The 54278-nt window shown below is 66.4% G+C and carries 62 protein-coding genes and 3 pseudogenes (1 of these 65 running past the window's edge); 38 read left to right on the top strand and 27 right to left on the bottom strand.

What is annotated here, in order from left to right; genetic code table 11:
• On the bottom strand, positions 1–726 hold the 5' portion of the coding sequence (locus KBY81_RS16670) for a sulfotransferase family protein (protein ID WP_396103641.1). The gene continues 72 nt to the left of window position 1, outside the view; only the first 726 of its 798 coding nucleotides appear in the window; its start codon is at positions 724–726; the stop codon falls past the left edge of the window.
• A gap of 319 nt (positions 727–1045) precedes the next feature.
• Positions 1046–1189 (bottom strand): annotated as a pseudogene (locus KBY81_RS00845) (IS5/IS1182 family transposase); the annotation flags it as partial.
• Between the two features lie 249 nt (positions 1190–1438).
• Between KBY81_RS00845 and KBY81_RS00840 the strand changes: the two are divergent.
• Positions 1439–2098 carry a hypothetical protein gene (locus KBY81_RS00840; RefSeq protein ID WP_254975210.1) on the top strand — a complete coding sequence of 220 codons (660 nt, stop codon included), beginning with the start codon at positions 1439–1441 and terminating at the stop codon, positions 2096–2098.
• A 520-nt stretch (positions 2099–2618) separates the two neighbouring features.
• Here KBY81_RS00840 and KBY81_RS00835 read toward each other — a convergent pair.
• On the bottom strand, positions 2619–3053 hold the full coding sequence (locus KBY81_RS00835; protein WP_254975209.1) for a hypothetical protein: 435 nt from the start codon (positions 3051–3053) through the stop codon (positions 2619–2621).
• A 929-nt stretch (positions 3054–3982) separates the two neighbouring features.
• Here KBY81_RS00835 and KBY81_RS00830 point away from each other — a divergent pair.
• From KBY81_RS00830 to KBY81_RS00815, 4 genes are read left to right on the top strand one after another with little or no spacing between them, the layout of a single operon-like run.
• On the top strand, positions 3983–4759 hold the full coding sequence (locus tag KBY81_RS00830) for a helix-turn-helix transcriptional regulator (RefSeq protein ID WP_254975208.1): 777 nt from the start codon (positions 3983–3985) through the stop codon (positions 4757–4759).
• A 47-nt stretch (positions 4760–4806) separates the two neighbouring features.
• Complete coding sequence (locus KBY81_RS00825) at positions 4807–5313, top strand: hypothetical protein (RefSeq protein ID WP_254975207.1); 507 nt, start codon at positions 4807–4809, stop codon at positions 5311–5313.
• Between the two features lie 26 nt (positions 5314–5339).
• Positions 5340–5627, top strand: coding sequence for a galactose oxidase (locus KBY81_RS00820; protein ID WP_254975206.1), 288 nt, complete (start codon positions 5340–5342; stop codon positions 5625–5627).
• Positions 5624–6148 carry a hypothetical protein gene (locus KBY81_RS00815; protein WP_254975205.1) on the top strand — a complete coding sequence of 175 codons (525 nt, stop codon included), beginning with the start codon at positions 5624–5626 and terminating at the stop codon, positions 6146–6148. The genes KBY81_RS00820 and KBY81_RS00815 overlap by 4 nt, the downstream gene beginning before the upstream one ends.
• Before the next feature lie 614 nt (positions 6149–6762).
• Here KBY81_RS00815 and KBY81_RS00810 read toward each other — a convergent pair.
• On the bottom strand, positions 6763–7902 hold the full coding sequence (locus KBY81_RS00810; protein ID WP_254975204.1) for a hypothetical protein: 1140 nt from the start codon (positions 7900–7902) through the stop codon (positions 6763–6765).
• Positions 7903–8578: 676 nt separating this feature from the next.
• Between KBY81_RS00810 and KBY81_RS00805 the strand changes: the two genes are divergently transcribed.
• From KBY81_RS00805 to KBY81_RS00755, 11 genes are all read left to right on the top strand, one after another.
• Positions 8579–8839 carry an AlpA family transcriptional regulator gene (locus KBY81_RS00805; protein ID WP_254975203.1) on the top strand — a complete coding sequence of 87 codons (261 nt, stop codon included), beginning with the start codon at positions 8579–8581 and terminating at the stop codon, positions 8837–8839.
• 424 nt (positions 8840–9263) lie between these two features.
• On the top strand, positions 9264–10601 hold the full coding sequence (locus KBY81_RS00800) for an AAA family ATPase (RefSeq protein ID WP_254975202.1): 1338 nt from the start codon (positions 9264–9266) through the stop codon (positions 10599–10601).
• A gap of 458 nt (positions 10602–11059) precedes the next feature.
• Positions 11060–11251 carry a hypothetical protein gene (locus KBY81_RS00795; RefSeq protein ID WP_254975201.1) on the top strand — a complete coding sequence of 64 codons (192 nt, stop codon included), beginning with the start codon at positions 11060–11062 and terminating at the stop codon, positions 11249–11251.
• A gap of 2 nt (positions 11252–11253) precedes the next feature.
• Entirely contained in the window at positions 11254–11490 is a 237-nt protein-coding gene (locus KBY81_RS00790) for a hypothetical protein (protein ID WP_254975200.1), read from the top strand.
• Between the two features lie 350 nt (positions 11491–11840).
• Positions 11841–12227: a hypothetical protein gene (locus KBY81_RS00785; protein ID WP_254975199.1), complete on the top strand. Its 387-nt coding sequence runs from the start codon at positions 11841–11843 to the stop codon at positions 12225–12227.
• The gene (locus KBY81_RS00780; RefSeq protein ID WP_254975198.1) at positions 12224–12688 is read left to right on the top strand and encodes a hypothetical protein; all 465 of its coding nucleotides are present in this window, start codon (positions 12224–12226) and stop codon (positions 12686–12688) included. Before KBY81_RS00785 ends, KBY81_RS00780 begins: the two co-directional genes overlap by 4 nt.
• A gap of 172 nt (positions 12689–12860) precedes the next feature.
• Complete coding sequence (locus tag KBY81_RS00775; protein WP_254975197.1) at positions 12861–13091, top strand: hypothetical protein; 231 nt, start codon at positions 12861–12863, stop codon at positions 13089–13091.
• A gap of 67 nt (positions 13092–13158) precedes the next feature.
• Positions 13159–13386: a hypothetical protein gene (locus KBY81_RS00770; protein WP_254975196.1), complete on the top strand. Its 228-nt coding sequence runs from the start codon at positions 13159–13161 to the stop codon at positions 13384–13386.
• A gap of 5 nt (positions 13387–13391) precedes the next feature.
• Positions 13392–13556: a hypothetical protein gene (locus KBY81_RS00765; protein WP_254975195.1), complete on the top strand. Its 165-nt coding sequence runs from the start codon at positions 13392–13394 to the stop codon at positions 13554–13556.
• A gap of 356 nt (positions 13557–13912) precedes the next feature.
• Positions 13913–14245 (top strand): hypothetical protein, encoded by a 333-nt coding sequence (locus KBY81_RS00760; RefSeq protein ID WP_254975194.1) that lies wholly within the window; start codon positions 13913–13915, stop codon positions 14243–14245.
• Between the two features lie 516 nt (positions 14246–14761).
• The gene (locus KBY81_RS00755) at positions 14762–17419 is read left to right on the top strand and encodes a tape measure protein (RefSeq protein ID WP_254975193.1); all 2658 of its coding nucleotides are present in this window, start codon (positions 14762–14764) and stop codon (positions 17417–17419) included.
• Between the two features lie 102 nt (positions 17420–17521).
• Here the strand turns inward: KBY81_RS00755 and KBY81_RS00750 are convergent, their stop codons facing one another.
• The 4 genes from KBY81_RS00750 to KBY81_RS00735 form a co-directional block, all read right to left on the bottom strand.
• Positions 17522–17962, bottom strand: coding sequence for a hypothetical protein (locus KBY81_RS00750; protein ID WP_254975192.1), 441 nt, complete (start codon positions 17960–17962; stop codon positions 17522–17524).
• Between the two features lie 75 nt (positions 17963–18037).
• Positions 18038–19264 carry an integrase gene (locus KBY81_RS00745; protein WP_254975191.1) on the bottom strand — a complete coding sequence of 409 codons (1227 nt, stop codon included), beginning with the start codon at positions 19262–19264 and terminating at the stop codon, positions 18038–18040.
• Between the two features lie 606 nt (positions 19265–19870).
• Positions 19871–20170 carry a hypothetical protein gene (locus KBY81_RS00740; RefSeq protein ID WP_146134607.1) on the bottom strand — a complete coding sequence of 100 codons (300 nt, stop codon included), beginning with the start codon at positions 20168–20170 and terminating at the stop codon, positions 19871–19873.
• Positions 20171–20503: 333 nt separating this feature from the next.
• Positions 20504–21340, bottom strand: coding sequence for a YihY/virulence factor BrkB family protein (locus KBY81_RS00735; RefSeq protein ID WP_254970865.1), 837 nt, complete (start codon positions 21338–21340; stop codon positions 20504–20506).
• Between the two features lie 349 nt (positions 21341–21689).
• On the opposite strand from KBY81_RS00735, the gene KBY81_RS00730 reads away from it, so the two are divergent.
• The 3 genes from KBY81_RS00730 to KBY81_RS00720 all read left to right on the top strand — a co-directional run bounded on the left by KBY81_RS00730 (position 21690) and on the right by KBY81_RS00720 (position 23729).
• Positions 21690–22988 (top strand): cytochrome P450, encoded by a 1299-nt coding sequence (locus KBY81_RS00730; protein WP_254975190.1) that lies wholly within the window; start codon positions 21690–21692, stop codon positions 22986–22988.
• A gap of 112 nt (positions 22989–23100) precedes the next feature.
• On the top strand, positions 23101–23421 hold the full coding sequence (locus KBY81_RS00725; protein WP_254975189.1) for an MTH1187 family thiamine-binding protein: 321 nt from the start codon (positions 23101–23103) through the stop codon (positions 23419–23421).
• A gap of 125 nt (positions 23422–23546) precedes the next feature.
• Entirely contained in the window at positions 23547–23729 is a 183-nt protein-coding gene (locus tag KBY81_RS00720; protein WP_106221230.1) for a metallothionein, read from the top strand.
• A 12-nt stretch (positions 23730–23741) separates the two neighbouring features.
• Here the strand turns inward: KBY81_RS00720 and KBY81_RS00715 are convergent, their stop codons facing one another.
• Positions 23742–24557 (bottom strand): ABC transporter permease, encoded by an 816-nt coding sequence (locus tag KBY81_RS00715; RefSeq protein ID WP_254975188.1) that lies wholly within the window; start codon positions 24555–24557, stop codon positions 23742–23744.
• A complete protein-coding gene (locus tag KBY81_RS00710) occupies positions 24554–25225 on the bottom strand; it encodes an ATP-binding cassette domain-containing protein (RefSeq protein WP_254975187.1) in 672 nt (223 codons plus the stop codon). The genes KBY81_RS00715 and KBY81_RS00710 overlap by 4 nt, the downstream gene beginning before the upstream one ends.
• Positions 25226–25629: 404 nt before the next feature.
• On the opposite strand from KBY81_RS00710, the gene KBY81_RS00705 reads away from it, so the two are divergent.
• A complete protein-coding gene (locus tag KBY81_RS00705; protein ID WP_254975186.1) occupies positions 25630–25797 on the top strand; it encodes a hypothetical protein in 168 nt (55 codons plus the stop codon).
• A 381-nt stretch (positions 25798–26178) separates the two neighbouring features.
• Here the strand turns inward: KBY81_RS00705 and KBY81_RS00700 are convergent, their stop codons facing one another.
• Complete coding sequence (locus KBY81_RS00700) at positions 26179–27198, bottom strand: glutathione S-transferase family protein (protein WP_254975247.1); 1020 nt, start codon at positions 27196–27198, stop codon at positions 26179–26181.
• A 130-nt stretch (positions 27199–27328) separates the two neighbouring features.
• Here KBY81_RS00700 and KBY81_RS00695 point away from each other — a divergent pair, with 130 nt between their 5' ends.
• Together KBY81_RS00695 and KBY81_RS00690 are read left to right on the top strand one after the other, a co-directional pair.
• Complete coding sequence (locus tag KBY81_RS00695; protein WP_254975182.1) at positions 27329–28597, top strand: glycoside hydrolase family 10 protein; 1269 nt, start codon at positions 27329–27331, stop codon at positions 28595–28597.
• Positions 28598–28668: 71 nt separating this feature from the next.
• A pseudogene (locus KBY81_RS00690) lies at positions 28669–29655 on the top strand (DUF3616 domain-containing protein); the annotation flags it as partial.
• Positions 29656–29711: 56 nt separating this feature from the next.
• On the opposite strand, the gene KBY81_RS00685 reads toward KBY81_RS00690, so the two are convergent.
• The gene (locus tag KBY81_RS00685) at positions 29712–30296 is read right to left on the bottom strand and encodes an EF-hand domain-containing protein (RefSeq protein ID WP_254975181.1); all 585 of its coding nucleotides are present in this window, start codon (positions 30294–30296) and stop codon (positions 29712–29714) included.
• A 137-nt stretch (positions 30297–30433) separates the two neighbouring features.
• On the opposite strand from KBY81_RS00685, the gene KBY81_RS00680 reads away from it, so the two are divergent.
• From KBY81_RS00680 to KBY81_RS00665, 4 genes are read left to right on the top strand one after another with little or no spacing between them, the layout of a single operon-like run.
• Complete coding sequence (locus KBY81_RS00680) at positions 30434–30583, top strand: chlorophyll a/b-binding protein (RefSeq protein ID WP_254975180.1); 150 nt, start codon at positions 30434–30436, stop codon at positions 30581–30583.
• 46 nt (positions 30584–30629) lie between these two features.
• A complete protein-coding gene (locus KBY81_RS00675) occupies positions 30630–30866 on the top strand; it encodes a chlorophyll a/b-binding protein (RefSeq protein WP_094585176.1) in 237 nt (78 codons plus the stop codon).
• 14 nt (positions 30867–30880) lie between these two features.
• Positions 30881–31126: a hypothetical protein gene (locus KBY81_RS00670; RefSeq protein WP_106221219.1), complete on the top strand. Its 246-nt coding sequence runs from the start codon at positions 30881–30883 to the stop codon at positions 31124–31126.
• A 14-nt stretch (positions 31127–31140) separates the two neighbouring features.
• Complete coding sequence (locus KBY81_RS00665) at positions 31141–31584, top strand: nuclear transport factor 2 family protein (RefSeq protein WP_254975179.1); 444 nt, start codon at positions 31141–31143, stop codon at positions 31582–31584.
• A 9-nt stretch (positions 31585–31593) separates the two neighbouring features.
• On the opposite strand, the gene KBY81_RS00660 is transcribed toward KBY81_RS00665, so the two are convergent.
• Together KBY81_RS00660 and KBY81_RS00655 are read right to left on the bottom strand one after the other, a co-directional pair.
• Positions 31594–31797, bottom strand: a complete 204-nt coding sequence (locus KBY81_RS00660) for a Nif11-like leader peptide family natural product precursor (RefSeq protein WP_254975178.1) — start codon at positions 31795–31797, stop codon at positions 31594–31596.
• Positions 31798–31809: 12 nt separating this feature from the next.
• Entirely contained in the window at positions 31810–32205 is a 396-nt protein-coding gene (locus tag KBY81_RS00655) for a hypothetical protein (protein WP_254970903.1), read from the bottom strand.
• Between the two features lie 133 nt (positions 32206–32338).
• Between KBY81_RS00655 and KBY81_RS00650 the strand changes: the two genes are divergently transcribed.
• The 4 genes from KBY81_RS00650 (at position 32339) to KBY81_RS00635 (ending at position 34263) form a co-directional block, all read left to right on the top strand.
• On the top strand, positions 32339–32731 hold the full coding sequence (locus KBY81_RS00650; protein ID WP_254975177.1) for a CopD family protein: 393 nt from the start codon (positions 32339–32341) through the stop codon (positions 32729–32731).
• 104 nt (positions 32732–32835) lie between these two features.
• A complete protein-coding gene (locus KBY81_RS00645) occupies positions 32836–33054 on the top strand; it encodes a hypothetical protein (protein ID WP_106221213.1) in 219 nt (72 codons plus the stop codon).
• A 65-nt stretch (positions 33055–33119) separates the two neighbouring features.
• Complete coding sequence (locus KBY81_RS00640; protein WP_254975176.1) at positions 33120–33815, top strand: hypothetical protein; 696 nt, start codon at positions 33120–33122, stop codon at positions 33813–33815.
• 4 nt (positions 33816–33819) lie between these two features.
• Positions 33820–34263, top strand: a complete 444-nt coding sequence (locus KBY81_RS00635) for a hypothetical protein (protein ID WP_254975175.1) — start codon at positions 33820–33822, stop codon at positions 34261–34263.
• Here the strand turns inward: KBY81_RS00635 and KBY81_RS00630 are convergent.
• Entirely contained in the window at positions 34236–35282 is a 1047-nt protein-coding gene (locus tag KBY81_RS00630) for a magnesium transporter CorA family protein (protein WP_254975174.1), read from the bottom strand. The two genes, KBY81_RS00635 and KBY81_RS00630, sit on opposite strands and share 28 nt — an antisense overlap.
• Before the next feature lie 66 nt (positions 35283–35348).
• On the opposite strand from KBY81_RS00630, the gene KBY81_RS00625 reads away from it, so the two are divergent.
• Positions 35349–35543, top strand: a complete 195-nt coding sequence (locus KBY81_RS00625; RefSeq protein ID WP_106221204.1) for a DUF2256 domain-containing protein — start codon at positions 35349–35351, stop codon at positions 35541–35543.
• A 96-nt stretch (positions 35544–35639) separates the two neighbouring features.
• Here the strand turns inward: KBY81_RS00625 and KBY81_RS00620 are convergent, their stop codons facing one another.
• From KBY81_RS00620 to lysA, 8 genes are read right to left on the bottom strand one after another with little or no spacing between them, the layout of a single operon-like run.
• Positions 35640–37229 (bottom strand): M10 family metallopeptidase C-terminal domain-containing protein, encoded by a 1590-nt coding sequence (locus KBY81_RS00620; protein ID WP_254975173.1) that lies wholly within the window; start codon positions 37227–37229, stop codon positions 35640–35642.
• 33 nt (positions 37230–37262) lie between these two features.
• Positions 37263–37763, bottom strand: a complete 501-nt coding sequence (locus KBY81_RS00615) for a hypothetical protein (RefSeq protein ID WP_106221200.1) — start codon at positions 37761–37763, stop codon at positions 37263–37265.
• Entirely contained in the window at positions 37757–38788 is a 1032-nt protein-coding gene (locus tag KBY81_RS00610; RefSeq protein WP_254975172.1) for a DUF952 domain-containing protein, read from the bottom strand. The genes KBY81_RS00615 and KBY81_RS00610 overlap by 7 nt, the downstream gene beginning before the upstream one ends.
• 4 nt (positions 38789–38792) lie before the next feature.
• Positions 38793–39737, bottom strand: a complete 945-nt coding sequence (locus tag KBY81_RS00605) for a rhodanese-related sulfurtransferase (protein ID WP_261356983.1) — start codon at positions 39735–39737, stop codon at positions 38793–38795.
• On the bottom strand, positions 39734–40738 hold the full coding sequence (bioB, locus tag KBY81_RS00600) for a biotin synthase BioB (RefSeq protein ID WP_254975170.1): 1005 nt from the start codon (positions 40736–40738) through the stop codon (positions 39734–39736). The genes KBY81_RS00605 and bioB overlap by 4 nt, the downstream gene beginning before the upstream one ends.
• A complete protein-coding gene (locus KBY81_RS00595; protein ID WP_106221193.1) occupies positions 40735–41523 on the bottom strand; it encodes an isoprenyl transferase in 789 nt (262 codons plus the stop codon). The genes bioB and KBY81_RS00595 overlap by 4 nt, the downstream gene beginning before the upstream one ends.
• Complete coding sequence (gene cdaA / locus KBY81_RS00590) at positions 41520–42335, bottom strand: diadenylate cyclase CdaA (RefSeq protein ID WP_015107871.1); 816 nt, start codon at positions 42333–42335, stop codon at positions 41520–41522. Before cdaA ends, KBY81_RS00595 begins: the two co-directional genes overlap by 4 nt.
• 48 nt (positions 42336–42383) lie before the next feature.
• A complete protein-coding gene (gene lysA, locus KBY81_RS00585; protein WP_254975169.1) occupies positions 42384–43808 on the bottom strand; it encodes a diaminopimelate decarboxylase in 1425 nt (474 codons plus the stop codon).
• 62 nt (positions 43809–43870) lie between these two features.
• On the opposite strand from lysA, the gene KBY81_RS00580 reads away from it, so the two are divergent.
• From KBY81_RS00580 to KBY81_RS00560, 5 genes are all read left to right on the top strand, one after another.
• On the top strand, positions 43871–44347 hold the full coding sequence (locus KBY81_RS00580; RefSeq protein ID WP_254975168.1) for a GNAT family N-acetyltransferase: 477 nt from the start codon (positions 43871–43873) through the stop codon (positions 44345–44347).
• Positions 44348–44533: 186 nt separating this feature from the next.
• On the top strand, positions 44534–47083 hold the full coding sequence (locus KBY81_RS00575) for an ATP-dependent Clp protease ATP-binding subunit (RefSeq protein ID WP_254970923.1): 2550 nt from the start codon (positions 44534–44536) through the stop codon (positions 47081–47083).
• A 54-nt stretch (positions 47084–47137) separates the two neighbouring features.
• Positions 47138–48241 carry an iron-containing alcohol dehydrogenase gene (locus KBY81_RS00570; protein ID WP_254975167.1) on the top strand — a complete coding sequence of 368 codons (1104 nt, stop codon included), beginning with the start codon at positions 47138–47140 and terminating at the stop codon, positions 48239–48241.
• Positions 48238–49149 (top strand): alpha/beta fold hydrolase, encoded by a 912-nt coding sequence (locus KBY81_RS00565; RefSeq protein WP_254975166.1) that lies wholly within the window; start codon positions 48238–48240, stop codon positions 49147–49149. The genes KBY81_RS00570 and KBY81_RS00565 overlap by 4 nt, the downstream gene beginning before the upstream one ends.
• Entirely contained in the window at positions 49146–49619 is a 474-nt protein-coding gene (locus tag KBY81_RS00560; protein WP_254975165.1) for a DUF1499 domain-containing protein, read from the top strand. Before KBY81_RS00565 ends, KBY81_RS00560 begins: the two co-directional genes overlap by 4 nt.
• Here KBY81_RS00560 and KBY81_RS16575 read toward each other — a convergent pair.
• On the bottom strand, positions 49570–51132 hold the full coding sequence (locus KBY81_RS16575; RefSeq protein ID WP_315858451.1) for an NAD(P)-binding protein: 1563 nt from the start codon (positions 51130–51132) through the stop codon (positions 49570–49572). The two genes, KBY81_RS00560 and KBY81_RS16575, sit on opposite strands and share 50 nt — an antisense overlap.
• A gap of 12 nt (positions 51133–51144) precedes the next feature.
• On the opposite strand from KBY81_RS16575, the gene KBY81_RS00545 reads away from it, so the two are divergent.
• A complete protein-coding gene (locus tag KBY81_RS00545; protein WP_254970925.1) occupies positions 51145–51465 on the top strand; it encodes a hypothetical protein in 321 nt (106 codons plus the stop codon).
• A gap of 31 nt (positions 51466–51496) precedes the next feature.
• Positions 51497–52144, top strand: a complete 648-nt coding sequence (locus KBY81_RS00540) for a DUF2993 domain-containing protein (RefSeq protein WP_106221177.1) — start codon at positions 51497–51499, stop codon at positions 52142–52144.
• Positions 52145–52193: 49 nt separating this feature from the next.
• Here the strand turns inward: KBY81_RS00540 and KBY81_RS00535 are convergent, their stop codons facing one another.
• From KBY81_RS00535 to KBY81_RS16570, 3 genes and pseudogenes are all read right to left on the bottom strand, one after another.
• Positions 52194–53099 (bottom strand): phosphatidate cytidylyltransferase, encoded by a 906-nt coding sequence (locus KBY81_RS00535; RefSeq protein WP_106221175.1) that lies wholly within the window; start codon positions 53097–53099, stop codon positions 52194–52196.
• A gap of 10 nt (positions 53100–53109) precedes the next feature.
• Positions 53110–53709, bottom strand: coding sequence for a precorrin-6Y C5,15-methyltransferase subunit CbiT (cbiT, locus tag KBY81_RS00530; protein WP_106221172.1), 600 nt, complete (start codon positions 53707–53709; stop codon positions 53110–53112).
• Between the two features lie 5 nt (positions 53710–53714).
• Positions 53715–54278, bottom strand: a pseudogene (locus KBY81_RS16570) (lysine decarboxylase); the annotation flags it as partial.

Genomic DNA, 54278 nt, shown 5'->3' with positions numbered 1-54278 from the left:
AGCTGTTTCTATTTCTCGTTGAGCTGTCCATGATGAAGCATCATAACTGGCGCGGCCATGAAATTCAATCTCGCCTTCATCTGACAGACTACACAGTACAGGTCGTGGACAACTTGTGGCATGGCTAACCATTAGTGCGTCAGCCAGGAGATGATCGTTTGGTAGTCCATGCAACGCAAGTCGCTGCTTCAGGTCATGTAGCGCTGAACGAGGATCCGTACATAATCGATCATAGCTAACCGCCACCGTCCGGTCATGCGGGAGGTCCAAGGCAAGTGTGTAGAGGCTTGCCCAAGTCTGTGCACGTGTCGCATCGTCTGGGCCTGCCCATCGATAGATAACAGCGGAGGAACGCTCCATGCTCTGAATTGCTCCGCGGTAGTGCCTCAGCATCAGAATAAAGTGGGCCTTGGGATAGTGACTGCATAGTGTTGAGATGATCCTAAGATTCCAAGGTGTCGACTCAACGAAGTACTTGGCTCCTTGTTCTTCAGCGATCTGCTGGGCAAGATTAGCTGCTGCAGCCTGAAGTGTCTCCACTATCTTCGCAACATATATAGTGGGAACAGACTTATACTCGCGTTCCGCGTGGTATGAAGTGAAGTAGACAGCCGCAAACTCTCCGAGGTTGATGACCGATGGCTCAGATGCAAGATATGCAGCCATCATGGTGGTTCCAGACCGCGGACTACCAACTACAAAAATGGGGGTCGGCCTGTCTATCAAGTCGTAACTCTACTCCAGTCAAGAAATGAATACAAATAATCTACTTGCAGAATCTAGTTTGTCAAGTGCAACTTCGAAGTTGTCGAGGGGGCATCCATGGCGTACACCAGGAATTACATTCTGTTTCGTAACAGTTATTGGTTTCGCCATTTCCAGCTTCTACCCGCATTTAGAGACGCGTTGCGTGCGAAAGACCGGCTCGTTTGCCCAAAATGCCTAAGAAGCTGCTGAATTACCAGCCCAGCCGCGGGAGAATGTCCAAATTGTCCGACGAGAATCTTGTTCAGATTCGTCAACTTGACTGACACGAGACAGGATTGATCCTGCAGAAGGTGGGGTTGAGACGATCCAGGGCCTGATCAGCCAGCCGCCGCACCTGCCGGAGCGGATGGGCCCTTGGGATCCGCTCCTCGGTGGAGACGTAGGAGAACAGGGGGCCGGTCCTCTCATGCTGGCCGCGCATCCCTTCAAAGCCGTGGGGCCATTCTCGCGCAGCTGGCCAGGGTTATCGGCAGCCTCCTAGCCACCGAAGTCTTTGCCATCTATGAATTAAGGCAATCAGGTCGTTCCGTAGATTTCAAGACAACCAACCTGGATTAACTTAAACTCATTCAGTGGCAGTGTGCTCTCAGAGACGGGCGAAGCAGTTACGCTGCAGAGGGTCGCACTCTTATCTCTCTGATCACACCCTGACTTCATTCCTATGAGTAACATGTCGGACACTGACTGGAAAAAACATGGTCTTGCTGTTGATCTTCAGTTTCGCCATCACACTAGATTCAATCGATTCGACCCTGAGCCTTTCGCTCTTCCAATTTGCAGAGTGGCCGCTAAAGCAGTACTTGAGAACAGGGTCGATCACGACCGACTAATCGATGTGTTGACAGATCGAGGTTACAAGGAATTCAGCGAGACAACTGATAGAATTGTCACTTCTGTTGAGGATCTCGCCAAAGCTGCGGCGACAGTAGGTAAGACAGCCGCTGGATCCGGCGTTCTTAATGGTCTGTTCTTCACCGCTATTTCCGTTGTTGCTGCTCCCTTTACCGGTGGAACTTCACTTGTCGCTCTTCCAGCAGCGTTTGGGGCAGGTTTTACCATTGGCGCTTGCTTTGGAACGGTAGCCGGGCTTTTCACTGCGGCAGAGTCATATAAACAACTCGAGCCCGATGCGAAGACTACTGCTGTAGAAGAGCTTTCAGGGTTCATTCGATGTACCTATACAACATCCCAAGTGTTAGATTATTTTTTGGCTACCGATCTGCTTCTCACTAGAGATGGTGGGCATACATTGTACGCTATAGATGTTTTCGCTGGTTGCAGCAAGGATAGCTATCAGAGAAAGGGCGAGCAGGTTAAACGATACGACTGAAAGTCCGCCTTCCCAGGTAAAAGGTGGCTGGGCCATTACGTCCTTTGGTGGCAAGGTGGCGAGTCCGTCAGCCAAGCCGATGTTGAGAATGCACTACGTAGTCTGCTTCCCGAGCCTGTGGTGTATCGACGCCATGACACAGATGGTGATGATTGTTGGGACATCGACGGCGACCCATGCTCCTAGCCTACGAATGAGCATATTTCTATTCATTCCACTACTGGCTTTTATGCCGGCAACCAAGCAGACTAAGCTAGATAGCGAACAACGATGAGCAAGCTGCTCGTTAACGAGGCAGGCTCTCTCTCGTTAAATCGATTCCAAATTGTCATTGCGGAGATGTTATCTCCTTGTCTCTCCAACACACGAAAACCAGATTTCCTTATAGTGCCAAGAGTTTGCCGCCTATGTTTTCAAGCTGTGAGAATCTGCACTGGTATTTCCGTCCTGGCAGTACCATATGCTGCAAAACAACACCGTTATCATTAGTGTATAGTGGATTATTCTGCTAGCCACATCGTTACCAGGAGATGGCAACCATCTGAATCCAGTCTTCGTCTCGATAGCGCACAAAGCGTAGCTCAATCTGCACGAAGAGATCGCGAAGAGTTCCACGGGGATCTCCACGAAAGATACGCCTTCCATCTTCAATATAACGGAGCCTAGCCACGGGTAACACCTTGCTAGGAGGCTGTATCCCATCGGGAAGAGTAGTTGCAAAAAGGGAGAAGTCGCATTTTTCAAACTTGCCTTCGGCGCCGTTGTCAAAGTGTTTCAGCATAAGTGCGGGTGTTCCCGCTACACAGGCATCAAGATCCAGTCGCATGCGATCTATGCTGCCCTGCGCTATCTCACCCCATGCGGTCATCCCACTGAAGTTTGAATGGTTTCTTTCAAGGGCAGTTGATGCCTGGCTGGTCAGTTGCATGTAGGCGATGATGGATTCGAGACCCATGACTTTTTGAGTGTGCACTGGCTGTGTGCTGTATCCGGGCAATATTGCCTGGCGATGAAACAGCGGCAAATATGCCTATAAGATATCATCATACGACACTTGTGGCATCCTGGCGTACCCTAAAGTCGCATAAGTTCGCCTGATGGGATGGACATTGCTCCAGGGTCGGTGATTACTAGGAATGATATGTCGCTATCGCCCCGGCAGTGGACCTATTGGGAAGGTCTCTGCTATTCGGAACTGGCGGGCTACATCATGGCGCTTGGACTGGCGGCGAATGAGGCGCCCAGCAGCACAGCCGGGATTTCAGCACAAGTCCCCGATGGACTACCACTGAGGGCAGCCCCATCAACTTCCTGGGTCTCCGGTCAGCACCACCCGTCGCTACCACTCCCCCGAGCACGCGATCCCATTGGCCCTGCCAGAACTGACCTCCATCTCGGGGCGGCTCGGACAGGGCGGACCGGGAATTCCCAGGGCCCAGACAGAGCGGCGCCACCACCCTCTCCCCAGTCCCCACCTCCCGCCGGACTACCCGGACGGGGCGGACACCCAACTATCAGACTATGGATGTGACTCCCTCTCCCCTGCATAACAGCCAACGAAGAGAGGTGGCAAAAAGCACTTGTCCGCTCGTGTCCGGGTGTCCGGCTCCGGGGGGGGGGGGCATCATGGTCCTTCCGGTGGATCAAGAGCTCGTCTCCCATGGCTACCCGCACCCTGGAGCATCGCCGCCAGTTCTGAGTCATGCCTTGAATTCCGGATAGCAGGTGAGTTGCAGGGCCTTGACTATGCCATCCTCTATCGCTATTGCGTTGTTTGACCCCCACTAAGGATCAGGTTGATCGGGGCGTTGCAGCCATAGGCTGATCAACCCCGATAGATCTAATCCTTCCATTGCTATGGCTTCATTTCTTTCCGATCCAAGCATGGAACGGTTCACTCCAGCCGATGGGCTGCGGACTGCGCGGGAATTTCGAAAGCTCAGCATTCATGAGCTTGCAGATGCTTCAGGCGTACCGGTGTCCAGCATTACTGCCTATGAGGCCGGGGAAGGCGACCTCTTGATCGAAGAGCTTCGGCGATTGGCTGTAGCTCTCGAATGGCATCCATCATTCATCGCCTTTCGATCCTGGCCTCCTTATCCGCTGGAACCCAAGGCCGTCATCGTGAATGGAAGAATCAGCACGAATGGGATATCAATGGCAGAAAGCTTCTCCTGCTCATTACCGTGGGACGGCTGTCTTGCGTTGCGATCCTTTCAGCAGTCCTCTTGTTTGCCGCAAAGAGGTGGCTGGATTGAACTCTATCCATTCACTCGCGCTCTTCTCAAGAACCACCAGGCTTTCTGGAAGTTTCCAACCATGACGGGATCCTCCCAAGGCAACGTTCTCGGGGAGTTTGGCGAATCATTTGGTGAGGACCAATGGGATCGGCGTGAAGCGTCCGACGATGACATTCGTATCATAACTGCACTGAACTGGGAGATTGCTCACCGCCCAGATGGTATTCATTTTCAGTTCTCTGGAGATGCGGACCCTGAAGGCGGTTTCGTCAAATCTGGACGTCCAGAGCACAGTTCAAAGGGATGCTGGGATTTTGCCGTCAGTTTTCAAGTTGTCCCCGAGAGCTTGGCTGACTTCTATGGTTTATCGCCTCAAGATGCTGAGCGTATAGGTGAGCGCCTCAAGGAGCTTGGTTTATAAGGAGAAACACAACCCCCGTTTCCTTTGACCTTGGGATCTACCCCACCATGACAGACCTCGATGCGTTCCTCCGCTGGAACTCTGGCAACTTGTTAGAGAACCGCACCCGTGGTGCCTATGCCGAGTGGCTTGTGCACCGGGCCCTGGGCCTTGATCCGGGGCAGCACCGTGTCGAGTGGGCCGAGGTGGATGTGACGTTCGGCTCCATCACCTTGGAGGTGAAGTCGGCGGCCTTCGTGCAGTCCTGGCAGCAGGCGCGCCCGAGCACGATCAGCTTCCCGATCGAGCAGCGAGCAGCGACCGCGTATGTCTTCTGTCTGCTGGCGGAGGCGGACCCCGAGGTGGTTGACCCTCAGGAGCTGAGCCAGTGGCTCTTCTGGGTGGTGCCAACACCCAAGCTCCATGGGGAACGCCGTTCGATCGGGCTCCAACCCCTGATTCGGGCCTATGGGGAGGGACTCCGCTTCGAGGAGCTTGCGAGCCGCATCGAGGCGCTCCGCCCAGCCCTTCGCGAGCGAACCAGTGGAGCAGCAGAGATGGATCTTCCATGCTAGTACAGGCGTACTTGCAGAGAGCTGCCATGGGCTACCACCTGCGCCGTTCCACCTCTGGAGCCGGTGGCTCCCTGGACCAACCGATTGAGGAGTGGCCCTATCTGGATCAAGAGGTTCTGCAAGGCAGCCGAACCCGCAAGGTCTGCATGACCTGCCATTGGTTTCGCCATCACGCCGGGGTGAACTGCATCCCCCTGCTCACCTGCCAGCTGCACCAAGGTCTGCTCGCCCATGGGGAGCACCTCACGCGCCGCTGCCAGGAATGGATCAAAGACATGACCCGTCAGCGGGGCTGGTGCCCGGAGGTGGCATGAGCAGCCGGCGCCTGGTGGTGGGAGTGATGGGTGCTGGAGAGGGCGCCTCCGCTGAGGCTGTGGCCCTGGCTGAGAAGCTGGGGGAGCGCATCAGCGCCAGGGGATGGGTGCTGCTTACCGGTGGCCGCCCGGCAGGGGTGATGGCGGCGGCCTGCCGCGGCGCGGCGCGGGTGGACGGGCACCTAGTAGTGGGGGTGCTGCCTGGGGAAGGACGCGGCGACGACAGGAAAAACACGGCGGAACTGGATCTGGCCGTATTCACCGGCATGGGCAAGGCCCGCAACGTCATCAACGTGCTCTCCGCCGATGTGGTGGTGGTCTGCGGCGGCGGCGGCCCCGGCACAGCGTCAGAAGCCGCCCATGCTCTCAATGCGGGCATGCCGCTGATCCTGCTGGCGGTGCCGCTGCTGTGGCGGGACTTCTTCTGCTCGCTCGGCGAGGGGGTGGAGATCGCATGCGATGTGGAGGAATGCTGCCGGTTGATCGAGGCCAGGATCAGGAGAGGAATGAGGCCGTCCTGATGGATCGAAGATCTCTGTCGTTCTCGGGGACGTCAACTGCCTGAGAGTCGGTGTCCTAACAGGCAGGTTGTATCTGCTCCCCGCCTCACCCCGATGATTCATTTTGATAGTGTTCAGGAATTGTCGTAGTTGCTTTGGAAGCGGCAAGCAGAGACGACTGAACACTTTCGAGGTCCCAGCGAATAAACCGGCTGATTCGAATGTAGTCTCGACCAGGCAGCAGTACTTTCGATTCTCGAAGGTTTCGGATGAACCACCTTGTACAGCTAAGCCGCTTCGCGAGCTCATCTGTAGTGATCCAGTGACTCCATGTGGGCGAGTCAGGGCGTCCATGCCCTTCGGCAGATGATTTCATGGGTGTCGGAGGAAGCCCACAGCACCCCATCGGGTGTATGGATGTGGATTTCGCTACGACGACGATTTGCGGACCGGCTCCGGGCCGGGCTCTACCTCGGCGGATAGAGCAGTGCGGTAGTGTTTACCTCCCCCGATCGGCATTCCGGAGCCGGTCACGGGGAAGGGGTGAACGGAGCGGCCACGAACACCTCTATCTAAATAGCACACCTTTCAGTAGCGCCGCAACCCCCTCAGCCCACCACTAGATTCAACTCTGATTACTCGGCCGCCTCCTTCAGGCGCTCTCGGGCTCTTTCCACCTGTCGAGCGGTGTGGTCCTCACTGCTCCACGGATAGGAGTCGATGTGAATCTGCAGAGAGTGGCCCATAAGGTCTGCCGCCCCTGCGGCATCAATACCAAGTCGATGACATCGTAATGAGTAGGCATGCCGAAGACCATATAGTGTGGCGTGCTCACTACGTAAAGCAGCTGCAGCAACCATTGCCTTCCATGAGGGCTTATTTCTTAGATACAGTCGAATGGCATCTGCTACGCCGTTCGTGGCTGAAAAAACTGGCAGTCTCAGTACGTTGTCTTCCCATCGTTCCTGTAGTTTCCACTGCTGAATGGTTCCATTGTGGTCCATCAATGGCAAAGACTCCACCCACCGTGGCTTTGTACTGCCACGTCCAGCTTTCTTCTCGTAGGCCACATGCCAACGCCTCTTACCACTTCGTGGATCTTCCCGAATGCTGAGGTACTGCAGTTCTATTGGGCGAAGTCCCAGCTCCGCGATTAGACGTAAGGCATCTGCCCACAGCTCGTCAGGAAGGTTTTCAATCATGGCCACGATGTCTGCATCTGGAATGGGATCCGACTTCTGCACCCGGCGCCCATCCCTCGGTGCTGCGCCGATTAGCTCACGCAAGGAACCCGCCGGCAGCCATGCCTTCGGAAAGTCGCAGCGATGGACGGCGTGATCGAGAAATGCCGCCAGGGCCCGTACCCCGATCTCCCTGGCCCGGCAGCCGCTCTGCCAGTGGCCAGTTGTGGCTTCGATCAGACCAGTGGCGTCTTTAGGGGGGTCGGCAGACTCCATCAGATGGATTGCACGCTGGAGCACGGGCAGGTATTTCCTGTTCCAAGTGGTTTCGCTCACGGCTGTTCCCCGAGTCCTCTTGGCTCGGTTGAAGGAGGCAAGCGCCTTCGGCCAGTCCAGACGTGCCTGACTGGAGCGGCCCTCCACCAGTGGCATGGCCTGCCGCAGGCTCAGGGAGGGTTCCCTCTGCAGCTCTGAAGCCAGCTGCGAGACACGATTGATGATCGGACCTTGGCTGGCGCTGCTCCAGGCGTAGGGGAGCTGAACGCTTTGAACCTTCTGATCGGCATGGGGCACCTTGATCTCCAGGCGGGTCATGCCGTTGCGATCGGCTCGAACGTGCCAACCCGCCCCCCCTGCCGCTTGGCGAACTGCTGCGTTGAGTGCCCTCGCCCAAGCAGCCGGCTTTGTTCTCGGTCCCGGCTTTCGCGCGGCATCAACCATCAGGCCCTTCTGGGAAGCACTAGGCAGAGTTTACGACGGGTTTACGACCAATGGCTTTAACCGGGCTACAAGGAACAACACCCAGCCCCTTAGAAGCACTGCTATGACAAGATTAGCCCAGTGAGGGCAGGATGCCACTAGTACTTTGGGAGCACTAGGTCGCAGGTTCGAATCCTGTCGCCCCGATTGAGCTGCCACAACCGATCTCAGGGTTTTCCACAACACCGTACCAGGTGCAGATTTTGGGACTGTGTGCAGATTGTGTGCAAAAGGGCCTCTCTTTGCCTGATTTACTTCGGCGATGAGACCGGGCTCCCCTCTCAGATTGCGCCGATGGCGACGCAGCAGTAGACGTTGCTCACTTGATACAGAACTGCCCGTCGCCGAGCCTGACGCTGCGCAGCAACTCTACGCCGAGCATGGGATGCGTTTCTGGCTGAGAACCCTTGTGCTTATTGGGTTGTCTCGTTTTCCCCAGGCTGGGGAAAACCATGTAAAGGGAGCTTAGGCCGATCTCGGAACGCTAAGCGGTCCTGATCGATCAAGAAGCATGGCCACTGCCATCGCATCTAGTCAGTGGGTCGGCACCCACGACGCGTGCAAGCTGCTCGGCCTCAGCCGCACCACTATCCAGAAGCTGAAGACTGCGGGGCACTTCAAGCCCGGCATCTGCTGGTATCGCCGTGGCATCGGCCGCACCGCGCCAACTGCATGGAATGTGGAGGAGTGCAGGGCGGTCCTCCAGCGGCTGACCGCTGCTGACCCCACAGCGCTTGAGACCTATCAGCTCTCTGACAAGGAGGCCGGCTGATGGCTATTTCTCCGAAAGGCCGTTGGATCGGCAGCAGCAGCCGCAACCCATGCCCGATCTGCGGGAGGTCCACCGACGACAAGTGTCGCCGCTGTGATGGTCTGATCTCTTGCTGGTACGGCGGCACCTATTCGCCACCAGGTGGGTTGCGGGTCGGCAACGTACTCCGCTTAGCGGACGGCACGGAATGGGCCGTGGTTTCGCTCCAGGGGGGCTTCGGGAAAAACAGCTTGATGCTGGCCCCGCACAAACCGCGAGAGCAGCAAGGGAGTCACCGGAGGGTGCATCAAGCGCCACCGCCACGACCAGCATCGCCTCCTGAGCCGTTTTGGACCACGTACGACCCCGCTTATCGCCCGAGTGACTGGGTCGTCAGCGCCCTGTATCAGCGGCACTGCCTAGCCATGGGCTGGGAGGTGCAGCCGTGACGGACAGCACCCTTCAGATGCTGGAGGCGGAAATCAAGGAAGGCCGGGGGCTCCAGGAGCAGCGCCGGCAGGAGCGTCTGCGCTCCATCGCTGGTAACGGCCACACCCCCCCGAAAGTGCTCTCCCCGGAGGAGCTAAAGGAGCAATCGCTCACCGATGAAGCCAACGAGATCAGCGAGACCTACGAGCTGCTTCTCGAAGCCACCATCGCGCGGGACCACAGCCGCGTGGATGCTCTGCTGGCCCGCACCTACCGGAAAGGGATCAGCCGTGAACGCACGCAAGAAGAACTGCTTCGGCGATGGGCAGAACGACGCGGCATTGACCTGACGGGCAAAGCCCCATCTGGTGCTGGCAGGGTGATCGGCAAGGCAGATCCAGGGGCCGGGATCCAGCAGCTCCAGCCTGGTTTCGTCCTTGACCATGATCTCCACGTCATGGTGGCCGATGCCGGCGCCGGGAAGACTTTCCTCACCCTGGAGCTGGCCACAGTCCTGTCGGTTGGCCGCCATGGCTTCCTGGATCAGCAGGCGCCACGCAACGGCGCCAGCGGACGCGGGACCGTCCTCTACATCGGCAGCGACGGGGGGCCCAGCGCCTGGCCGATGCTGAACGACTACTGCGACGAACTCGAAGCAGTGGAACGTGGCGCTTCCATCGAAGTGTGGGCAGAGGCCGATGACGGCAGCGAATCCGCCTGGAGTCTCACCCTGCCATGCCTGGATCGTCTAGCTGCCCGCGTCGCCAGGGGTGACGTGCTGGGGGTCATCATCGACACCGCGAACGCCGTCTTTCAGCAGGCAAACCTGAGCCCCTACGTCGGCCCGGTTGATCAGTACCTACGGCTTCTGAAAGGCATCGTCTGCCCCCATGCCTTCCTGTGGATCAACACCCACACCAACCGCAACGGCAAGGATATGAAGGCGACCGGTGGCCATCCTGCCTGGCAGGAGGTGCCGTCCGTGATTCACCGGATCGAGCGGCTGAAGAACGTGGATGGTGAAGCCGCCACCTATAGGTGGACCGTGGAGAAGTTCCGCAGCGAAGCGCCCCGCACTTTCACATACCAATGGCGCAACGGTGAGTTCATCATCGTGGATGGCCACTACCACGAAAACGTCGATGACCTGCTGCTGGCGTTGATTGCATCGCATCGGACCGAAGGAATGCCGACGAGCCCGGCGGCATTGATCGCAGCATCAGAACGTTCTGCGCAGAGCGTCTACAGCTCCCTGAAGCGTCTTCGGCAAGGCCGGCTGATCCGCAGCAAGGGGAGATCGAACTTGACGACACCGGCAGGCGACCGCCGCCTGGCGTCCATCGCAATCGCTTGACCCCCCCCCCCCCCAACCATGGGTATGCCAAACAATCGCCGAAACCCCAGTGGTAGCAACCGTTCTTCTTGAATCTGGCAAGGTTAGGCACCTCCTGACCGGCCCAAACCCCAGTTGCTGCAGGCATTCTCAGAGATTGTTTGTCATCCTCCCCGTGTGTAAGGGGGGAGGGGGGGGTAGAGGCAAATCAATGACCTGATCGACCCCACGCCAGACCACCACCAGGGCCTGTCCTGCCTTTCGATCAGCTGACTGTGAAGCAGTGACGCGGCGGTCTGTGTGCCAGCTGGCCCTGCTCCAGTCAGGCATCCGCCTGTCTCAGTTGCTGCGATTTGCTGCAACTATTGCGACTGAGGCCTGGTTTCGGAGGCTGGACAGCGTTTTGGACACGGATCCCGCCGGTCTCACGCGCTTGGTGTGCCAGTCGCCGGAAGGCTGGGCCAGAACCCACTGACCCCATGACCTGCAGCGACGTGTACCCCCTGAGCCGCGAGGGTTTGGCCGCCCTGCACGCGGACATTGAGCGCGATGGCCTGATGGCCGTGGGCATCGCCGCTGGTCACCCGCCTCTGATGGCGCAGCGGGCGGCTGCCTATCGCCTGGCGGAGCTTCGGCGCGAGCTGGGCATCGATGACCCCGGCGCCCTCTGACCATGGCCCCCCGCAAGGCGCGCACCGTCGCGCTCCAGGTCAACGTGCCCGTTGAGGTCGCCGGCGAATTGCTCGCCTTCTTAGAGCGGCATGGCGGCACTCTGGACGGCTATCTAGGCGCTCTCATCAAGCGCCGACTTGTCGAGATTCGTCGCATCGAAGGACGGTGGCCTGATTGGCCGAGCTACGACCAGAAGCGAGAGGCGAAGCGGGCGAATCTCCGTCCTGAGGTGCTCTGACCATGGCGAGCAGGAAACGCCCCCAGCGCGCCAAGAAGTGCGCCTCCAGGCCGTTGCGCGTCCCGCAGGATGCACCGCGCCGGAAAGGTCATGTCCTGCTGGGGAAGATGAGGCGGAAGGCCAGGCCGAAGGGGTGATGCATCGCGTCTGCCGTTCGTCCGACGAACGGAACACTTAGTTAGCCGCCGCCCCTCCCCTGCTCCCAACTGCCCCACCCATTCCTGGGCAGCCCATGGCCCAGGTGTGCGTGCGCCTGCCCTCCCCTCTGATCGAGAAGATCGACGCCATCGCCGTGCACCATCAATGCAGACCATCTGCCGCCATGAGGCACATCTTGCAGATCGGCGCCGATGCCCTGGCCGATCAGATCCCATCACCTCCACGCCGGTATTGACCCGGCCATCCACTCGACCTTTTCTACCATGACTGACAACAAAGAGCCCAAGAAGTACGAACCCCAGAACTGCTGTGATCCGCACAACATTGGCATTCCCGATCCTCGCGAACGTATCCTCACGGCCGCCGAGATGAACGATCTCCCCAAGGACGCACTCATCAAATACGCTTTCAGCAAGCAATTCAAGGACGCCAACGAGGAACGCAAGCGCAAGGCTGAAAGGGAGAAGGATAATCCGGCTCCCAAGACCTTCACTGAGGAGCAGCTCAAAACCATGTCTCTCACCGAACTGATGGCGCACGGCTTCGGCGGTGGGATGCCCGGCGGGGGCAAGGGATGACGGCAGCCGGCGGCAATCTGGAAGGGGGGAAGGACAGGCCGACTCAGGCCCTGCGCATCTCCCGCGCGCAGGAGATCGCCACCATGCTTATCAGCGGAAAGACCCGCCAGCAGGTGCTTCGGTTTGCTTCGGAGAATTGGGGGATGCCGGTCAGGACATGCGATAGGCTCATCGCTGACGCCCGCCAGATCATCATTGATGACTGGCAAATTGATCGGCAGCAGCTTCTAGCTCAGCTGCTTTCTGCGTTGTCCGTTCTTCAGCTCAGGGCACTGCACGATGGCAACCTCGCCGTTTGCTTGGGCGCCATCAACGCACAGGCGAGATTATGCGGTCTGTTCGATTTATCGCTGCTGCCGCCTGCGCCATCGGTCAGCTTTACCAACGTCAACGTGACCCCGCCTGCAGCATCGCCGCCGAGCGGCAACTGGGTGAGGGGCCTTCCTCACGGTGATGGCTGATCCGCTCCGGCACACTAAAGCGTCGAGAACGGTCATGGTGCGGGGGGTCGTTGCAGCCCCCCGTTTTTATTGCCTGTTGCTGTTGCCAATCTGCAACAGTGTTTGCTGTACTTTGTGACCGCTAACTTTTGACGGGTGGGCTATGCTTGCGCTGTCCTGATTCGCCCGACCAATGTTCTCCGAAGCCACCACCGCTGAGTACGCCGCCGCCCTGGCCGATGAAATGGCCGCCCATGGTGTCGAGCTGCTGCAGGATGCCGAGCTGCTGCTGGCTGATCTCCAGGCCATGCCGCTGCCCCCCGCCCTCGCCTCCGAGGCTGCCCAGCACCGTGCTGCGCTGATCAGCGCGCAGGCCTTCTACAGCGCCGTCAGCGGCCGGCTAGAGGCCTCCGCCACAATCTGAGAAGGTTGCTCGTGTCGCCTGTTCTCCCGTTCGATGATGCAGGAGTCCTCTCCTGGTCAGCCATGCGATGGAACCCACTAAGTGGAGGTACATGGCTCTGGCAGAGCTCCTCCTAGACGAGATTCATGCCGCGAACGAACAGCCTGCCACCATCGACAGCGTGGCAGAGCTTCTCGCTCGGATGATCGAGATCATGGACGCCTATCGGGCAACAGGGGGCGACGTCGCGGAGCTGCTGGACAAGGCGGTTCAAACGATGGAGACCTACCGGGAAGGCTTGATCAAACGTCAATGATTCCCGTGCCCACCTTCACCCGCCCGATCCTTCACCGTGAAGATGATCTGCCCGGCGTGCCCGAAGCCGATCTGTCCCCGCTGGCGAGTGCTCAGGCCCGCCGTGCCGCCCGCCAGGCAGACGCCCGTGACCGGGTGATTCCTTCGCCCCGCGTGGTGGCGAACCGGTGAGATGTTGCTATAATCCACCTAGATCGGGCAGGCGCCACGGCCGCCCGATTAATCGAGTGCTCCCCACCTGGGGAGCGGCACCCCGCCCGGCGCTCCCACTGGCCGGCCAACCCTGAGAAGGGCAAGCGCGGGACACCAAGGAACGGCACCCCGAGCGCCACGGCGCCCCGATCACAGAGACCGCACCCCGGCCGCGAGGCAGGTACGGGCGGGAGGCTCAGAGATCGGGTCCGGCATGGGTGAGACGCCCAAGGAAACGAACCTCGACAACTGAACGGACGATCACACCGGGGGCCCATGGCCCTGAGCGGCTGGAAGCTGATGCCGCCAGGGCCGTCCCATTGCCCCTGGAACTGATGAACACGAAACACGACACGGTGGACGTGCTGCTGGCGATCGCCTTGGAGGTGACCGAAGCGGTGCTGGTGCTCACCGTCGCCCTGGTGGCCCTCGCGCTCACCGTGGCCCGCGCCATCCGCCAACGTGCTGCGCATCCTGCAGTCGCAGGATCACCCGCCCGAGTGATGACGCCGCCGCCGGCCGCTGCCCCGGCCCCGGCTGTGCATCCGCTGGCCCTGGTGGCTGAGCAGCTGGAGGCCCTGCCCGTCAGCGCCCTCAGGCCGATGGTCGGAACCCGAAGCAAGAGGCTCAGGAAGGACCAGCTGGTGGTGCTGGCGGTGGCCTGCTGAGATGTCTGCGTCGGGCATGCTCCCGAGGAGATTTCCGGAACAAGCCCCTAGGCTCAGCCGGATCGTTACTGGCTATCAAGCCACATGAATGCGGACATGCGAAGCCTTCAGACGTTGAAAAGTTTGCTGGAAGTACAGCGGGCAGAGATTCAGTTGCGTTGTCAGCGGGCGGCTGAGCTGAGGGAACAATTGACCGGTCTGAGAGCGCAGATTGCGCAGAGCGTCATTCGGGCCAACCCCACAGAGGAGTGAGATAGTCCGGGGCCAACTGGCACACCATGCCGGTGAGACACCTTGGATCCGTGTCCAAACGCCCCGATCCTGGACACCAGTCGCAGCTGTCGCGGGTGAATCGGGCCCGGTGAGACAACAGGATCCCCCCTGCACCTGCGCCCACTGGCACAGCACGCCCCGCGTCACTGTCTGTCGATCAGGTTGGCCTAGGCCTGATGCCCGGCGGCCTCAGCCCCAGCCGTTCCAAGGCGGGAACGCTTGAGGAGATCCAGCGGCGGTTCCGTGTCCTTCAAGATCACCGGCATCGCCGACTTCCGCGACATCCTGCGGCGGCTGCGCGAGGTCGAGGAGCAGGCGGCCCGCACCGGGACGAACGTCGGCACCAACCTCAGTAGGGGCAGCCGGGATGCCTTCCGGAAGCTGCCCGACAGTGCCAAGGCGGCATCAGAGGCGGCCGGTGCAGCGCTGACCCCGCTGCGCAATGCGCTGCTGAACCTCACCGCCGGCGTGTCCTTCGCAGCCCTGTTCCGGAGCGCGATCAATGAAGCCACCCAGCTGGAGACGATCACCCGCAAGCTCTCCAACACCCTCGGGGACCAGGGTGCCGCCGGGGCGCTGTCCTTCACCCGTGGCCTCTCCGATGACCTGGGGCTGAGCTTCAAGACCCTCAGCAACACCTTCGGCGGCTTCACGGCGGCTGCCACGTCGGCCAACGTGCCGCTCACCGTCCAGCAAGACCTATTTGCGGCGGTGGCGAAGTCGGCGCAGTCGCTGGGCCTGAGCAACGACGAACTGAGCGGCTCGCTCCTGGCCCTGCAGCAGGTGGCCTCTAAGGGCACGGTGCAGATGGAGGAGCTGCGCGGGCAGCTCGGGGAACGCCTACCGATCGCTTTCGGGGCCACGGCCCGTGGCCTTGGGGTGACGCAGCAGCAGCTGATCAAGCTGGTGGAGAGCGGCCGCCTCACGGCTGACCAGTTCTTCCCCGCCCTCACGAAAGGCCTGAACGAACTGACCGCCAGCTCCGGCGGTGCCAAGACCGCCGCCCAGAACTTCGCGGCTCTGGAGAACGCCTGGGTCGATCTGCAGGCCAGCTTCGGGACCAGCGCCCTGCCAGCCGTCACCGCCGGGGTCAGAGCGTTGACCGATGCCATCGCCGAAGCGCAGGTGCAGGCGTCATCGGCAGACATACGGGCATCGTTCGGCGTCACCGCACAGGAGGCTGATCAGCTGGTCGGGACGGTGGAGGCGATCCAGAAGCTCTACGGCCTGACGACCCAGGAAGCGAAGAACATCCTCAGCCTCGCCATCGCCAACACCGGCGCCACCCGCGACTGGTTCGGCGAGCTCAACCTGGGCGGTGAGCGCTTCGGCAAGGTTCAGACCAAAGCGCTCGATCTTGCCCGCCAGTTCCGCGCCGAAAACGCTGACCGCAAGGGGCAGGAGCTGGCCACCGCCGCCGCCGCTGCCAAGACCGCCACCCAGCTGCAGAAGGCCCTCGACATCGAGAAAGCCCGCGTCAGGGCCTCGGTGGAGCTCAACACCCTGAAGGCCCAGGAGCCCGTCCGCGCCCTCGATGCCCAAGCATCGGTCGGCCAGGGGCTGCTGAGCTTTGCGCAGGCCGCCAGCACCCTGGAGCAGGAGCGCTTCAACACCGTCCGCGCCCGCACCCAGTTCGAGATCGACAACGCCCAGCAGCTCGGCATCACCCAGGAGGGGATCGCCGCTCGGCAGAAGGCCAACGACGAACTGAAGCGCCAGGCGCTGATCAGCCAGTACCAGACCCTCCTGCAGACCCAGCAGGTGGAGGGCGCCATCCTTGCCCTGTCGCAGCGGAAAGCCGCCGTAGAGGCGCAGATCGGCGTGATCACGGCGCAGCAGGCCGCCGTAAGGGCACAGCAGGCGGTGGCGGAGGCGCAGGCCGGCGGGGATGCCACGAAGATCGGCCAGGCGCAGGCGGCGCTCGCCCTCTCGCGGGAGAACGTCCGGCTGGCGGGTGAGCGGGTGAGCCTGTTGGCGCGAACCCAGCCGCTGGAGGCCGCCGCCGCCGCTGCTGCCCGCGAGACGGCCCTGCAGCAGCTGAGGACGCAGGGGGCCACCCTTGGTATCGAACAGGCCCTGGCCAACATCACGCCCACCCAGCAGGCGCTCAACGCCGCCTACCGCGAGGGGGTGCAGACCCTGACCCAGCTGCCCGGTGAGCTGGACACGGTGAGCGGCGCCGTGGGCAAGGTGGGCGAGCGCGCCGGCACCATCGTCAAGGCCTTCACCGATGCCAGCGGTGCCATCACCGTGCTGAGCAAGAACGCGGACGACGCGGGGGAGAGCGCCGGGAAGATCGAGGCCGCCGACCTGGGCAAGGCGACCGGCGAGGCCGCCGATCAGGCGCGCACCTTCGCCAGCAACATGGCCGACGCTGCCACCAGCGCCGAACAGCTGCTGTGGTATCTGTCGCAGGCGGCGGGCCTCAGCCCCGCCCGCTTCACCGGCGGCGGGGTCGAGGGTGGCCACCGCTACCGGATCAACGACGGCCCCGGCGGGGTCAGCCTCGGGCAGGAGGCCTTCCTGTCGGCTGCTGGCCGCCTGTCCCTGATCAACGCTCCGGCGAACAGCCTCTGGACCGCCCCGACGGCGGGCACCGTGATTCCTGCCGCGATGACGCGCCAGCTCAAGGACGCCGGTGTGATCGGGCCCAGCGCGTCGGTGGTGGCCTCACACCATGCCGTCGCGATGCAGCGGCGCACCGGGACGACCGTGACCACCCCGGCGCAGGCACCTGCTGGCCGCCGTGGCAGTGAACAGACCCTGGCCCAGCTCGGGCTCGCCGTTGCCGATCTGAGCGCCGAGGTGCGGGCGCTGCGGCAGAAGCAATGGACCGTGCCTGTCCAGGTGCGCAACAGCGCCGGAACCACCCAGCTGCGGGTGCTCAACGGGCTGACCTGACTGAGGCCCGCACCCATGCACCCCGCAGTTGCCGTCGCCCTCGCGGCAGGCAAACCAACCCTGGGTCAAGGTTGCCTGCTCAGTAGGGAGAGCCCGTGCGTGTCAGCGCTCAGCTGTGGCGCTCCTGCAGGTTGCAAGTGCTGGATAGAACGGCGCACCGCGTTGCTGCTCTGCTTCGAGGCAATTCCAGCTAGGCAGTGCTTTCATTTCGGCCAAAATATCTTTCATGCCTCCAACGTCCCCCATGTTTCGACTGGTGTTGAAGGACTCCTGCAACACCTTGTGCTGACGCTTGAGGCTTTCGATCTCCCGGGTGAAGCGCTCATCGTCGGGGTTTATCTGAGACGCCGGCGGTGTAGGTGCTGGCGTTGCGGCAACGGGCGCGGGCGATGCAGGTGGCGAAGCTGGAGCGGCAATAGGAGCAGCCGGTGGCGGCGCCGACCGTTTCTCGATTGTCTGTGTCGGCAGGAACCACGCCACCGCGCCGACGGCTACCACCGCCACACCACCAACCGCGCCGATCGTCGCTATATCCCGCTGCATCCTGAATGTGGGTTCGCCACCTTCCAGGATAGGGGCCCCTGGTATGAGCAGGTTTGCCGCTGGTGCCCAGTATCTTCAGTCAGCCAGGGCTAACGGTTCATCGCGCCTTGCCGCCGCTGCGGCAAATGCTCTAGCCGTTTCATTGCTGGTGAAACGTGCGTAGGCACGCAGGTGGCATTCGAGCGAATGCCCCATCGCCTGGCTGAGATCCTTCGCCGCGATGCCCAGGCGGTGGCCCTCGTAGCTGTACCGGTGCCGCAGGCTGTACGGCACCAGCACCTCACCGAAGGCGGCCGTTTCGGCCCGCAGCTGATGCCAGACCGCCTGACGCCGCAGGTAGGTGTTGATGGCGTCTCCAGCACGGCCAGGTGTACCCAGCGGGGGCAGATCCTCACGCAGTTGCAGCCTGCCGATGAGGTTCCAGTTCATTGCCGTGCCGTCAATGTCACGCACAGGGAGGGGGAACAGGCGTCGGGGTTTCGTCTGCCCGCCGCCGCCTTTCTTCTGGTAGGTGCACCAGAGCTGGGTGCCATCCGGGCCTGGCTTGGGCACCAAGTAGCGGAGCTCCTCTGGCCTGAGGCCGAAGGTGCTCACCAGCTGAATGGCGAACCGCCACCGGGCCCCGGTTTCGTCGCTGGGGAGGCCGTCGATCAGCCGGAGGATCTGCGCATCCTCTATGGGGTAGCCCTCCCGCTTGGCGGAACCTCGTGGCCGCTGCCCGACGTGGCTGGCGAGCTTCGGCGGCGGCATCCAGCAGCGTTTGAAGTGCAGGCGCTCGGTGCAGTAGTTGAGGAACTGGGCGAGGTTCTGCGCCGCGATCTGCCGCGATCTGCTGCCCGGGTCCCACCGGATCAGCACCGCATCCAGCAGCTCGGCGGCGTTTGAAGGAGGCTGGCGGGATTGCAGGCATCCCAGGGCCAACTGCAGGGTGGGGAGGTACTTGAGGTTCCAGGTGCCATCGGACACCGCATTCCCGAAAGACTTTTTGTGCTTCTCGAACTTGGCGACGGCCTCAGCCCAGCCGTGTTCCGTGCGGCTGCTGGCACCGTTGGCGATCTCCGAAGCGCCCTTGAGGGTCTGGCCGGCGTACACCTGCTGATAGATCAACCGGACGCGCAGCAGGGCGTCACCCGTCGCTGAGGCCTGCCATGGGTAGGGAAGGATCACGCTGCTGGATCCGGTGCCGTCGCGCACCTGCAGGCGCATCTGGTCCCGGTGGGGGAAGACGCTCCAGCCCTTCGCCGAGCTGGCCACCACTTGCTGGCGGAAGGCCCTGGCCCAGGCGGTCGGATCGGTGGGCATCGTGGCCAGTCTCAGGGGAGAACTGCACACATTCTGTGTGCAGATTGCACACAATGCCATCCCAAGGCGGACAGCTGCGCACAAGCGGCACGGGTCAGAGCTCAGTCACCGCAACTGTTTTGCCCGTCCTGTAATGAGTCTCAGATGCGCCAAATGATGCTTTGGGAGCACTAGGTCGCAGGTTCGAATCCTGTCGCCCCGATTGACGGTTCGGGGAATGTCAAACTCCCCCGGTTGGCCCGGGGTCTGACAGAGCCTGCCTCCAGATGATTCATTCTCCGTTTTCTGTCGGGCAACTGGAATCTCCTGCCGGAACGAGTTGGCCGAACAGCGGAACCAGCCTCTGACGGACGGGTGAGGACACATCGATCCTGAGTGGCAGGTCAGGCAATGCATCGGGGCTGGTCCGGTCACGGACTTCGGCTGGCGCGAACAGTACCCGCCGGACCGTTGCACTGGCCACGTCCTCTCAGCAGCCTCCGCTCAGGCTCAAGGGGACCATCCGCGAGGCTGCAGTCGCCGCAGGAACGGCCATGCAGCCATCTCATGACTGGCCCCCGAGACTGGCCAGGGCCCTGCCTGGGGGGGGCTTGAAGGCCTGGGAGCCTATGTGCCGCTTTCCTCGACCAATTCATTGGTCATCTGATCGACCTTCTGGCCATCCTCGGCCCTGTCTTGGGTGTTTCCTTTTTTCCCCGTCTGGCCCCCGTCCCCTGTGACAGCGCCGATGGTGGATTGAAGTTTGCTGTCTGTTTCTTGCGTTGAGGCAGGGACTTTGTCTGCTTTGGCTCCGAGCAGTGTCTGAGACTGGACCATTGGATTCGAAAGGGCCATCACCGGAGCTGGAAGTAGCAGAGACGTCATCAGTAGGGCCAACGAAACAATGGACATTATGAAACTCTTCATGTCGGCTCTCCTGGGATGGACAATTCAACCCTAAGTGCTGTTGAAGGCTGCGCCGAATGATGTGCAGCGAACATGCATCGCCATGCAGCGCTGACTCATCGAACGTGTCGTCCTCCCTGCGGCTGTCACTGGCCTTTGCCAGTCATGACGTTGAAGAGCGCACGAGTCATCTGTGGCCATGATGTTTTTCCGGTGTTGTTCTGGCCATTGATTCCAACCAGTGAAAGGGGCGCGGGCTTGGCGCTGGCGGTAAGGATCACGATCCCCCTTGCCGATGCGTCAGATGGCATGGGCGCCTTGGCAGCGGAACCACCGCTCAGCCAAGGACCGTTGTCATGCCTGCCTGAGCTTCCCCTGGTTGCGTGAATAGACCTGGGTGAACTCCGCACCAATCAATAGAATCTGCGTCGAATAGAAGATCCAGATCAGCAGCACCACCAGTGAGCCGGCTGCACCGTAGGTGGAGTCAAAGCTGCTGTTGCCGATGTAGAGCCCGATGACAGTCTTGCCGAGATTGAACAGTATGGACGCGGCCGCCGCACCCACCCACAGATCCCGCCATGGTACCCGCACATCAGGTAAGTACTTGTAAATCGATGCAAACAGAACCGTGATGACGACCAACGCGATCACCAGGTTCAGGGCCTGCCCCAGGATCGGGAGCCCTGGCATCAACCGGTTGAGCGCATCTCCAGCCGCTACGAGAAGACTGGAAAGCAGCAGTGACACCAACAGCAGAAAACCAATGACCAGAACCATGGCAAAGGAAAGAAACCGTGCGATCAGAGCGTCACGCCATCCGTGCCCTGGCTTTGTCTCCACATCCCAGATCGTGTTCAAGGCTGTTTGCAGTTGACCAAACACCCCCGAGGCCCCCAGCAGCAACAGCAGGAACCCGACCACTGAGGCCAGCACGCCTTGCGATCCAGGCCGACTGGCGTTCTCCATCATCGCTTGAATCGCTTCTGCCCCCTCCTTGCCCATCAGTCCCTGGATCTGACGCATCAGCTCTCCCCGGGCGGCCTCTTCGCCGAAGACGGCTCCTGCGACCGCTATGGCGATCAGCAGGAGTGGAGCCAACGAAAAGATCGTGTAATACGCCAAGGCTGCGGCGTGGAGGGGCACGTTGTCCTTCTTCCATTCCGCCATGGTTTCCTTGATCAGGCGCATCCATCTCCTAGAGCGCATGGCCCATCCTCGGTTCCATCGCTACGTCTTGAGCGTTGAAGTGTAAGGGTGTCTGCTGCTTCGAGATGCCCTCTTGCCTGCAGCTTGTCTGCATCCATTGAGCCCATCCTGATTCACGTCGTTGGTAAGGATCGCCTGTCATCCAGTGACGGTCTCTGGTAGGCGGGGCCACCCGGTTGGTCCCGTTGTCCATCGCCGCCGCGGCAGGCTGTGGCGCTTGCCGCCAGGTCTCGCACCGCCATCACCTGGCTGCCAGCCTGGGGACCACTCCAGATGACGCGGCTTGCTCCCCGATCCCGCCAGCCTTCGACCCCTCCCCAGCACAGCAGCCGTGAGCGGCGTGCTCGAAACCCTCGCCTTCTTTCGCGATCCGGATTTCGCCCGCTCCCGTTTTGAGCGTTATGGCGATGTCTACGAAACCAGCCTGCTGGGGCAGCGGACCGTGTTCATCCGTGGTGGGCAGGCCATCGCCGACCTGTTCGCCCAGGCTGACGCGGTCGAGGGCTGGTGGCCGGACAGTGTGAGGCAACTGCTGGGGCCGCTGTCGCTGGCCAACCGCAACGGCGCCGATCACAGGGCGCGCCGTCGGGTGGTGGGCCAGCTGTTCGCCTCCGCCGCCCTGAGGCGCTACAGCCCGGCGATCGCGGCGTTGGTGGAGGGCCTCAACCAGGAGCTGCTGGATGCGCCAGCGCCCGTGGCCCTGGTGCCCCGGTTGCGGCGTTTTGCGTTCACCGTGATCGCCACCACGGTGCTCGGCCTGGATGGCGCCGATCGCGACGCCCTGTTCGGGGACTTCGAACTCTGGTGCCAGGGCCTGTTCTCCCTCCCGGTCGCCCTTCCCGGCAGTCCTTTCGCCCGCGCCCGCCAGGCCCGGCAGCGCCTGTTGCGGCGCCTCGGCTCCGTGCTTCAGAAGGCCCAGGTCGCCTCGGCCTCCGGAGCCCCCCTCGTGGCTGGCGGCCTCGACCTGCTGGCCGGAGGCCTCGATGAAGCCGGCCTCCCCCTGGCGGACGACGATGTGGCCGAGCAGTTGCTCCTGCTGCTGTTCGCCGGCTACGAAACCACCGCCTCCGCCCTTAGCTGCCTGCTGCTCACCCTGCTGCAGCATCCCGCCGAGCTGGCCTGGCTGCGGGAGGAACTCGACGGCCTGTCCTGGCCCCCTGCCGAGGGGGACGGCGTGAGCGCCTACGACGCCGTGCGGGCCCCCCGGCTGGATGCGGTGGTGAAGGAGGTGATGCGGCTGACCCCGCCGGTGGGGGGCTTCTTTCGCCGCACCCGGGAGTCCATCGCCCTGGCCGGTGTGCTGGTGCCGGCCGATCGCGTGGTGCAGGTGAGCATCACCGCCAGCCATCGCCACGGCCCAGACCCTGAGGATCTGGCCGCCTTCCGGCCCCAGCGGCATCTGGGTGGTGCCGAACCCGTGACCCTGCTGCCCTATGGCGGTGGTGAGCGGGTCTGTCTGGGCAAGGCGCTGGCGGAGCTGGACATCCGTCTGCTGGCGGCGGGGCTGCTCAAGCAGCTGAGCCTTGCCCTGGAGCCGGATCAGGACCTGACGCTGCTGGTCATTCCCAGCCCCTCCCCGAAGGACGGCCTGCTGGTGCGCCCTTGCCGGAGAGCCACCCCAACGGTGTGAAGCGGCCTGGCCACCCCCAGGATCCTGACCTTGGCCACCAGCCCATGGCGTCCGATGGCCGGCAACGTCACCCGAGGATGGACCCCATCCACAGGGCCTCCGGGGCATTCCGATGAAGGTGATCGTCGATCTCTGCGTTGTCCCGATCGGTGTCGGCGTCAACCTGGCGCCCTACATCGCGGCCTGTGAGCGGGTGCTGCTGGAGGCCGGACTCAAGGTCCAGCTGCACCCCAACGGGACCGCGATCGAGGGTGAGTGGGCGCCGGTGTTCCGGGCGATCGAGGCCTGCCATACGGCGGTGCATGGGATGGGTTGTCCGCGCATCTACACCACCGTGAAGGTCAACACCCGCACCGATCGGGACCAGACGCTGGAAGACAAGGTGGCCAGCGTTGAGGCGCTGCTGCAGGGGATGCCGGAAGGGGGCCATTGAGCAGGGCGCCGGGGTCTTGCAGCCATTGATGGATCCGCCAGCCATGGTGGTCATGACGAGCCGGTGTTCCTCTCCGGCGTTGCCGGCATCAGACTGAGGCCAATGGTTTGCCACCCGGAGATCCCATGACCGCCACCCTGGAGAAACCCGCCACACAGCAGTGCGCCTGCCCTGACTGCCACTGCACGGTCCAGCTGGATACCCCGTTCCGTAACGGTGCCCTGCTGTTCTGCAGCGACGCCTGTGCCAAGGGCCATCCCAACCAGGAGCCCTGCCACGCCGGCTGTGGCTGCGAGTGCCACGGTTAATGCCTCAGATCATCACTTCCCCCGTGCCCGCACCAGTCGATCGAGTCGCAGCTGATGGTCGGCACTGGTGAGTCGTGCGTAGGCCAGGCCCACGACACCGAACACCCCCAGCGCCGTCGCCGACGCGACCATGAACAGGATCACGATCTGGTAGCGAACCGCCGCCGCCGGCGCCGCCCCCTGGAGGATCTGTCCGGTCATCATCCCGGGCAGGCTTACCAGGCCCATCACCATCATCGAATTGATCGTCGGGATCATGGCCACACGGATGGCGTCGCGCACCACCGACTGGCACGCCTCCCAACGGGTCGCCCCGAGAGCCAGATCCGTTTCGACCTGATCGCGTCCGCTGCGCAGCCCTTCCATGAAGCGATCGAGACCCAGGGAGAGGCCGTTGAGCGTGTTGCCCAGCACCATCCCCAGCAGGGGGATCAGATATTGGGGGTCGTACCAGGGCTGGGGCCGGATCAGCCCTGTCACCGCCAGCCCCGTGACCAGCGCCGAAGAGGCCATCACTGACAGCAGGCTGTTGAGGTAGATGCCGGCAAAGCGATGCCGGGTGCGCTGCACGGCGGACACCCCGGCGATCATCGCCATGGCCGCTCCCACCAGCACAATCAGAGGCGCCTGGTCCTGGCGGAACAGCCACTCGAGCACAAATCCCACCAGCAGCAGCTGCACCACCATCCGCACCGACGCCACCAGCAGGCTGCGGCTCAGGCCCAGGCGCAGCGCCGCCGACAGCCCCACATTCACCAGGATCAGCAGGGCGGAGAGGGCCAGGCGGCCATCGCTGATCGACAGGGCGCCGGCGCTCGAGGGGGTCATCGCGGCAGCTCCAGGGTGCAGGTGGCAAAGCGCCCGATCTGCTCGCCGTCATGGCTGATGAGCACGCAAGCGCGCGGACCTTCAGAGAGCCAGGCGATCAGCAGGGCCTCGACGGCGGCGGTGGTGGCTCCGTCGAGGGAGGCGGTGGGTTCATCCAGCAGCAGCACGGTGGGATCGAACTGCAGGCCCCGCAGCAGGGCCAGCAGCTGCAGCTCGCCACCGGACAGCCGCTCGGCGTCGTAGTCCAGGAACGAGGGATCGCGCCCCAGGGCCGCCAGCCAGCCGGTGATGCGCTCGGGGCTCCAGCCTCCCTGCCCGCGTCGCTCCCGGAACCGCCAGGGCCCGCGAAGATTCGCCTCAACCGTCCCGCCAGTGGCGACGGGCCGCTGGGCCAGATACTGCACCATGGCCCGCCAGCGTGGCAGACCCCATGCCGCCGGAGACCGTCCCAGCAGGCGGATCGTCCCCGCCTGCTGGGGATCAAGCAGGGCCAGGGTGCGCAGCAGAAGGGTCTTGCCCGACCCCGAGGGCGCCACCAGTCCCAGCCGATCACCGCCGGCCAGAGCGAGATCCAGCTGGCTCCACAGCCGCCGTTCCCCCAGCCGTCGCTCCAGACCCGTGGCGCTCAGCAGCAGGGGGTGGTCCAGGGGAACGGGATGGCCGGGCACCCCTCACTCTGACCCCGTCCCGAAGGGCGAGTGCCGTTTTGCAGCGGGTCCCTTTCGATGCCAGCCAAAGTTCCATGGAGCCGGCGGGGGCGGAGCGCGCGTTCGTCCATGCGCTCAGGTCGATGGGAGTGATTCCCGGCTTTGTGTTGCCGGATCCGGCCAGAGAGGCACCCACCGGTGTTGAGGCCGGTCTGAGGGTGTCGATCTGGGCGATCAGCCTCCTGGCCAGGTCGGTGCCGCTCTTGTGGAAGATTTGAGCGGGGCGTCCACGGCGGGCTCGCCATTGCTGCCCTTGCCTTCCTCCTGCTTGCGCAGCGCTTCGATCGCCAGGGAGCCGGCTTCCCCGCCATGGGCCTAATGGGGGAGGCCGGGGTCAGTTTCTTGCCGCCGAGCTTCAGATGGAGATGGAAGACCTGCTGTTGGTCGCACGCATGACAGGCCTCGCTGGAACTCTGGACCAGGCGATTCAGCACCTTTGCAGCTTGGTCGATGCCATGGTTGAACGGCGTCAGGGTGGTGGATGCCAGGCGGGAATTGCTGCTCTGGACATGGATCGACTCTTCTCCGGATGAGCCTTCCATCTGCACAATCGAGATTTTCGCCAGCAGTCATTGGTCCCTCGGTGCCTTTCCCTTCCCAGGCTCCATGTTGAGCCCAGGCTCCATGGCCAGCAGGGAGATGCCTCGGCCGAGTTGATTTGGGGTGCATTCATCGGAGAGGTCGTCAACCAGCCCGCCCTGTGTGATGGCTGCGACAGCTTGTTGACTTCGTTGTTCAGTCGTTGATCAGTCGTTGATCAGACTCTGCCATCCCCGTTGACCTGAGGCCATCGCTTTCAAGCCAGTCTCAAGGGCACTTCAAGGCGCCCATGAGGCCTCCCAAATTCGTGATTGATGCTGTGTTTGTGAGATCGATGGCCCGGAGAGCGACTGCCGCGATTTCAGTCGCTTCCATCAGTCGCTTCCATGCGACCGATCCGCAGGATCCGTCGCCACTCCCACCAGCTCCCGGCCATGGGGAAGCAGAAAGTCGATCTCCGGGCCCACCGGCACCACGCCGGTGGGATTGATCATGGTGTGGCTCTGGTAGTAATGGCGCTTGATGTGCGCCATGTTCACGGTTTCCGCGACCCCCGGCACCTGGTAGAGATCGCAGGTGTAGGCGAACAGGTGGGGGTAATCCACCAGCCGCTTCAGGTTGCACTTGAAGTGCCCCACGTAGACCGGATCGAAACGCAGCAGGGTGGTGAACAGGCGCCAGTCGGCCTCGGTGATCGCCGATCCCAGCAGATAGCGCCTGGTCGCCAGGTGCCCATCCAGCCAGTCGAGCGTGCCGAACAGCGGACCCAGCGCCTCCTCGTAGGCCTCCTGGGTGGTGGCGAAACCACAGCGGTACACCCCGTTGTTCACCGTGCCGTAGATCCGCTCATTGAGGTGGTCGATCTGCTCACGCCACTCCACCGGATAGAGGTCGCCCTCCCGTGCGCCCAGATGATCGAAGGCGCCGTTGAACATCCGGATGATCTCGGAGGATTCATTGTTCACGATCGTGCGCCGTTGCCTGTCCCACAGCACCGGTACGGTGACGCGCCCGGAATGGCGGGGATCGGCCACCGTGTACAGCTGGTGCAGGGCTTCAGCGCCTTCATTGGGATCCGGCACCACCCCCTCCCCCGCCTGGAAGGTCCAGCCCCGCTCGCCCATGAACCAGTGCACGACGGAGAGCGGGATCAGCTCTTCCAGCCCCTTGAGGGCGCGCACGATCAGGGTGCGATGCGCCCAGGGGCAGGCCAGCGACACGTAGAGGTGGTAGCGGCCGGCCTCGGCGGCAAATCCGGACGCACCGCTCGGACCGGCCGATCCGTCCGGGGTGATCCAGTTCCGGAAGGCCGCCCGCGAGCGCTCGAAGCGCCCGGCGCTGCTGCCGGTGTCATACCACTGGTCTTGCCAGACCCCGTCCACGAGCAGGCCCATCACGGTTGCCATGACGCCCACGGACCCTAACGGGCCCGTGGCGCCACCTGATCGCCCGGCGGCGCCCGGCCGCTGCGGGACGGATCCGGCCCCATCGTGGAGAGCACAGCAGCGCTGATCCCCCGATGCCATGGCCGGCTTGAACCGACACGGCCCCCTCCGCTGGATCAGCCTGGTCCTCTGCGGGGCCCTGCTGGCCGTCGTCCTGTCGGGTCTCCCGGCGAGCCTGCCGCTCCTGTTGCCGCCCGCGAAAGCCCAGGTGCCGCCCGCGACAGTTGTGGAGCCGCCCGAGGAGCTGCGGGGGGTGTGGCTCACCGCCAACGACATGCCGGTGCTGCGGGACCGTGGCCGCATGCAGGCCGCCGTGGACCAGCTGGCGGAGCTGGGCTTCAACCGGCTCTATCCGGTGGTCTGGAACGGCGGCTTCGCCTACTACCCCAGCCGGGTGAGCGAGGCGCGCCAGCTGCAGGACTTCACCTTCCGCGGCCTGCAGGGCCAGGACATCCTGGCCGAGCTGATCAGTGCCGGCCGCCACCGCGGCCTCAAGGTGATCCCCTGGTTCGAGTTCGGCTTCATGGCGCCACCGGAGTCGCCGCTGGCCCGGCGGCACCGCAGCTGGCTCACCCAGACCCGCGACGGCGGGCTCACCTCCACCAGTGCCGCCGGCCGGGTGGTGTGGCTCAATCCCTTCCGGCCGGAAGTGCAGCAGCTGATCACCGACCTGGTGCTGGAGGTGGTGAACGACTGGGGAGCCGATGGCATCCAGTTCGACGACCACATGAGCCTGCCGCGGGAGTTCGGCTACGACCCCTTCACCACGGCGCTTTACCGCAAGGACACGGGCAAGGATCCACCGGCCAATCCCGAGGACCCGGCCTGGGTGAAATGGCGCGCCGACCGCATCACCGCCTTCCTTGAGCGCCTCGCCCAGGCGGTGCGGACCGCCCGCCCCGGCGCCCTGATCTCGATCTCCCCCAACTACTACGACTTCGCCTACAAGCTGCAGCTGCAGGACTGGCGCGAATGGGTGCGGCGCGGCATCGCCGATGAACTGCTGGTGCAGATCTACCGGCCCGATCTGGAGAGCTACCACCCCCACCTCGGCCGGCCGGAAGTGCAGGAGGCTCGCCAGCGCATCCCCACCGCAATCGCTGTATTGAGCGGCCAGCGCAACCGACCCACCCCCCTGGCGTTGATGGCCCAGAAGCTGGCCGCCAACCGGGCCCGGGGCCTGGGGGTGGCGTTCTTCTACTTCGAGAGCCTGTGGAGCCTGGGCCCCGAGCCGCCCCAGGAGCGCATTGCCGGGCTGGCCCAGATGCTGGGCCCCCGTCAGCAGCCGCTGGGGGCCTCCGGGGGGCGCGGAGCTACATCGCCGCTCCTGCCGCCGCCGCCTCCTTAGCGAACGCCGGGAGCTGACGTTGACACTCCCCAACGCCCCACTACCAAGGAAAGAAGCTCCCGCCTTCCCCCATGCCCGAGCCGGCCGCCGACCTGCCCCTGGCCGTCCCGACCCACCAGCGCCTCCTGGAGCTGTCCCCCGCGAAGGACACGGAAGCCGAGGAACTGCGGCAGAACCTCTCCGCCCTGGTGGCCCTCGACCGGGTGCTGTGGCTGGGGGGTGATGAGGGACGCAGCCTCTACCGGTTGGACCGCCTCGGCGATCACCACTACGGCAACCTCAGCGCCGTGAAGCTGAGGGACTTCGGTCTTGCCGGTGGCAAGGACGACGGCGAATCGGACCTTGAGGGCCTGGCCCGTGATGGTGATCGCCTCTGGATGGTGGGCTCCCATTCCCTGCGCCGCCGCAAGTACGACGCCACGGCAGGACCCCTGAAGCTCCACGACAGGCAGAGCCGCAACGCCCATGTGCTCGGCTGCCTGCGGCTGGCCTTCGATGCCGCCGAGGGCCGCGATGCCCTCACCCAGGCCCTGGCGAGCGACCGGCGGATCGCCCCGTTTCTGGCGATCCCAAGCAAGGACAACGGACTCGATATCGAAGGCATCGCCGCCCGGGGCGAGCGGGTGCTGGTGGGGCTGCGTGGACCGGTCCTGCGGGGCATCGCCCTGGTGCTCGACCTCCGTCTGGGCGGCCTCGATGGCGAAGGCCCCACCTTGAGCCTGGAGGCCCATCGCTGCCGCTACCTGTCGCTCAGCGGCCTGGCGGTGCGGGATCTGGCCGTGGTCCCCGGCAGCGACGACGTGCTGGTGCTGGCCGGGCCGACGATGGACCTGTCGGGCCCCTGCTACCTGCACCGCTGGCGCAACGCCCCTGGCCCGCAGGGTTCACCCCCGAAGGACGGCGTCACCCTGGAGACCACGGAGCCCCTGCTGTGGATCCGGGATGGTCGCCCCGGTCGCCCCGGCCAGGGCAGCGACAAACCGGAGGGCCTGGATGTGCTGCGCCGTGGCGACCAGCTGCTGGCCTGGGTGGCCTACGACGATCCGGAGGCCGCCAGGATTGGAGCGAAGGGAACCAGTACCCGCCTGGATGGCTATGGGCTGCCGGACTGGCGTCAGCCCAGGTCCACCCCATCGAACAGGTGGCGGCCGGGGGCGTCCGGCGAGGGATCGAACCAGTACTGCTCCACCAGCGTCAGGAAGGCCTGCCGCGGCAGGCGGCCAGGGGGCAGCCCCAGGGCGGTGAGCATCCGATCGAGGTTGGCCGCGATGCCGTTGGTGGGATGGCCGTAGGCGGCGGCGAAGGCGGCCAGGTCGTCGATCTCGAGCTGGCCATCGCCATCGAGGTCGAGCACGTCGAAGAAGCCGCCGGCGGAGCGGGCCATGAACTCCCGCGCCGCCTGGGGATCGGCACCGAAGGCGGCGAACACCCGGCCATGGGAGGCCAGGAACTCGTCCTCATCCACCGTGCCGTCGTGGTTCCGGTCGCGGCGAGCGTTCTCGTGCCGGTAGGTGTCGAGCAGCAGCCCCAGCAGATCCGGGAAGCGGCTGGGCCGGCCCTGCCAGCGCCGCGCGATCCGCACCGCCACCGGTTCGAAGTCACCCTCCAGGGTGTGGCGGCCGTCGCCGTCGCGGTCGTAGAAGCTGAACAGCCGGCGGTAGCGCCGCACCAGTTCGGCCGGCAGGGAGGCGCTCGACATCCACCGGGCGGCAGAGGATTCCGATGGTACGGGGCCGCCGTTGACTGCGCCTCTTGCTACCGCTACCTGCCCTTGCGGCCATGCTTGACGCAAACCTTTACAACCTGTTACAATCTACGAAACAAACTGAAACACACATGACCGACTCCTCCTCCTCCTCCCGCTTCGGCTTCGTCACCTTCGCCGAAACCTGGAACGGCCGTCTCGCCATGCTCGGCTTCGTGATCGGCCTGGGCACCGAGCTGCTCACCGGCCAGGGGATCCTCACCCAGATCGGCCTCGGCTGATCGACCAACGGCCCAGCCCTTTTCCTTTCCTTTCCCTGCCCAACCCATGACCAACACCCCCGCCAACGACGCCTTCCTCCAAGGCGACAGTGAGCGTTCCATCCACATGGAGCAGCTCAAGCGCGTCGAACTCTTCAACGGCCGTGCTGCCATGCTCGGTCTGGTGATCGGCGTGCTCACCGAAGCCATCACCGGCTCCGGCATCGCCCACCAGATCGGCCTTGGCGCCCTGACCGACGGCTACGCCGCCTGCCGCACCCAGTTCCTGCCCTTCTGCTTCTGATCGCTCTGCTGCCGATGCTGCTCCCGCCCCCCTTGTGTCCCTTCACGGCGGCCCGGATCGCCGGCCTGCAGGCCACGGTGCTGCTGCTGCTCACCCTGCTGATCAAGGCCCGGGTGCAGATCAAGGCCGCTTCGGCCCTGGGCCTGTTCCTGCTGGCCCTGCAGACCCTGGTGTTCCTGGCCGCAGCCGGAGCCCTGGGCCTTGTGGCCATCGGCGGAGCGGCCCTGGCCCTGACACGGCCCCGGGCGGTCGCCTCCTGAGAGACCCCCCTTCCATGACCGCCCTGCTGCAGCCACCGCTGGGGGAAGACGCCCTCCGGGCCCTGTTCACCAAGCCCTACGGCGCTCCGGGGCCCACGCCTGAGCAGTGGCGGGCGCTCTACGACGAGAACGTCCACTTCACCGACCCCACCCAGAAACGGCAGGGCCTCGAGGCCTACATCGTGGCCCAGGAGGGCTTGCTGCAGCGCTGCGATGACGTCTTCCTCGAGCCTGGTGCCGTGGCCCTCAGCGGCGATGTGGCCTTCGTGGAATGGACGATGGGCCTGAAGATCAAGGGCATCGAATTCCTCTATCCCGGCACCAGCCGTCTCCGCCTGGGCGCCGACGGCCGGATCGTCGACCATCGCGACTACTTCGACTTCGTCGGCCCCACCTTCACCCCGGTGCCGCTGGTCGGAGGGTTCGTGCGCTGGCTCTACGGGCGCTTCGTGGCCTGAAGGTTCCGATCAGCGTGGCCGGCGCATGACGTAGCCGGTGCAGACGGCACGATGCAGGGTGGTCACGCCGAAAGCGAACCCCTCTTCGGCGGCGATGGCAACCACCTGGTAAGCATCCATCCCGCTCAGCCGCGTCCGTAGCGTCTCCGAAGCTGCCGCGTGCTCCAGAAATCGCTCCAGCTGTTCCTGCTCATCCTGTTCGCTGCTGTCCATGGGATGGCAGCCTCAGCGGCCGGAGCCGGCGAGGGGGAGCTGACCCGGCCTCGCCGATCGGTGACGCCTGGACATGTCTGCCGGGCGACGCCCGGTGAAGCGCGCCAACCGGGCCAGGGGCGTGCTGGCACGGCGCAAGGCCTCCCGTTGCCGCTCGCGGTAGAGGCGATCCACCGCCTCCATGGCCGCCGGGTCGTCATGGTCATGGACGCCGTAGAGCAGGCCGGTGATGCGCTCAGCGTCCATGGCCTCCGCGGCGGCTTCCTGCCAGAGGCGCTCGCTCAGGGAACGGTCGCCCCGCCGAAACTGGGCGTCGGCCAGCTGTCGGGTGAGCGCGAACACGAGCTGCCGCTCCTTGAAGGCTGAGAAACTGCCTTCGAACTGATGGGGAAAGCTACCGCTGGCCATGGGGGGTGTCCTGCCTCTGGAGTTCTCCCCTCAACTGTATCTACTGCTACAGATTTTGACGCCACTGCCCGTCGGTCCTCGCTCGTCGTGGCGCCCGCGCCACCAGGGTGGGAGCTCCTCCTGCGTCGAGGCCATGGCCACCTTCCCGTTTCTGGTGATCGTCCACGCCCTGGCCGCCACGGTGTGGACCGGCGGCCACCTGGTGCTGGATCTGGGTGTGCTGCCGAGGGCCCTTCGGGAGCGGAGCGCTGAACGCATCCGCGATTTCGAGGCGATCTTCGAGCCCCTCGGCCTCACGGCCCTCGCCATCCAGGTGATCACGGGCCTCTGGATGGGCTCAATCCTGCTGCCTGGTTTCGATGGACTGTTCAACCCAGCGAGCCCAATCGGCGTGCTGGTGGGCACCAAGCTGCTGCTGCTGGGCGCCACCGCCGCCCTGGCCTGGCACATCCGTGCCATCACCGCCCTCGCGATCGCCTTCGTGGTGGTGGGTGCCCTGATCCGTCTGGGTGGCGTGCTGGGCTGAGCGGGTCCATTCGTTCTTCGCAGGAGAATGGACCCCAATTCCCCATGCTCGGTGGAAGGTGGCTGCAGAACGACGTCATGTCCTTGCCGCCCATGTCCATCCCCATGATCGATCTCCCTTTTCTGGCGGAACTGCTGGTGGCCCTGTTCGTGGTCGCCACCCTGGATGGCCCGCCGCCGGTGGAACCCGCCCAGGAACCGCCTGCCAGGGAGCCGGAGCCGCCTGAGCCGCTACCGGGTGGCTGGTCGGCGGAGACCGACCTCCACGCCCAGCGCCTCCTGCGGCTCGAGAGACGCCGTGACACGTTTGCTTCCCAGCCGTGACCGGCCAGGCGGATCAGGTTCCTAAAGTCTTTCAGCGATCGGCCACGCACCAGGGAGTGGGCGCCATGCTCGAAGCTGTCGACCAGAAGGCTCTTTTCGATTACTGGCACGATCGTGTCCGGCTGAAGAACCTGCCGCGCATCGGCGCTCAGGAGCATGTGCCGACCCAGGTGTTGCGACATGAGTGCACCAACTACGACGATCTCAGACGCCTCAAGGCCGTTCAGGACCTTGATGAGCTTGAGCGCTGCCGCGTCATCGCCATCATCAAGTACGAGTGCACCGCCAAGGTGCTGCAGCGGCGCACTGGACTGCTGAGGGACTACGCCCGGCAGTGCGAAGAGAACACACGCACCCAGCAGAAGGACCGTTCCCGACTGCGCGCGGTGCTGCACCAGCTCAAAGAGGTGTTGCGGGGCAAACAGGTGATGATCGATCGCCTCGAAGCCCGCCTCCAAGCCCTGGAGGCGGAAAATGCCGCGCTGCGCTCCGAGCAGCAGCAGTCGAAGGCCGAGCTGCAGTTGCAGAAGGAGCTGCTGGCCCTGCAGCGGGCCCTCGATGCCGAGGTGGAACGTCGCCGGCAACTGGCCAGGAACAACCAGAGCCTCGGCGGCCGTGTCGCCCACACCGATCGTTACAGGCGCCAGCGCGACGAACTTCAGGAGGCCCTCAGGGCCGAACGGCAGACCACCCGGCAGCTGCGTGGGGAGCTGGAACGGCTCCGGGCCGGTGAGCAGCTGGGCTTCGGCCTGGCCGAGTAGGGCCATGGCCAGACCCCCATCCCCCCGCTCCACGCCGGCCCGACCGAAGCCTCCCACCATCAACGAGCTGAAGCGCGAGGTCCTGACCCTGGCCGGGGTCTCCAGCACCCGGGAGCTCAAGCGCACCAACCAGGACCTGCGCCATCTCGATTTCCGCCGCACGGCAAGTTGGCGTACCGCCCTGGAGGTGCTGCAGCAGTCGGCGGCCGCCTATCCCGACTGGGATGCCCAGCCACCGGAGGAGTTCAGGGAGCTGTTCGCGGCCATCGATGAGGCCAGTGAGGCCTATGGCCAGTCGATCGAGGAGGGCCTGAGGCTCAGCGCCCAGCTCCAGAAGGCGGCCGACGATCTGGAGTCCCTCTCTGGCGAATTGCTGGAGGAGGCCGACGAGCTCAGGACTGTCCAGGCCGCCTCCCGCCGTCAGGCGCGCCAGCGCCGGCTCAACTGAGGGCGCCGCGTCGCGATGCGGTTCCGGTCCAGGCGGCTGAGAAAGACATAACTGGCGAAGCCGATCACGACCATGGCGAGCATGAAGCCCGGATAGGAGACACGCCAGTTGTCCGGGCCTGTGATCATCGTCCACTCGGACATGCCGCCGATGCCCGCCAGCAGGGTCAGCGGCATGAAGATCGTCGTGATCAGTGTCAGGCGCCGGACCGTGGCGTTGGTGTCGTTGGCGGCCTTGGCCATCTGATTGTTGAGCATCGACAGGTACATCTCCATCAGGCTGGTGACGATGTCCCGGTACGACTCGGTGACCTCGTAGAAGCGCACCAGATGGTCGTAGATGTCGCGATAGTGGTAGATCGCCTTCTTCGACACCAAGGGGAAATCGCCCCGGCAGATCTTGCTGAGGATCTCCCGTTCGTGAAACAGGCTTTTGCGCAGCCGCAGAAGATAGCGCCGGAAGCGGATCAGCTCGGCCGGCTGGAAACTTGCCGGATCCGCCATCAGGGCTTCTTCCACTCCATTCAACTCATCCTCGAGCACCTCGATGGCCACGAACTTCTGATCGACGACCTGATCGAGGATCAGGTGCATGAGGTGGGATGGACCTTGGCGGGCCTCCTCAATCCCCCTCTCCACCATCGTCTCCACCCCATCGAGATAGGAGCGATGCCTGGCATCCAGATGGCTGATGCTGACCAGAAATCGCTGGCCGAGGAAGAGGTTGATCTCACCCACCTCCAGGACGCCACGGTCGTACCGAAACGTGTTGAAGAGAATGAAGGTGTTGTTGGAGAAATCGTCGATCTTGGGAATCTGATGATCATCGAAGCAATCCTCGATCGAGAGCGCGTGCAGGCCCAGCAGACCGACGAGGTGGTCCAGTTCGTCCCTGCTGGCTTCGCAGTAATGCAGCCAGGCAAACCCGTCCGCTTCGCTTGTGCCCACAGCCTCCTCGGCTGACGCCACACGCAGCGCCGGGCCGGTGCGGCCGATCCGATAGAAGCTGGGGTCAGCCATGGGCTCCATCGTGTCACGGGGGCGGGTTCACTTTTGTCAGGCTGGTGTCCCCATCCCCCTGGCCGGATGCCCCATCACCTGGATCGCCCCACCAAGATCTGCCCGGTCTGCGGACGACCGTTCCAGTGGCGCAGGAAGTGGAAGGATGTCTGGGACGAGGTGCGCTACTGCTCCGAGCGCTGCCGCCGCAACCGCAACCGCGCCCGCCCGGATGCTTCCGCTCCCGTTCCGATCTCGAAGCGCGCCACCAGCGCCGCATGATCCGACCCCGGGTCCACGCCACGCCGATGCTGCCTTGATTCACCGCCGGAACCCCTCGGTGCCCAGCGCAGGTCTCCTCGGCTGTTCTGCTCAGCCTCAGGCGAGGATCAGGTTGGAGGCCGAGAACTGGACCGGTCCCATCAGCATCACTTCGAAGTCGCTGCTGCCGTTGCCGTCGAGATCCCCCTGCAGGAGGGCGTGGTTCTGGCGGAGGTTCTGCTCCAGCCGCAGCTGGCCCGCCTCCCCGTAGAACGCCCTGGAGCCGATCCAGTTGAAGGACTGGAGGCCAGCCCGGCGGCTGTCGGCGTCCACCCTCGAAAGATCAATCCTGTCGTCGGCGGCGAAGTCGGTGATCACATCGCGCCACTGGGGGCTGCTGAGGCTGCTGTCGGCCCGGACATAGACGAAGGTATCGCGGCCACCGCCCACCAGACCTTTCCACTGGGCCGGCACTCCGGGCAGACCGAAGAAGGCCAGGTCGCGGAAGTTGTTGGGGGCGGACCAGTTCGGGGCCAGGGGGGCGCCAGCCAGCCAGTCGGCTCCGTAGCCACCCGAGATGATGTCGTGGCCGCCAGTGCCGACGATGCTGTCCTGGCCGCTGGTGCCGATGCTGGACGGGGCCAGGGCTCCGATGGTGAGGCTGGCATTGGCGATCGCGGCGACCGTGAACGTGCCGTAGTAGTCGTCCTTGGACGCCGTATAGAAGCCGACGAAGTTCGGGTTTCCGGCCGTTGGTGATGTTCCGGCGGTGTCGGGGAGTCGGCCGGCTGCCTTCTCCCGCGCCGCCTGGGAGCGGAGGATGGATGTGTAGGCATTCGATTCAAAGGAATAGTTCGGATTGGGTTTGTCCGCACTGGGATCGGCTTCGGTGTAGCCATAGTTCCATACATTCCAGTTGTGGGCATAGTATTTCTCGCCCGTTGGCTGGGGCACCTGCGCACCCTGCCCGCCGTTCATGGCGCCCCAGGAGGTATTGATGGAGAAATCGAAGCCGAAGGCGGGATAGGTCTGCTGGGGATTGAGGCTGCTGGCGCCGGCGGAGCGCGGGTAGCCGAAGGGGGAGGGCCCGTAGGGGACCTCCTCGAGGAACTGGATCCAGCCCGCGGGAGCATTCGGCGGCCAGTAGGCCGGTAGCCCCTTCTGCACGGCGTTGGCCATGATCACCTGCTGCTGCCAGAGCCGCATCGGGCCGACGAATCGCCGGTTCGGGGCATCCCAGAGATTCGATGCTGTCCCGACACCCTTCCCAGAGGCGGCACTGGTGGTGAATCCGCCCGGTGGCAGGGCGGCGAAATCCATGGCGATCGCGGCCGCGTTCAGAAAGCCGAAATTGTGGACGCTTCCGCTGCTGTCGGTGATGTTGGTCTGGATCGGATAGGCCCAGTCATCGATATACGACATATCAGCGGAAAAGCCGCTGCCATCGATCGTGTATTCGTAGAAGGAGAAGGGCGCTGTGATGTTCCAGCCGATCGGTTCCTGGCCAGGGTTGGCGAACAGTGTGGCGGAGCTCGAGACGTAGATCCTCATCTGAGGAGCCGCCAGGATCGGAACATTGTTCAGACCCGGGGAGAGGCTGTTGCTCTGGCCGGGCTGGAGCGGCTCAACGCTGAACCCTGGCCCGACGACGTAGTAGTAGAGGCTGCCTCCCGACTGGTTGTTGATGGTCAGGGAGGCGGTGGCCATGGTCCAGCTCGATACCCGGATCCAACGTAGATGTCACCGGAGGGACGTCAGCCAGCGGGCGCTGCGGCGCAGGCCTTCGTCGCAGTCGCCCCGCATCAGCAGCCCCGCCCCGCCCCAGACCAGCCGCGGGGCCAGATCCAGCGGGCCGCCGCCCAGCTCCCGCAGCGGCGTGAAGCCGAGCCGCCGGAAGTAGCGCACCAGCCGCCGGTGCTGGCGCTCCCCATCGCGGATCGCCAGCAGGCGCGCCGAGCGGCAGGGCGTTTCCTCGAGGGACCAGGCGAAGGTGGCGGCCCAGATCAGCGGCCCCACGGCTTCGCTGCGCTCCCCCTGCACCCGCATCGTGTCGAGCCTCAGGCCATCGGCCAGCGGCAGGCACCACCCCTTGAGCTCCCCCAGCAGCAGGGGCGGCTGCTCCGGCCGGGGGCGCGCCACCGCCACCCGCAGTCCCCGCACTCCCGCCATCCCCTGCACCTGCAGCCGCAGCAGCAGGCCGCGCTCCCGGGCCTGCCGCTCCAGAACCTCCAGGTTCAGCATGGTGCGCTGTCCGGCGGCGGCGGGTAAGGCTCGGCGGCGAGCACCGCCTCCAGCGGCAGCGGTCCGTGGATATGGGGGAAGCTTTCGCCGCTCTCCGGGGCCGGCTCCCAGCGCAGCGGCGCGGTCAGGCGCCGTGGGTCGATGGTCAGCAGCAGCACCTCCCCCGCATCGGCGTAGAAGCGCCCGTGGGTGCCCTCCACCTGGTCGGCCCCGCTGGCATGGATGAAGCCCACCTCCTGCAGCGACTGGCCGCGGGTCGAGCGCTCGTACACCCCGCGGGTCTTGGCCTCCCGCCAGTCGTCGGCCAGGGCCAGGTGATAGATCCACTGCCCGGAGCGCCAGGGCCGCCGGGGCGCCCAGGCCCCGGCCATCACCGCGGCCAGCTCGGGCCCCTCAAGGAAGCGATGCAGCCAGCACTGCAGCGGAGCCAGATCGCCCAGCTGGTCGAACCCCTCGGGATCGGCGAGACGGAACTGGCGCACGAAGGGCAGCAGGGCCAGGTCGGCCAGGGATGGCCGCCCCCCCACCAGCCAGCCCTCCGGCCCAAGGGCGGCGCTCCAGTCCCGCAGGATCGACAGCGCGGCCCCGCGATGCTGCTCCCGGTCGGCGCCGGGATGGCGGTGGGCGTACTTGAAGCGGTCGAGATGGTGCTTGAAGGCCCCATCGTTCTGCTCGATCAGGGTGGCGATCCGGGCCCGCTCCTGCCCAGCGGCCTTGCTGCTCCCCAGGCGCCGCAGGTCGCCGGGATCGTGGCGGTCCAGGGCCCAGGCCATCACCGCCAGGCTGTCCGGCAGCACCCGGGCGCCGCCCTGGGGATCGGGGCCGGCGTCGTGCGTCAGCACCAGGGCCGGCACGGTCGCGGCGGGGGAGGCCTCCAGCAACTCGGGGGGCTTGCGCCCCAGGTGCACCTCCCGCAGCTCCAGATCCAGCCCCGGCGTGAGCCCCGCCGCCGCCAGGGCCAGCCGGGCCCGGATGGCGTAGGGGCAGCGGCGGAAGCTGTACAGGATGGACAGGCGCGGCGCCATCCGCTCAGCCGCCCACGGTGGGCATCACCCGTCCGATATGGGCCACACCGGAAGCCTCGGCGCGCCGCATCTGGCGCTGGCGTTCGGCGAACCGCTCCCGGTCGGCGTCAGAGAAGCGATCGATGCAGTGGCGGCAGCTCACCCCGGCCACGTAGCTCTCCAGGCCCAGGTCGGCGGGAGCCAGGGGCAGGCCGCAGGCATGGCACACGTGGTAATTACCCGGCCGCAGGCGGTGGTCGAGGGCGACCCGCTGGTCGAACACGTAGCACTCGCCGTGCCAGCGGCTCTCAGCTTCCGGCACCTGCTCCAGGTAGTTGAGGATCCCCCCCTGCAGCTGCAGCACGTTGTCGAAGCCCTGGTTCAGCAGGTGGGCGGTGGCCTTCTCGCAGCGGATGCCGCCGGTGCAGAACAGGGCCAGGCGCTGCGGCCGCCGCTGGGCCACCAGGGGCCGCAGGTGCCGCTCCACCCAGGCGGGGAAGTCGCTGAAGTTCTCGGTGCCGGGGTCGATGGCGCCGGCGAAGCTGCCCAGGGCCACCTCGTAGTGGTTGCGGGTGTCGATGGTCAGGGTGTCGGGGTCATCCAGCAGGGCGTTCCAGTGTGCAGGGGGCACCGGGATTCCCGTGCCCAGGGCCGGCTGGGCCGAAGGTTCGGCCATCGTCACGATCTCGCTTTTGAGGCGCACCTTGAAGCGGTGGAACACCGCTCCGGTGGCCTCACTGCGCTTGACCTCCAGGCTGGCCAGGCGGGGATCGGCCTCCAGCAGCGCCAGCAGGGCGGCCACGGCGGAGGCCGGTCCGCAGACCGTGCCGTTGATGCCCTCGCGGGCCAGCAGCACCGTGCCCTTCAGGCCGGCCTCGCTGCCCAGGGCCAGCAGCCGGGCCCGCCAGAGCGGCAATTCCTCGCTGCCAAAGGGGACGAACCGGTAGAAGCTGGCGACCTGCACCCTCAGCGGCCGGCGATGGCGGTGGCGGGAGCGGCCGGGGCGGCCGTGGCGGGCTGCCCCTCCAGCTGCACCCGCACCCCGGCGGCCCGCAGCAGCTCCCGGTCGCTGGCTATCGCCGGGTTGGAGGTGGTGAGCAGGGTGTCGCCGTAGAAGATCGAATCGGCCCCCGCCAGCAGGCAGAGGATCTGGGCCTCCCGTCCCAGCTGCTCGCGTCCCGCGCTGAGCCGCACCCGGCTGTGGGGCATGAGGATGCGGGCGGTGGCGACCATGCGTACCAGCTCCAGGGGGTCGACCGGCGGCCGGTTCTCCAGCGGAGTGCCCTCCACGGCCACCAGGGCATTGATCGGCACGCTCTCGGGATGGGGATCCAGGCAGGCCAGCACCTGCAGCAGGGCGGCCCGGTCGTCCGGCGTCTCGCCCATGCCGATGATGCCGCCGCAGCAGAGGTCGATGCCGGCGCTCCTCACCCGCTGCAGGGTGTCGAGCCGCTCCTGGTAGGTGCGGGTGGAGATGATCCGGTCGTAGTGCTCGGGGCTGGTGTCCAGGTTGTGGTTGTAGGCGGTCAGTCCCGCCTCCGCCAGTCGGGCCGCCTGGCCGTCCGTGAGCATGCCGGCGGTGACGCAGGCCTCCAGGCCCAGCTCCCGCACCCCCCGCACCATGGCGAGCATGGCCTCGAACGGGGCACCATCCCGGATCTCCCGCCAGGCCCAGCCCATGCAGAAGCGGTGGGCGCCGGCCGCCTTGGCCTGCCGGGCGCGCTCCAGGACCGGCTCCACCGCCAGCTCCGGCCGGCCGCCCACGTCGCTGGGGTGGTGCATCGACTGGGGGCAGTAGGCGCAGTCCTCCTCGCAGCCCCCGGTCTTGACGCTCAGCAGCGAGGCCAGCTGCACGTGGTAGCCGGGGTTGGCGCGGCGGTGCACCGCCTGGGCCTGCCAGAGCAGATCCACCAGGGGCAGGTCGAGCAGGTCCTGGATCTCCTGGCGGGACCAGTCGTGGCGCAGGGTCATGGGGCGTTCTCCACACCGTTCTGGACGCCACCGAAGCGGCGCTGGCGCCCCTGATAATCCAGCAGCGCCGCCAGCAGGGCCTCGGTGTCGAAGTCGGGCCAGAGCACCTCGGTGATGTGCAGCTCGGCGTAGGCGAGCTGCCAGAGCAGGAAGTTGCTGATGCGCTGCTCGCCGCTGGTGCGGATCAGCAGGTCGGGGTCGGCATCGCCGGCGGTGAACAGTTCGGAGGCGAACAGCTCTTCGTCGATGCTGGCGGGGTCGAGCTCGCCGCGGGCGGCCCGATCGGCCAGGCGGCGGGCCGCCCGCACCAGCTCGCTGCGGCCGCCGTAGTTGGTGCAGACGTTGAAGTGGATGCCGCTGTTGCCGGCCGTGCGCTCGGTGGCGTCGTTGATCAGGACCTTCAGACCCTCCGGCAGGGGCTCCAGATCGCCGAGGAAGCGGATGCGCACCTGCTGACGCTCGAGGGCCTCGAGCTCCTTGGCCAGCACCCGTTCGAACAGGGCCATCAGGAAGGCCACCTCCTCGCCCGGCCGGGTCCAGTTCTCGGTGGAGAAGGCATAGGCGGTGAGGGCGCCGATGCCCCAGTCGCTGCAGTGGCGCAGGGTGCGTTTCAGCACCTCCACCCCGGCCCGGTGGCCCATGGCCCGGGGCAGCCCCCGCTGACGGGCCCAGCGGCCGTTGCCGTCCATGATCACCGCCACGTGGCGGGGCAGCCGAGCCGGATCCAGCTGGGCGGGCAGCTGGTCGGGATCGGACGATGGAGTGGTCGCCAGGGCGCGACTCATCCGCGATGTTCCGGCGGGTCCGCCGCCACGCTACGCCCCGTGGGAGCGGAGGCCAGGGCGTCGGTGAGCAGGTCGTGAAGGCGGCTGCTGGTGATCGGCCGCTCCAGCCGGCCCTGGGAGGCGAGCGACAGGGTGCCCGTCTCCTCGGAGACGACGATGCAGAAACAGCCGTCGTGGCGCTCGGTCAGTCCCATGGCGGCCAGGTGGCGGGTGCCGTAGCGGTTCAGGCCCTGGCGGGAGAGGGGCAGGATCACCCCGGCCGCCACGATGCGGTTCTTCTGGACCAGCACCGCCCCGTCGTGCAGGGGGGTGTCCACCGCGAAGAGGTTGAGCAGCAGGTCGACTGAGAGCTGGGCATCGATGCGGATGCCGGGGTTGAGGAAGTCCTCGGGGCGCAGATCACTGCCCAGGTCGAGCACGATCAGGGCCCCGCAGCGCGCCTGGGACAGACGCCCGGCCGCCTCGGTGAGCAGGCTCACCGACCCAGACGCCAGCTGGTCCCGGCTGCGGTCGGCGAACAGCACCCCAAGGCGGCCGGTGCCCAGCAGTTCCATCAGGCGCCGCAGTTCCCCCTGCCACAGGATCGCCAGGGCGAGGCTGCAGGCCAGCACCAGCGCATCCACCAGGCTGCTGGTGAGGGGCAGGTTGGCGTAACGCTGCACGAACCAGGCCAGCGCCACCAGGAACAGGTAGCCGCGCAGCAGCCACAGGGTGCGCGCTTCCGTGACCCGGCCCAGCAGGAGCAGCCCGAGCAGGGAAGCGAACAGGAGATCCAGCAGCAGGCGGAAATCGATGAGCCGCAGCCAGATCACAACACAAAGGAGGGGCAGGCCGGTTCAACGGGTGGCCGCCTGACGCGGTCAGGATACCGGCAGGAGCCGGTGGGGCAGGACGTCGTAGCGCAGTAGGTCTTCCGGCTGCTCGCGCCGCTGCACCACCTCGGCCACGCCGTCGTGAACGAGCACCGCCGCCGGCCGGGGGATGCGGTTGTAGTTGGAGCCCATCGACGCGTTGTAGGCGCCGGTGGCGAACACGGCGAGCACGTCCCCGGGGGCGGTGGCCGGCAGACGGACGTCGTGGAGCAGCACGTCGCCGGACTCGCAGTGCTTGCCGGCCACGGTGACCGCCTCGGTGGCCTCCGCCAGCGGCCGGTCGGCCAGCACCGCGGTGTACAGCGACTGATAGGTGATCGGCCGCGGGTTGTCGCTCATGCCGCCATCCACCGAGAGGTAGGTGCGCAGGCCGGGGATCTCCTTGCGGCTGCCCAGGGTGTAGAGCGTCAGCCCCGCCGTCGCCACCAGGGAGCGGCCGGGTTCGCACAGCAGCCGCGGCAGGGCCAGCTGGCGCTGGCCGCAGGCCTCGGCCACCGCCGTCGCCACCACCCGCACCCACTCCTGGATGCTCGGCGGATCATCGGAGCCCACATAGCGGATGCCGAGGCCGCCGCCGACGTTGAGGTCGCCGCAGGGGTGGCCGAGGGAACGGGCCAGGCCCAGGGCCTCGGCCATCACCCCGGCCAGGTCGCGGTGGGGTTCCAGCTCGAAGATCTGGGAGCCGATGTGGGCATGCAGACCATCCACCCGCGCCCAGGGGCAGGCGGCCAGGTGGCGCAGCACGGCCTCCAGCTGGTCGGGGTCGAAGCCGAATTTGCTGTCGAGGTGGCCGGTGCGGATGTACTCGTGGGTGTGGCACTCGATGCCCGGGGTGAACCGCACCAGCACCCGCACCGGCGCGGGCCGCCCGGCCGCCAGGGTGGCGAGCAGGCTGATGTCGTTCCAGTTGTCGAGGATCACCGTCACGCCGCGGTCGACGGCGAGCTGCAGCTCCTCGGCGGATTTGTTGTTGCCGTGGAAGACGATCCGCTCGGCCGGCATGCCGCCCTGCAGCGCCGTGAGCAGTTCCCCGGCCGAGACCGCATCGAGGCCCAGGCCCTCGGCAGCCACCAGGGCCGTGATCGCCAGGGAACTGTTGGCCTTGGAGGCGTAGAGGGCCAGCGCCTCGCCGGGGTAGTGGGCGTCCAGGGCCTCCCGGTAGGCCCGGCAGGTGGCCCGCAGGCTGGCCTCATCGAGCACGTAGAGCGGCGTGCCGTAGGTGCGCGCCAGGTCGCTCAGCAGGCATCCCCCCACCTCCAGGCGGCCCAGGGCATCGAGGCGGGCGGTGAGCGGAGCCAGGTTGCGGTTGGGGCTGAGCGGATCGGCTCCCTGCTCGAAGGGACCTCCGGAGGCGATCGGGGCCGCGGAAAGGGGAGCGACCGGATCGGTCGCCGGGGAGGCGCTGGTCACCATGGCGGCCTGTTCGTCGATGGGGTCAGGATGTCCGATCGTAAGGATGTTCTTGTCCAACGGCCGTGCCGGCGCCACCTCCGCCACCGCTGCCCGACCCGACCCTGTCTCCGCTGGTCCCGGCGGACGCCGCGGCCTGCCTGGCCCTCGACCGGGCCGCCCTCGGCGGCCTCTGGAGCCTGGAGCAGTGGCGCCGGGAGCTGGAGGAGGAGGGCCGGCCGGGCCTGGGGCTGCGCCGGGGGGCCGACCTGCTGGCCATGGCCAGTGGCTGGCTCGTGGTCGACGAGCTGCACATCACCCTGGTGGCGGTGGCCCCGGACCAGCGCCGCCGGGGGCTGGGGCGTCGGGTGCTGCAGGCGTTGATGGCGGCCGGCCGCGAGCGCGGCGCCCGCCGCGCCACCCTGGAGGTGGCGGCCGGCAATGGCCCGGGGATCGCCCTGTACGAAGCCCTGGGGTTCCGCACCGCCGGCATCCGTCATGGTTACTACCGCAATGGGGAGGACGCCCTGATCCAATGGGTCAACCTGACCCTGGGAACCTGACAATGTGACAGGGGTGTGGATAACCGTAGATTCCTATACCTATTTCTTGTCAATCCTGGCCCTTCGTTTGTGTTCTGATTCGTCTGAGCGCCTGCGGCACGTGGGTTTCTGAGGAGTGTGCTCCCCACCTCCCACACGGCCCTTCAATCCTGATAGGTTGGTGCCACTTGCATCTGGTCCCGCCCCATGTTCGAGCGGTTTACCGAGAAGGCCATCAAGGTGATCATGCTGGCCCAGGAAGAGGCCCGCCGCCTCGGCCACAACTTCGTCGGCACCGAGCAGATCCTGCTGGGCCTGATCGGCGAGGGCACCGGTGTCGCCGCCAAGGTCCTCAAGTCGATGGGGGTCAACCTCAAGGACGCCCGGGTCGAGGTCGAGAAGATCATCGGCCGCGGCTCCGGCTTCGTCGCCGTGGAGATCCCCTTCACCCCGCGGGCCAAGCGGGTGCTGGAGCTCTCCCTGGAGGAGGCCCGCCAGCTCGGGCACAACTACATCGGCACCGAGCACCTGCTCCTGGGGCTGATCCGTGAGGGCGAGGGCGTGGCCGCCCGGGTGCTCGAGAACCTCGGCGTCGACCTGGCCAAGGTCCGCACCCAGGTGATCCGCATGCTGGGCGAGACGGCCGAAGTGGCCTCCGGCAGCTCGGGCAAGGGCTCCACCAAGACCCCCACCCTCGACGAATTCGGCAGCAACCTCACCCAGCTGGCGGCCGAGTCCAAGCTCGACCCCGTCGTGGGACGCCAGAACGAGATCGACCGGGTGATCCAGATCCTCGGCCGCCGCACCAAGAACAACCCCGTCCTGATCGGTGAGCCGGGCGTGGGCAAGACCGCCATCGCCGAGGGCCTGGCCCAGCGGATCACCCAGGGTGAGATCCCCGACATCCTCGAGGACAAGCGCGTCCTCACCCTCGACATCGGCCTGCTGGTGGCCGGCACCAAGTACCGGGGTGAGTTCGAGGAACGGCTCAAGAAGATCATGGAGGAGATCCGCTCCGCCGGGAACGTGATCCTCGTGATCGACGAGGTGCACACCCTGATCGGCGCCGGTGCCGCCGAAGGCGCCATCGACGCCGCCAACATCCTCAAGCCGGCCCTGGCCCGGGGTGAACTGCAGTGCATCGGCGCCACCACCCTCGATGAATACCGCAAGCACATCGAGCGCGACGCCGCCCTGGAACGCCGCTTCCAGCCGGTGATGGTGGGCGAGCCCTCCGTCGTCGACACGATTGAGATCCTCAAGGGGCTGCGGGAGCGCTACGAGCAGCACCACCGCCTCAAGATCAGCGATGAGGCCCTCGTCGCCGCCGCCACCCTCGGCGACCGCTACATCAGCGACCGCTTCCTGCCCGACAAGGCCATCGACCTGATCGACGAGGCCGGCAGCCGGGTGCGGCTGCTCAACTCCAAGCTGCCGCCGGCGGCCAAGGAGGTCGACAAGCAGCTGCGCGGCGTCCAGAAGGAGAAGGAGGATGCCGTCCGCCAGCAGGACTTCACCAAGGCCGGTGAACTGCGCGACAAGGAGGTCGAACTGCGCGACCAGATCCGCACGATCCTGCAGGCCCGTCGCGACGACGAACCAGCCAGTGCCTCCGGCGAGACCGACACCCCGGCCCTGCTGGGCGGCCCCGTGGCCGATGACGCCAGTGAGGAAAGCCGCTCCCCCCTCGTCACCGAGGAGGACATCGCCCAGATCGTCGCCTCCTGGACCGGCGTGCCCGTCCAGAAGCTGACCGAGAGCGAGTCGGTGAAGCTGCTCAACATGGAGGAGACTCTCCACCAGCGCCTCATCGGCCAGGACGAGGCCGTCAAGGCCGTGTCCCGGGCCATCCGGCGGGCGCGGGTCGGCCTCAAGAACCCCAATCGCCCGATCGCCAGCTTCATCTTCTCCGGCCCCACCGGCGTCGGCAAGACGGAGCTCACCAAGGCTCTCGCCGCCTACTTCTTCGGCAGCGAGGACGCCATGATCCGGCTCGACATGAGCGAGTTCATGGAACGCCACACCGTCAGCAAGCTGATCGGTTCGCCTCCGGGCTATGTGGGCTTCAACGAAGGCGGGCAGCTCACCGAGGCCGTGCGCCGGCGTCCCTACACCGTGGTGCTGTTCGACGAGATCGAGAAGGCCCACCCCGATGTCTTCAACCTGCTGCTGCAGCTGCTGGAGGACGGCCGGCTCACCGATTCCAAGGGACGCACGGTCGATTTCAAGAACACCCTGATCATCATGACCTCGAACATCGGTTCGAAGGTGATCGAGAAGGGTGGTGGCGGCCTCGGCTTCGAGTTCGGCGGCGGCGACGTGGAGGAGACCCAGTACAACCGCATCCGCTCCCTGGTCAACGAGGAGCTGAAGCAGTACTTCCGCCCCGAGTTCCTCAACCGTCTCGACGAGATCATCGTCTTCCGTCAACTCACCCGCGACGAGGTGAAGCTGATCGCCGAGATCATGCTGCGGGAGGTCTTCGCCCGCATGCAGGACAAGGGCATCGGCATGTCCGTCACCGAGGCCTTCAAGGAGCGCCTCGTCGAGGAGGGCTACAACCCCAGCTACGGCGCCCGTCCCCTGCGCCGTGCGGTGATGCGCCTGCTCGAGGATTCGCTGGCGGAGGAATTCCTCTCCGGCCGGATCGGTGAAGGCGATGCCTGCCTGGTGGATGTCGACGACGACAAGCAGGTGGTGATCCGCAAGCAGTCGGTCACCCCATCCCTGCCGGAGCTGGCCAGCGCCAGCGCCTGATCGATCGCGACCCGGATCGGCCGACTTCTACATTTCTTTGATGAGATGGCGGCCATGACGGATCTTCTGCAGACCCAGGCCATCGCCCCGGCGGTGGTCCTCCGTGGGGAGGGGGCCTGGCGTGAGGCCCTGCCCCGCATCGTTGACCTGGGCCGGAGGCCCCTGCTCCTTGGCCGCAGTGCCTCCACCTTCGGGCTGCGTCAGCAACTGGCCGCCGACCTGGAGCAAGGCGGGGCCTGTCCCGTGGTCAGCCAGGACCTGCGCGACTGCTGCGACGACGACCTCGGCCCCCTGGCCCGGGACGCCGCGGCCGCCGGCTGTGATGCCGTCATCGCCGCCGGTGGCGGCAAGGTGCTGGACGCGGGCAAGCTGCTGGCCCACCGGCTCGGCCTCCCCTGCATCACGGTGCCCACCAGCGCCGCCACCTGCGCCGGCTGGACGGCCCTGGCCAACCTCTACACCCCCGAGGGCGCCTTCCTCGGGGATGTTGCCCTCGACCGCTGCCCGGACCTGCTCGTCTTCGACCATGCCCTGGTGCGACAGGCCCCGCCGCGCACCCTGGCCAGCGGCATCGCCGATGCGGTGGCCAAGTGGTACGAGGCCTCGGTGAGCAGCGGCAGCAGTGGCGATGGGCTGATTCAGCAGGCGGTGCAGATGGCGCGCCTGCTGCGCGATCTGCTGCTGCTCGAGGGGGAAGCCGCCCTCGCCGACCCCTCCGGCGAGGCCTGGGTGCGGGTGGCGGAGGGCTGCGCCCTCACCGCCGGCCTGATCGGCGGCATCGGCGGGGCCCGCTGCCGCACCGTGGCCGCCCACGCCGTCCACAACGGACTCACCCAGCTCGCCGCCACCCACGGCTGCCTGCATGGCGAGAAGGTGGGCTTCGGCGTGCTGGTGCAGCTGTGGCTGGAGGAGCAGCTGGCGGGTAATCGCCTGGCGGCCCAGGCCCGGCGTCAGCTGCTGCCCTTCTTCCGCCGGCTGGGCCTGCCCACTGATCTGGAGGACCTGGGGCTGGCCGGCGCCAGCCTTGATCAGTTGCGCCAGGTCTGTCGCTTTGCCTGCCGGGAGGGCTCCGACCTGCACCGGCTGCCCTTCGCGGTGGCCCCCGAGGATCTGCTTGCCGCCATGGTGGGCGCCACCGCCGAGCGGCAGCAGGCGTGACGGCCGGCCCCCCCAGTGGCCGCGAGCTGGTCGCGACCGCCGCCGCGTCGTTGCTCGATCCCCTCGGCCGCGACCTGGCCGCCCGGGTGGAATGGTGGGAGCTGCCGCAGCACCCTGGGCACTGGCCCGTGGCCGTGCTGGGGGAGGGTCCGCCCCTGCTGCTCCTGCATGGCTTCGACAGCTCGTTCCTGGAGTTCCGCCGCCTGGCCCCCCTTCTGGCGGCCCATCACCGGCTGCTGATCCCGGACCTGCACGGGTTCGGATTCTGTCCCAGGCCCGTGGAGCGGGAGTACACCCCCCAGGCCGTGCTGGCTCACCTTGAAGCGCTGCTGGAGGAGCTGGAGCGGCGGGAGTCCTGGGGGGGCCGCCGCCTCGGCCTGATCGGTGCCTCGATGGGGGGTGCGGTGGCGGTGGAGCTGGCCCGGCGCCATCCCGGACGCTTCGAGCGCCTGCTGCTGCTGGCCCCGGCCGGTCTCACGGGCCGGCCCATGCCCCTGCCGCCCCTGCTGGACGGGCTGGGGGTGCGTTTCCTGGCCCTGCCCTCGGTGCGGCAAGGCCTCTGCCGCAGCGCCTTCGCCGACCCCGAGCGGGATGTGGGCCCTGCGGAGCTGGAGATCGCTTCGCTGCACCTGCAGTCGCCGGGCTGGGCCGCTGCCCTGGGCCGTTTCGCCCGCAGCGGCGGCTTCGCCGGCTGCGGCGACCCCCTGCCCCCCCAGCCCCTGGCGGTGCTCTGGGGCGCCGACGACCGGATCCTGCGGGCCCCCCAGAAGCGCGCCGCCCAGGCCCTGCTGGGTCCCCGCATCACCGAACTGGCGGCCTGCGGCCACCTGCCCCACATCGACCAGCCCGAGCAGGTCGCCGCCGCCTGGCTGGGCGTTCCCTGCGCCCCGATCCCCACCCACCCATGACCTCTGCCCCTCGCCTTTCCCTGCCGCGTCTGATCGCCGGCCTGCTGCTCGTGCTGCTGCTCGGGGTCCCCGCCCTGGCGCTTCCCGGCCGGGCCGAGGCCTCGCTCCTGCACATGGAGGGGCCGGTGCCGGAGGACCTCGGCGTGCACGGCGGCTCCCTCTCCCCCTGTGGGGCGCCGGCCCACTGCGCCAGGGTCGACTGGCCGCTCGCCGACCCTGAGGCTGCCCTGGGCGCGCTGGTGCCGATCCTGGAGACCACCGAGGGGCTGAGGATCCTCGAGCGGGACGGCGCCTATCTGCACGCCATCGCCACCAGCCGGCTGTTCGGCTTCGTCGACGACCTTGAGCTCTACGCCCCGCCGGCGTCTGGTGTGCTGCAGGCCCGCTCCAGCTCCCGGCTGGGGGATTCGGACCTGGGCGTCAACGGCCGTCGGCTGGCGGCCCTGCGGCAGGAACTGCCTGGCAGCTGAAGCTCTCGATGGCGCCGCGGCGGTGCAGGAAGCGGGGTTGGGCTGGATCCTCCAGGCTCCACCACCAGATCCCGTCGGTGTAGCTGGGCGGACCGGCGTTGTTGGTGCGCGGCAGCTGCAGGCTCAGGCCGCGCCACTCCAGCAGCACGGTGGCGCCGGGCACCGTGCCGGCGACAGTGTTGGGGATGCCCGGGGCATCCACGGCCCCGTTGTCAGCGGTCGCCAGCAGCAGGTCGCCGTCGCAGCGGTAGGGGATGGTCGTGGTCGCGGCTGCCGCCGTGGCCGTTGCCGGGTTGCCCAGGGCAAGGCCGAGCAGCAGCACCAGGGCCAGCAGACGGCCCGCCAGGGCCTGGGCGCTGCGCAGGGCCCCCTCAATGCGGCCGAAGCCCGGCCCCGCGATGAAGTCGCCGCAGAAGGCCACCCGGCTGCGCCGACAGACCGTGGCGGCGGACGGGAGCCCGGGGCCCTTGGGGAAGGCGGCCCCCCAGCGCATCAACTGACGCCGCTCCACCCCCACCAGCGTCTCGGCAGCGCCGGCCCCATCGCCCAGCCAGGGGGCCAGGGCCCCGGTGACGGCCCGCTCCAAGGCGGTGATCGCGGCGGCGTCATCGGGCTCCGCCAGAACCCCATGGGCCACGACGGCGCAGCGGCCATCGGCCAGGGGCTGGATCGACAGCCGCCGCAGCCCCCAGCGTCGCTGGGCGGGGCCGTTCAGGCCCAGCAGCCGGAAGGGCATCACCAGCCAGCGGGCGGCGGCGGTCGGCTCGATCGTCAGCATCAGGTTGGTGCGCGCTTCCATCTCCATGCTGGCGATGGCCGCCAAGGCCGCCTCGAGCTCCGCATCGCCGAGGCCCTGCGCCGCGCTCTGCAGCGGCACCTGCGGCCAGCCGAACCGCTCCCGGGCGCGGGGATGGGCCAGCAGGGTGCCGCTGAGCACCAGCCAGTCGGCCTCCCCCTGCACCGCCCCGGTGGCGTCGGCCAGGCGCCAGCCCCCGCCGGGCCGGACCTCCAGGTGGTGGATCAGGGTGCCGTAGCGGCAGGACAGGCTCCCGGGCGCCGCCGGCACCACCGCCGGGGCCTCCGCCAGGGCCAGCAGCCCGCGGCCAAGGTCGTCCATACCCCGGCGCCCCCTATACAGGCGGCCGCTCAACAGGGGATCCCCATCGGCTGGCCCCAGGGCCCCTTCAGCGTCGAGCAGCGCCGCCGGCTCCCGCCAGGGCTCGATCCAGCCCCCCGCCAGCAGCGGCGCCACCAGCTCCGGTTCGGGCCCCTCGCTCAGATTGAACAGCGGTGCCCCGTGGTCGATGTGCCAGCCGGGGTCGTGGCGGGAGCGGCGGGTGGCGGCCCGGCCGCCGGGGCCCCGGCCCACCTCCCAGAGGACGATTGATCCCCCCCAGCCGCCCCGCCGCAGCCCCGCGGCCAGGGCGCAGCCGGCCACCCCGGCGCCGATCACCGCCAGCGAGGGCGCCGGTCGCCCCGGTGGCTGTCCAGACTCGGTGCCGGATCCAGCCATGGAGCGACCCCGATGACGCCTGACGATCGAACCATCCTGGCGGCGTCCGCGCCCTGGCTGGGGGCCCTGCTCAACGTCGTGCCCGGCCTGGGCAGCGGCTACATCTACCAGCGCCGCTGGCGCGCCTACTGGATCACCACGGCCCTGGCCACGGGGTGGTTCCTGCTCGGGGCGGTGCTGGGCGGCGGCGGCCCCGGGGCGGACCCCACGGCCGCCGATCCCACCGACCAGCTGATCGGCCTGGGCGGGCTGCTGCTGCTGGCCGCGATCACGGCCGCCGAGGCCTTCCGTGCCGCCCGCCAGGCCCGGACGGAAGGGCCCCGGATGGAGTGAGAATCTGGGGAGCCCTGTCCCCTGGTGGCGGATGAGCGAGACCCCGGACGGCGAGAGACCCACCGAGGGCCCGGTGATGGGCCTGCTGGCCCGGGGGCTGGAGCTGTGGCTGCGCCAGCAGTGCGACGCCATCGAACGGCTGGAGATCCGCCTGGAGGGCTCGGGGCTGCGGCTGCTGCGGGGCCGCCTCGACGGCGTGCGGCTGCGGGCCCGGCGGGTCGTCTACCAGGCGATGGAGATCGAGGAGGTGGAGCTGCGCTGCGACGGCATCCAGGTGCGCATGGGCTCCCTGGTGCGCAACCAGGCGGTGAAGCTGGAGTCGCCCTTCCGCATCCAGGGGCAGGTGAGCTTCAGCGGCGATGGGCTGAGCCGTTCCCTCAGCACCCCGGCCTGGCGCGGCCTCGGCGACGGCCTGGCCGACGACCTGCTGGGCCTCACGCCCCTGGCGGGGCTGCGCATCCGGGAGGACCGGCTGCTGCTGCGGGCCTTCGCCAGCGGCGACCGGGATCCGGTGGAGCGGGAGGTGGTGGTGCGGGCCGACGGCGGCACCGTGGAACTGCGCTGCGCCGAGGGGACGCCCCAGGCCCGGCTGCCGATGGACCCCAACATCCGCATCGAGCGGGCCGAGCTCGGCGCCGGCCTGCTGCATCTGGAGGGGGAGGCCCGGGTCTCCCCCTGAGTCCGGAACCTGAGGGGGTCCGGCGCCCGTGGGGTTCCGTGGGAAAACTTCAGCCCCGCTGCAGCAGGGGCAGCACCAGGGTCACCAGGGAATAGACCACCGCCGGCACGAACAGGTAGCTGTCGATCCGGTCGAGGATGCCGCCGTGGCCGGGGATCGCATCGCCGGAATCCTTCAGGCCCGCATCCCGCTTCATCATCGATTCGGTCAGGTCACCCACCAGAGCGAACAGGGAGACCACCGCCCCCAGCACCGCTCCGATCAGCCAGCCCCAGCGCCAGCCCAGCAGCACCCCGCCCAGGCCCCCCACCAGCAGGGCGCAGACCACCCCGCCCAGGGCCCCCTCCACCGTCTTGCCGGGGGAGATCGGCGAAAGGGCGTGACGCCCGAGGCGCCGGCCGATCACGTAGGAGCCGATGTCGGTGGCCACGATCATCAGGCAGGCCAGCAGGGTGAGGGCCATGCCCGGGCTCCAGGGCCAGCCCAGGCCGTCGAGGGCGGGGGCCAGGGCGGGATCGGTGAGATCGCGCAGCTTGATCCAGTGGCTGGGCAGGAAGCCCAGATAGAACAGGCCGAACACCGACGCGGCGATGTCGGCGATGGTGCCGGTGACGGGCTGCAGCAGCAGCCAGCCGCAGATCACCGCCCCGGAGGCGGGCAGCACCGCCGCCGCCACGTCGCCCGCCATGCCGCTCCCCCCCCAGAGGCTGCCGGCGGCCACCTGGGTGGAGACCAGCAGCAACTGCACTGCCACCAGGGTGGTCTTCACGGCCGGCCGGATGCCCTTGAACTGGGCCATGCGGAAGAACTCCAGCAGGCCCAGGTGCACGATCACCCCCACGGCCACGGTGAACCACCAGCCCCCCAGGCCCACCACCACCAGCCCGAAGCCGCCGGCCAGCCAGCCGCTCAGCAGGCGCGGGAGGGAGGTGGCGGTGCGGGGGGCGGGAAGCAAGGGCTTGGACTCAGCGCTCGGCGGCAATCACGAACAGCGGTTCGGCGGCCGCCAGCTTGGCCTGGCTGCCGCGGCGCTGCATGCGGTGCACGGTGGCCTGCACCACCTGGACATCGTGGGCGCCCAGCTGGGCGAGGGTGTCCGTGGCCTTCACCAGGCCCTCCAGGTTGACGGTGCTGATCACCAGCCGTCCGGAGGGCTGCAGCGCCTCCCAGACGGCCCGCAGCACGTCCTCCAGGGGCCGCCCCACCTCCAGCAGCACCCGGTCCGGGTGGGGGGGCAGCAGGGCCAGGTCCTCCGGTGCCTCGCCGGCGTGGATGTGCAGGTTGTGGATGTCGAAACGCTGCCGGTTGCGCTCCAGCAGCTCGATCGCCTCCGGATCCCGCTCCAGGGTGTGCACCGCGCCACCGGGCATCAGCCGGGCGATCTCCAGGGCCAGGGCGCCGGTGCCGCCGCCCACGTCCCAGACGAGGGAATCGGCCCGGGGCCGCAGGTGGGCCAGCAGCATCACCCGCAGCTCCAGCGGCGTGGGGCTGAAGCCCGGGGCGTCCTCGAAGGCGCTGTCCGGCAGTCCGGGGGTGACGAAATCCCAGTGGAAGGGGTTCGGCAACGGGCTCACGAACCGGCCACGACGCTCACCGTATCAGCGATCTGACCGGGCCAGAGACGCCGTTGCTCCAGCAGCCAGGCGGCGCGGGCCGGATCGATCCGCTCCCCCGGCACCAGCAGCGGGATCCCCGGCGGATAGGGGCAGAGCGGTGCCGCCGCCAGCCGGCCGGCAGCCTCCTCCAGGGGGATGGCTACGGCGGGGCTCCGCCAGGCCACGCCGATCGCCAGCTCCGGCGCCGCCAGCAGCGGCAGGGGGGGCGGGGTGAGGGGGGGCAGGGGTGGCCCGCCGAGGGCCCGGCGCAGATCCTCCAGCTGGCGCGGCAGGCGCCGCTCCACCCCCCGGGGCGGATTCAGCCCCAGGCAGAAGGTGAGGGCGCCGGGTTCCGGCAGCTCGGCGATCACCCCCCGCTCCAGCAGCCAGGTGTCGGCCTCCAGGCCGTTGATCCCCAGCGGGGCGGTGGCCAGCACCAGGCGCAGGGGATCGCGATTGGCCACCAGCGGCAGGCCCAGGCCCTCCAGCCGCCGGCGCAGCCGGCCTGCCCGGGCCTCGGCCCGCTGGCGCTGGCGGCG

It is taken from the genome of Cyanobium sp. Lug-B (assembly GCF_024345635.1).
Taxonomy (GTDB): Bacteria; Cyanobacteriota; Cyanobacteriia; order PCC-6307; family Cyanobiaceae; genus Cyanobium; species Cyanobium minutissimum.
Note: the sequence above shows the minus strand (reverse complement) of the source record. Positions and strands in the feature narration are given on the sequence as shown.

Bases quoted from the DNA above. Each gene is read 5' to 3' on its own strand.
- KBY81_RS00840 (WP_254975210.1), top strand. From the start codon at position 1,439: ATGTCGGACACTGACTGGAAAAAACATGGTCTTGCTGTTGATCTTCAG.
- KBY81_RS00835 (WP_254975209.1), bottom strand. From the start codon at position 3,053: ATGGGTCTCGAATCCATCATCGCCTACATGCAACTGACCAGCCAGGCA.
- KBY81_RS00830 (WP_254975208.1), top strand. From the start codon at position 3,983: ATGGAACGGTTCACTCCAGCCGATGGGCTGCGGACTGCGCGGGAATTT.
- KBY81_RS00825 (WP_254975207.1), top strand. From the start codon at position 4,807: ATGACAGACCTCGATGCGTTCCTCCGCTGGAACTCTGGCAACTTGTTA.
- KBY81_RS00820 (WP_254975206.1), top strand. From the start codon at position 5,340: ATGGGCTACCACCTGCGCCGTTCCACCTCTGGAGCCGGTGGCTCCCTG.
- KBY81_RS00815 (WP_254975205.1), top strand. From the start codon at position 5,624: ATGAGCAGCCGGCGCCTGGTGGTGGGAGTGATGGGTGCTGGAGAGGGC.
- KBY81_RS00810 (WP_254975204.1), bottom strand. From the start codon at position 7,902: ATGACCCGCCTGGAGATCAAGGTGCCCCATGCCGATCAGAAGGTTCAA.
- KBY81_RS00805 (WP_254975203.1), top strand. From the start codon at position 8,579: ATGGCCACTGCCATCGCATCTAGTCAGTGGGTCGGCACCCACGACGCG.
- KBY81_RS00795 (WP_254975201.1), top strand. From the start codon at position 11,060: ATGACCTGCAGCGACGTGTACCCCCTGAGCCGCGAGGGTTTGGCCGCC.
- KBY81_RS00790 (WP_254975200.1), top strand. From the start codon at position 11,254: ATGGCCCCCCGCAAGGCGCGCACCGTCGCGCTCCAGGTCAACGTGCCC.
- KBY81_RS00785 (WP_254975199.1), top strand. From the start codon at position 11,841: ATGCCCTGGCCGATCAGATCCCATCACCTCCACGCCGGTATTGACCCG.
- KBY81_RS00780 (WP_254975198.1), top strand. From the start codon at position 12,224: ATGACGGCAGCCGGCGGCAATCTGGAAGGGGGGAAGGACAGGCCGACT.
- KBY81_RS00775 (WP_254975197.1), top strand. From the start codon at position 12,861: ATGTTCTCCGAAGCCACCACCGCTGAGTACGCCGCCGCCCTGGCCGAT.
- KBY81_RS00770 (WP_254975196.1), top strand. From the start codon at position 13,159: ATGGAACCCACTAAGTGGAGGTACATGGCTCTGGCAGAGCTCCTCCTA.
- KBY81_RS00760 (WP_254975194.1), top strand. From the start codon at position 13,913: ATGAACACGAAACACGACACGGTGGACGTGCTGCTGGCGATCGCCTTG.
- KBY81_RS00750 (WP_254975192.1), bottom strand. From the start codon at position 17,962: ATGCAGCGGGATATAGCGACGATCGGCGCGGTTGGTGGTGTGGCGGTG.
- KBY81_RS00745 (WP_254975191.1), bottom strand. From the start codon at position 19,264: ATGCCCACCGATCCGACCGCCTGGGCCAGGGCCTTCCGCCAGCAAGTG.
- KBY81_RS00740 (WP_146134607.1), bottom strand. From the start codon at position 20,170: ATGAAGAGTTTCATAATGTCCATTGTTTCGTTGGCCCTACTGATGACG.
- KBY81_RS00735 (WP_254970865.1), bottom strand. From the start codon at position 21,340: ATGCGCCTGATCAAGGAAACCATGGCGGAATGGAAGAAGGACAACGTG.
- KBY81_RS00725 (WP_254975189.1), top strand. From the start codon at position 23,101: ATGAAGGTGATCGTCGATCTCTGCGTTGTCCCGATCGGTGTCGGCGTC.
- KBY81_RS00720 (WP_106221230.1), top strand. From the start codon at position 23,547: ATGACCGCCACCCTGGAGAAACCCGCCACACAGCAGTGCGCCTGCCCT.
- KBY81_RS00715 (WP_254975188.1), bottom strand. From the start codon at position 24,557: ATGACCCCCTCGAGCGCCGGCGCCCTGTCGATCAGCGATGGCCGCCTG.
- KBY81_RS00705 (WP_254975186.1), top strand. From the start codon at position 25,630: ATGGAAGACCTGCTGTTGGTCGCACGCATGACAGGCCTCGCTGGAACT.
- KBY81_RS00700 (WP_254975247.1), bottom strand. From the start codon at position 27,198: ATGGGCCTGCTCGTGGACGGGGTCTGGCAAGACCAGTGGTATGACACC.
- KBY81_RS00695 (WP_254975182.1), top strand. From the start codon at position 27,329: ATGGCCGGCTTGAACCGACACGGCCCCCTCCGCTGGATCAGCCTGGTC.
- KBY81_RS00685 (WP_254975181.1), bottom strand. From the start codon at position 30,296: ATGTCGAGCGCCTCCCTGCCGGCCGAACTGGTGCGGCGCTACCGCCGG.
- KBY81_RS00680 (WP_254975180.1), top strand. From the start codon at position 30,434: ATGACCGACTCCTCCTCCTCCTCCCGCTTCGGCTTCGTCACCTTCGCC.
- KBY81_RS00675 (WP_094585176.1), top strand. From the start codon at position 30,630: ATGACCAACACCCCCGCCAACGACGCCTTCCTCCAAGGCGACAGTGAG.
- KBY81_RS00670 (WP_106221219.1), top strand. From the start codon at position 30,881: ATGCTGCTCCCGCCCCCCTTGTGTCCCTTCACGGCGGCCCGGATCGCC.
- KBY81_RS00665 (WP_254975179.1), top strand. From the start codon at position 31,141: ATGACCGCCCTGCTGCAGCCACCGCTGGGGGAAGACGCCCTCCGGGCC.
- KBY81_RS00660 (WP_254975178.1), bottom strand. From the start codon at position 31,797: ATGGACAGCAGCGAACAGGATGAGCAGGAACAGCTGGAGCGATTTCTG.
- KBY81_RS00655 (WP_254970903.1), bottom strand. From the start codon at position 32,205: ATGGCCAGCGGTAGCTTTCCCCATCAGTTCGAAGGCAGTTTCTCAGCC.
- KBY81_RS00650 (WP_254975177.1), top strand. From the start codon at position 32,339: ATGGCCACCTTCCCGTTTCTGGTGATCGTCCACGCCCTGGCCGCCACG.
- KBY81_RS00645 (WP_106221213.1), top strand. From the start codon at position 32,836: ATGATCGATCTCCCTTTTCTGGCGGAACTGCTGGTGGCCCTGTTCGTG.
- KBY81_RS00640 (WP_254975176.1), top strand. From the start codon at position 33,120: ATGCTCGAAGCTGTCGACCAGAAGGCTCTTTTCGATTACTGGCACGAT.
- KBY81_RS00635 (WP_254975175.1), top strand. From the start codon at position 33,820: ATGGCCAGACCCCCATCCCCCCGCTCCACGCCGGCCCGACCGAAGCCT.
- KBY81_RS00630 (WP_254975174.1), bottom strand. From the start codon at position 35,282: ATGGCTGACCCCAGCTTCTATCGGATCGGCCGCACCGGCCCGGCGCTG.
- KBY81_RS00625 (WP_106221204.1), top strand. From the start codon at position 35,349: ATGCCCCATCACCTGGATCGCCCCACCAAGATCTGCCCGGTCTGCGGA.
- KBY81_RS00620 (WP_254975173.1), bottom strand. From the start codon at position 37,229: ATGGCCACCGCCTCCCTGACCATCAACAACCAGTCGGGAGGCAGCCTC.
- KBY81_RS00615 (WP_106221200.1), bottom strand. From the start codon at position 37,763: ATGCTGAACCTGGAGGTTCTGGAGCGGCAGGCCCGGGAGCGCGGCCTG.
- KBY81_RS00610 (WP_254975172.1), bottom strand. From the start codon at position 38,788: ATGGCGCCGCGCCTGTCCATCCTGTACAGCTTCCGCCGCTGCCCCTAC.
- bioB (WP_254975170.1), bottom strand. From the start codon at position 40,738: ATGACCCTGCGCCACGACTGGTCCCGCCAGGAGATCCAGGACCTGCTC.
- KBY81_RS00595 (WP_106221193.1), bottom strand. From the start codon at position 41,523: ATGAGTCGCGCCCTGGCGACCACTCCATCGTCCGATCCCGACCAGCTG.
- lysA (WP_254975169.1), bottom strand. From the start codon at position 43,808: ATGGTGACCAGCGCCTCCCCGGCGACCGATCCGGTCGCTCCCCTTTCC.
- KBY81_RS00575 (WP_254970923.1), top strand. From the start codon at position 44,534: ATGTTCGAGCGGTTTACCGAGAAGGCCATCAAGGTGATCATGCTGGCC.
- KBY81_RS00570 (WP_254975167.1), top strand. From the start codon at position 47,138: ATGACGGATCTTCTGCAGACCCAGGCCATCGCCCCGGCGGTGGTCCTC.
- KBY81_RS00560 (WP_254975165.1), top strand. From the start codon at position 49,146: ATGACCTCTGCCCCTCGCCTTTCCCTGCCGCGTCTGATCGCCGGCCTG.
- KBY81_RS16575 (WP_315858451.1), bottom strand. From the start codon at position 51,132: ATGGCTGGATCCGGCACCGAGTCTGGACAGCCACCGGGGCGACCGGCG.
- KBY81_RS00545 (WP_254970925.1), top strand. From the start codon at position 51,145: ATGACGCCTGACGATCGAACCATCCTGGCGGCGTCCGCGCCCTGGCTG.
- KBY81_RS00540 (WP_106221177.1), top strand. From the start codon at position 51,497: ATGAGCGAGACCCCGGACGGCGAGAGACCCACCGAGGGCCCGGTGATG.